The sequence below is a fragment of the Streptomyces sp. NPDC043812 genome, from assembly GCF_056436245.1.
Map to the genome: position 1 here is coordinate 57,458 of NZ_JBWKCY010000004.1, position 57,671 is coordinate 115,128.

Below are 57,671 nucleotides of genomic sequence, written 5' to 3' on the forward strand. Positions count from 1 at the left end.
ACCACCTCGACGACCCCGACCCGCGGCGCGCCGCCGATGCCGCTGCGGTCGAGAATCTGCTCCGCTGCTGGGTGCGTGAGAACAACCTGTCGGAGCCGGACGGCGACACGCTGCGCATCCCCCTCGACGCCAGCGGGACGGCGCTTCTCGTCCCCGTCCGCTACTGGTCTGCCACCGGCTGGCACCGCTTCGGCCTGCCCGCCCTGGAAGGCAGCCCACACGACGCCAGCGCCGACGCGGTCACCGTGGCCGCACTTCTCAGCCGGGAGGCCGGCGAGGCCGATGGTGCCGATCTTGTCGGCAGGGTCGCCGACTCCGTTCGGCGCACGGCACAGTTCATTGCCGAACGACGCCGGAACCCGAAGCCACCGGAGGCGGCCGACCTCTTCCTCACCGCCGAACAGTCGCTGCTGCTCGGTCATCCTCTCCACCCCACGCCGAAGAGCCGCGAAGGGCTGTCCGAGGCCGAAGCCCGGCTCTACTCGCCCGAGTTGTTCAGCTCCTTCCCGCTGCACTGGATGGCTGTCGACCGCTCCGTCGTCGCCAGTGACTCGGCGTGGACGGAAAAGGGCAGCCCGCTGCCCGCCGAACAACTCACCTCCCGTCTGGCCGGGGAGCTCGCGCTCCCCGCCAACAGCGTCGCGCTGCCGCTGCACCCCTGGCAGGCCCGTGACCTCACCCACCGGCCCGCCGTTGCCGCCCTCCTGGACGCCGGACTGCTGCACGATCTCGGATCCCACGGTGATCACTGGCACCCCACCTCCTCGGTACGCACGGTTCACCGACCCGGCGAGCCGGCCATGCTCAAACTGTCCCTGGGGCTGCGCATCACCAACTCCCGCCGGGAGAACCTCCGCAAGGAACTCCACCGAGGTGTGGAGGTCCACCGTCTCCTCCGTGGCGGCCTCGCCGCGCAATGGCGCGCCGAACACCCCGGGTTCGACATCGTGCGTGACCCGGCCTGGCTTGCCGTGGACACGCCTGACGGTGCACCGGTCGCAGGGCTCGACGTCATTCTCCGCCACAACCCGTTCGGTGCCGGGGACGACGCCGTCTGCATCGCCTCGCTCACCTCGCCACGCCCCTGGCCCGGCCGTACGGGCATGCACTCACGTCTCGCCGACACGGTCCAGCGCCTTGCCACCCGCACCGGCCGCCCCACCACCGCCGTGGCGGCGGAGTGGTTCCTGCGCTATCTCGACAAGGTCGTACGGCCCGTGCTGTGGCTCGACGCCACCGCGGGCATCGCGCTCGAGGCGCACCAGCAGAACACCCTTGTGCTCCTCGACCTCGACGGCTGGCCCGTGGGCGGCCGTTACCGGGACAACCAGGGCTACTACTTCCGAGAGTCCCACCGTGACCGGCTCGAACGCCGTCTGCCCGGCATCGGATCGCTGAGCGACACCTTTGTCTCCGACGACGTCACCGACGAACGCTTTGCCTACTACCTCGGCATCAACAACATCCTGGGATTGATCGGAGCCTTCGGGGCGCACCACCTGGCCGACGAACGCGTCCTCCTTGCCGGTTTGCGGCGGTTCCTGGCGGCCAACTCCGCTGTCGGGTCCGCACTGCCCGCATTGCTGTTGGAAGCACCCAGCCTCCGGTCCAAGGCCAACCTCCTCACCCGGCTACGCGGTCTCGACGAGCTCGTCGGTCCCGTCGACACTCAGTCCGTGTACGTGACCATCACCAACCCCCTTCATCCGTGACGAAGTTACGACCGCATCAGTCGGCGGCAATGCCCGAGCGTCGAGAGGTGACCCCCGTGCCTTCCCCCGATGTGAGCACCGACCCCGGAACGGGTCAGCAGGCAAAGGGATCCCGAACAGGCGCGGAGGACACCCTCGACCTGAGGCTTCCCGACGAGTTCCTGGCGCTGTTCAACGACGAGCAGGCCGGCGCGGCCCCACCGCGGACAGCCGCAGGCGACCCGAACCAGGAGATGCTGGATACGCCTGCCGAGTGGGGGTCGGTGAGGACCGCTGCCGGGGAGTTCCACCTTGTCCCTGTGCGCCCGGAACGCGACCTCGACCTGATCACGCGCTGGATGAACGACCCGGCCGTTTCCGCGTTCTGGGAGCTGGCCGGACCAGCCGCTGTCACAGCGGCCCATGTCGGCTCCCAACTGGACGGCGACGGCCGAAGCGCCCCGCTCCTCGGCGTGCTCGACGGCACACCCATGAGCTACTTCGAGATCTACCGTGCCGATCTCGATCCGCTTGCCCGCCACTACCCGTCGCGGCCGCACGACACCGGTATCCATCTCCTCATCGGCGGCGTCGCCGACCGCGGACGCGGCGTCGGAGCAGTCCTCCTCAGGGCAGTCGCCGATCTCGTGCTGGACCGCCGCCCGCGCTGTGCCCGTGTCGTCGCAGAACCCGACATGCGCAACACCCCCTCCGTATCCGCGTTTCTCAGTGCCGGCTTCCGCTTCTCCGCCGAAGTCGACCTGCCTGACAAGCGAGCCGCGCTCATGGTCCGCGATCGCGGTCTGCGGCACCTGCTGTGAACAGCTCGCTGCCTTTCATACACCGCTCGACCCGCATCGGTTCCACGCAAGGAGTCCCCGTGCCGAAGTCCCCTGCCAGCCACGACTCCACCGGTTCCACCGGCTCCGACGGATCCACCGATTCGGCGGGTACCGACCCGGCCGGCACCGGCGGGGCCCGCGCCCACTCCACCGACACGGGCTCAGCCGGCACCGAGTCCGTAGGCTGCGTGCCGAGTCCCGCCACCACGCTCTTCACGCCCCCCGGCCTCAACCGGCAGAACTGGGACCGGGCAGCCCGCCGCCTCCTCGCCAAAATGCTCGGCGAATTCGCCTACGAGGAGATCATCGAACCCCGGCCCGCCGGCGCCCCCGCACCCTCGTCATCGAGCCGCCTCTACACCCTTCCGATCGACCGAGCCGGGGATCTGACCTTCGTGGCACGGCGCGGTGCCTACGGCAGCTGGCGCGTCGATCCCGGCTCGATCGAGTGGGAAGGGCAGCCGTTCTCGGACCCGCTGGACTTCCTGGCCCGGGCCAAGGACACTCTCGCCCTCGACGGAGCCACCCTCGGCCATCTCCTGCGCGAGCTCGCGCTCACGCTCACCGCGGACACCGCACTGGACCACGCCGCTGCGCCCGTGGCCGAGCTGGCCGACCTCGGCTACGCCGAACTCGAGGGCCACCAGACCGGACACCCCTGGCTGGTGCTCAACAAAGGCCGCATCGGCTTCTCAGCATCCGACACAGCCCGCTGGGCGCCTGAGGCACGCCGCTGCTCCGCACTGCCGTGGATCGCCGTCAGCTCCGACATCGCCGCGTACCGCGGCGTCCCGCATCTTGCCGCGCCCGAAGAGCTCTACGACCGGGAACTGGACGAAGCCACCCGCGAAACCTTCGCGGCAGTGCTGCGGGCACAGGGCCTCGACCCGGCCGGGTACCTCTACCTCCCCGTTCACCCGTGGCAATGGGACGAGGTGCTGCTTCCTCTGTACGCACCGGCTGTCGCCCGCCGACAGATCGTCCCGCTCCCCGACGACGGAGATCTGCGGCTGCCGCAGCAGTCGATCCGGACGTTCGTGAACATGGACCACCCCGAACGGCACATGATCAAACTGCCGCTGTCGATTCTCAACACGCTGGTCTGGCGGGGACTGCCCACGGAACGTACGCTCGCCGCCCCTGCCGTCACCGCCTGGATGCAGGGACTGTGCGATGCGGACCCGTTCCTGCGCGACGAGTGCCGAGTGATCCTTCTCGGCGAAGTCGCGTCGGTCGCCGTGGAGCATCCTCTCTACGACCACCTCGACGAGGTGCCGTACCAGTACAAGGAACTCCTCGGCGCGATCTGGCGGGAGCCCCTCCAGCCCCGCCTCGCCCCCGGCGAGCGCGCCCGCACCCTGGCTTCCCTGCTCCACACCGACCCACGGGGGCGGTCCTTCGCCGCGGAGCTCGTGGACCGGTCCGGGCTGACTCCCTCGGCCTGGCTCCAACGGCTCCTTGCTGCGCTCCTGCCGCCACTGCTGCACTTCCTCTACCGCTACGGCACTGTGTTCTCGCCGCACGGGGAGAACACGATCGTCGTCTACGACGCGAACGACGTCCCGGTACGGCTGGCGATCAAGGACTTCGTGGACGACGTGAACATCAGTGCTCGTCCGCTGCCCGAGCACGAATCGATGCCCGACGACGTGCGGGGTGTCCTGCTGACCGAGGCGCCCGGCTTTCTCACGCAGTTCATCCACTCGGGGCTTTTCGTCGGTGTGTTCCGGTACCTCGCCCCGCTCTTCGAGGAGCAGCTGGACCTTGCGGAGGACCGCTTCTTCGCGCTCGTGCGGGCGGAAATCCTGCGCTACCAGGCGCGCTTCCCGGAGCTCAAGGAGCGTTACGAGCTGTTCGACCTGCTCACGGAGCGTATCGAGCGGCTGTGCCTGAACCGCAACAGGCTCCATCTGGACGGCTACCGCGACCGGCCCCACCGACCGCACGCTGCGGTGCACGGCAGCGTGCCGAACCCCCTGGGAGCGGCCTGATGGTGCATCGGTGTGATCGGGTTGTCAGTGGCGCCCCGTAGGGTGGTCGAGCTATGACGAAGCCATCCCTCCCCGAGCTCCTCCACGCCGCCGTCGCCGCAGTCGGCGGAGTGGAACGGCCAGGCCAGGTCACCATGGCCGAGGCTGTGGCCGAGGCCGTCGACGAGAGTTCCCATCTTCTGGTGCAGGCCGGCACCGGCACAGGCAAGTCCCTGGGCTATCTGGTTCCTGCCCTGGCCCACGGGGAGCGAGTGGTCGTCGCCACGGCCACGCTCGCGCTGCAGCGTCAGCTCGTGGAGCGCGATCTTCCGCGCACCGTCGACGCCCTGCATCCGCTGCTGCGACGGCGGCCGGATTTCGCCATGCTCAAGGGCCGGTCGAACTACCTCTGTCTGCACCGGCTGCACGAAGGCGCCCCCCAGGACGAGGAGGAGGGCCTCTTCGACCAGTTCGAAGCGGCCGCGCCCACCAGCAAACTGGGCCAGGACCTGCTGCGCATGCGGGACTGGGCGGACGAGACCGAGACCGGCGACCGGGACGATCTCACCCCGGGCGTCTCCGACCGGGCCTGGGGCCAGGTGTCCGTCTCCTCCCGCGAATGCCTCGGAGCGTCCAAGTGCGCCTATGGCGCGGAGTGTTTCGCCGAGATGGCCAGGGAGCGGGCGAAGCTCGCCGACGTCGTGGTCACCAATCACGCGCTGCTCGCGATCGACGCCATCGAGGGAGCACCGGTCCTGCCGCAGCACGAAGTCCTGATCGTCGACGAGGCCCATGAGCTGGTCTCCCGGGTCACCGGCGTCGCCACCGGCGAGCTCACCCCCGGTCAGGTCGGACGTGCGGTGCGCCGGGCGGCGAAGCTGGTCAACGAGAAGGCCGCCGATGCACTTCAGACTGCTTCCGAGACCTTCGAACGCGTCATGGAGCTGGCTCTCCCCGGCCGTCTCGAGGAGATTCCGGAGGATCTCGGCTATGCGCTGATGGCCCTGCGCGACGCGTCCCGCACGGTGATCACGGCGCTCGGCTCCACCCGGGACAAGTCGGTCCAGGACGAGGACGCCGTACGTAAGCAGGCTCTGGCGTCCGTCGAGAACGTGCACTCGGTCGCCGAGCGCATCACTCATGGCTCCGAGTACGACGTCGTCTGGTACGAGCGGCACGACCGTTTCGGAGCCTCGCTGCGCGTCGCACCGCTGTCCGTGTCCGGACTTCTGCGGGAGAAGCTCTTCGCCGAGCGGTCGGTGGTGCTGACATCCGCCACGCTCAAGCTCGGCGGCGACTTCAACGGCGTGGGTGCGTCGCTGGGTCTTGCCCCGGAGGGCACAGGGGGCGAGGAGGTCCCGCAGTGGAAGGGACTCGACGTCGGGTCGCCCTTCGACTATCCGAAGCAGGGCATCCTCTACGTCGCGCGCCATCTGGCGACGCCGGGCCGTGAGGGCTCGCGCGGCGACATGATGGACGAACTGGCAGAGCTGGTGGAGGCCGCGGGCGGCCGCACGCTCGGGCTGTTCTCCTCCATGCGTGCTGCGCAAGCGGCCGCCGAGGAGCTCCGTGGCCGGCTCGACAAGCCGATCCTGTTGCAGGGCGAGGAGACCCTCGGTGAATTGATCAAGACCTTTGCCGCAGACCCGGAAACGTGTCTTTTCGGCACGCTTTCCCTCTGGCAGGGTGTCGACGTTCCGGGGCCGGGCTGTCAGTTGGTGGTGATGGACCGGATTCCGTTCCCGCGTCCCGACGATCCTCTGATGAGTGCCCGCCAGAAGGCGGTCGAGGAAGCCGGGGGCAATGGCTTCATGGCTGTCGCGGCGACGCATGCCGCCCTGCTGATGGCTCAGGGGGCCGGCCGTCTGGTGCGCGCCACGGGCGACCGCGGGGTCGTTGCCGTGCTGGACCCACGCCTGGCCAATGCCCGTTACGGCAGCTATCTGCGCGCTTCCCTTCCCGACTTCTGGTACACGACCGACCGCAATCAGGTGCGTCGTTCGCTGGCGGCCATCGATGCGACGGCGAAGGCGGACGGCAAGTAGAGCTTCGGCCCGGCAGAGGAGCAGGACGTGCCGGGCCGTCCTCCCTGACGTGAGAAACGCCGGCACCTGCCCTTGTGGAAAGGGCAGGTGCCAGTCACCGGACGCGGTTTCCCGGATGGCGCGGGAGAGTAATCGGCGTGCCTGGCGAACAGGCAGGACCCCGGGACCGGCGCAGTGGGTCCCGGGGTCCGGTCAGAGCCGACGGGTCCGTCAGACCCGCCGCAGCACCGCCACCACCTTGCCGAGGATGGTGGCCTCGTCGCCGGGGATGGGCTGATAGGCGGCGTTGTGGGGGAGCAGCCAGACATGGCCGTTCTCCCGCTTGAAGCGCTTGACGGTGGCTTCGCCGTCAAGCATCGCCGCGACGATGTCCCCGTTCTCCGCGACCGGCTGGCGGCGCACGGTGACCCAGTCGCCGTCGCAGATGGCGGCCTCGATCATCGAATCGCCGACGACCTTCAGCACGAAGAGCTCGCCGTCGCCGACCAGCTGGCGGGGGAGAGGAAAGACGTCCTCGACGGATTCCTCGGCAAGAATCGGGCCGCCTGCGGCGATGCGGCCGACCAGCGGCACATACGAGGCGGCCGGCTTGCCCGTGGTGTCCGTCGGCTGGGTGCTGGGCTGGTCGGAGCCGCGGACTTCGTAGGCGCGAGGGCGATGCGGGTCCCGGCGCAGGAAACCCTTTCGCTCGAGCGCCATCAGCTGATGTGCGACGGACGAGGTGCTGGACAGACCGACGGCCTGGCCGATCTCACGCATCGACGGGGGGTATCCCCGGCGCTGCACGGAGTCACGGATCACCTCGATGACACGCCGCTGCCGGTCCGTGAGACCGGAGCTGTCTGCCCGGATACCTGGAGGTCGGCCGGGCAGCGAGCGGGTGGGCTTGGGCCCCTCCGGGGTCGTGGCTGCGTCATTCATGGCATGCACCGGCTCGAATCGGTTCTGGGAGCGGTCCTGGGCAGTGATGGTGGCACTGTCTGCGGTGGTGGTCACGTCGGCCCCTCTCGAATGGTCTCCCTAGCTGGACAACGGTAGTTGGTTTCGAAAGGTTGCGCCAAACACACGTTCGAGTGAAAAAACGCGGATTGCCTGACGTGGCCTTTCAGCTGGGTGTATGCGCGACCGAGTGTTGCGGGGTCTCCGAGGCTCACTACGGTAGCCTTCGCCGCCGGGAGTGGAGAAGACGGGTTGCGCCAGTCTGGCACCCCGCGCCCGGGGAACGGCGGAGCCGCGCCCGTGGCGTCGGCCTGTCGCGGGGGTTCGTATGCGCACCGTGTCCGCCCGCTGTGCGGCCCGTATGCAAGGCGACGCGGCGATTCCCTTCGCGTCTCTTCGCGACACGCGCTCTGCGCCGGATTCGCGACCAAACCCCAGATCTAGTGGTTGGATTGTGTCTGCCACCCAGAGGTTGTGGTCCCCGGTCCTCGACGGTCTGGGGCATCGCCTATGCTTGGGGCTGCTTCGGGGGGCTCAACGAGCCTGTTGAGGCTATTCAGTCGTGCTGTGAAGGAGGGGTTGGGAACCATGCACTGTCCCTTCTGCAGGCACCCTGACAGCCGCGTCGTCGACAGTCGCACCACCGACGACGGAACGTCGATCCGACGCCGCCGGCAGTGCCCCGACTGCTCCCGCCGCTTCACGACGGTGGAGACCGCGTCGCTGATGGTGATCAAGCGCAGCGGCGTGACAGAGCCCTTCAGCCGTACCAAGGTCATCTCCGGCGTGCGCAAGGCATGCCAGGGGAGGCCCGTCACCGAGGACGCCCTCGCTCAGCTCGGCCAGCGGGTCGAGGAGGCGGTGCGCGCCACCGGCAGCGCCGAGCTGACCACCCATGACGTGGGTCTGGCCATACTCGGCCCCCTGCAGGAACTCGACCTCGTCGCGTACCTGCGGTTCGCGTCCGTCTACCGGGCGTTCGACTCACTCGAGGACTTCGAGGCCGCCATCGCGGAACTTCGCGACGAACGGCCACCCGCAAAGGAGCGCGGGAGCGATGGGGCCGCCGAGGTCCCCGTGCCCGCCACCGCCGCCGACTGAGCGACACAGCCGATCGGGTGGAGCCTGCGTGACAGGTTCCCCGGTCGGATCGAGGCGGCACATGAACTGCCACGGGCGCGTGTGCGTCCGGGGCGACAGACACAAGCTGTGCCACGGGAAGATCTGGGCACTTCAGGGCGTTTTTGCCCGTATATGGGAGGCGGCATGACCGAGACGACGAGCGGCCCGGCACGAGGGTCCCGTACGAAGGGATCCAAGGCGAGCAAGGGCCTGCGTATCGAGCGCGTCCACACCACCCCCGGCGTGCATCCGTACGACGAGGTGGTCTGGGAACGTCGTGACGTCGTCATGACCAACTGGCGTGACGGCTCGGTCAACTTCGAGCAGCGTGGCGTCGAGTTCCCCGACTTCTGGTCGGTGAACGCGGTCAACATCGTCACAAGCAAGTACTTCCGCGGAGCGGTGGGCACCCCGCAGCGCGAGACCGGTCTCAAGCAGCTCATCGACCGGATCGTGAAGACGTACCGCAAGGCCGGCGAGGACCACGGCTACTTCGCCTCGCCCGCCGACGCCGAGATCTTCGAGCACGAGCTCGCCTACGCCCTCCTGCACCAGATCTTCAGCTTCAACTCGCCGGTGTGGTTCAACGTCGGCACGCCGCAGCCGCAGCAGGTGTCCGCCTGCTTCATCCTTGCCGTCGACGACTCCATGGAGTCGATCCTCGACTGGTACAAGGAAGAGGGAATGATCTTCAAGGGCGGCTCCGGCGCCGGCCTGAACCTCTCCCGCATCCGCTCCTCCAAGGAGCTGCTGTCCTCCGGCGGCAACGCATCCGGCCCGGTCTCCTTCATGCGCGGCGCCGACGCCAGTGCAGGAACGATCAAGTCGGGCGGTGCCACCCGCCGGGCGGCCAAGATGGTCATCCTGGACGTCGACCACCCCGACATCGAGGGCTTCATCGAGACCAAGGTGAAGGAAGAGGAGAAGATCCGCGCGCTGCGTGACGCGGGCTTCGACATGGACCTGGGCGGCGACGACATCACGTCCGTCCAGTACCAGAACGCCAACAACTCGGTGCGTGTGAACGACGAGTTCATGAAGGCCGTCGAGTCCGGTGGCAAGTTCGGTCTCCGGGCCCGTATGACCGGCGAGGTCATCGAAGAGGTCGACGCCAAGTCGCTCTTCCGCAAGATGGCCGAGGCCGCCTGGGCCTGCGCCGACCCGGGCATCCAGTACGACGACACGATCAATCAGTGGCACACCTGCCCGGAGTCCGGTCGTATCAACGGCTCGAACCCGTGCAGCGAGTACATGCACCTGGACAACACCTCGTGCAACCTGGCGTCGCTGAACCTGATGAAGTTCCTCAAGGACGACGGCGAGGGCAACCAGTCCTTCGACGTCGAGCGTTTCGCCAAGATCGTCGAGCTGGTCATCACCGCGATGGACATCTCCATCTGCTTCGCCGACTTCCCCACGCAGAAGATCGGCGAGAACACCCGCGCCTTCCGCCAGCTGGGCATCGGTTACGCCAACCTCGGCGCCCTGCTCATGGCGACCGGCCACGCGTACGACTCCGACGGAGGCCGCGCGCTCGCCGGGGCCATCACCTCGCTGATGACCGGCACCTCGTACAAGCGCTCGGCCGAGCTCGCCGCGGTCGTCGGCCCGTACGACGGCTACGCCCGCAACGCCGCGCCGCACAAGCGCGTCATGAAGCAGCACTCCGACGCCAACGCCGTGGCCGGCCGCATGGACGACCTGGACAGCCCGATCTGGGCCGCCGCCACCGAAGCCTGGCAGGACGTGATCCGCCTCGGCGAGAAGAACGGCTTCCGCAACGCCCAGGCGTCGGTCATCGCCCCGACCGGCACCATCGGTCTCGCGATGTCCTGCGACACCACCGGTCTCGAGCCTGACCTTGCCCTGGTCAAGTTCAAGAAGCTGGTCGGCGGCGGCTCGATGCAGATCGTGAACGGCACGGTTCCGCAGGCGCTGCGCCGCCTCGGCTACCAGCCGGAGCAGATCGAGGCGATCGTGGCCCACATCGCCGACCACGGCAACGTGATCGACGCCCCGGGCCTGAAGACCGAGCACTACGAGGTCTTCGACTGCGCCATGGGTGAGCGTTCCATCTCCGCGATGGGCCACGTCCGCATGATGGCGGCCATCCAGCCGTGGATCTCCGGCGCGCTCTCCAAGACGGTCAACCTGCCGGAGACGGCGACCGTCGAGGACGTCGAGGAGGTCTACTTCAAGGCCTGGAAGATGGGCGTGAAGGCGCTCGCCATCTACCGCGACAACTGCAAGGTCGGCCAGCCCCTCTCCGCCAAGACCAAGGAGAAGGAGAAGGCCGAGGTCACGCAGAAGACCGAGGAGACGATCCGCGCCGCTGTGGAGAAGGTCGTCGAGTACCGACCGGTCCGCAAGCGTCTCCCCAAGGGCCGTCCGGGCATCACCACCTCCTTCACGGTCGGTGGCGCCGAGGGCTACATGACCGCCAACTCCTACCCGGACGACGGTCTCGGCGAGGTCTTCCTGAAGATGTCGAAGCAGGGTTCGACCCTCGCGGGCATGATGGACGCCTTCTCGATCGCTGTTTCGGTGGGTCTGCAGTACGGCGTCCCGCTGGAGACCTACGTCTCCAAGTTCACGAACATGCGCTTCGAGCCGGCCGGCATGACGGACGACCCGGATGTACGGATGGCGCAGTCGATCGTCGACTACATCTTCCGCCGCCTGGCGCTGGACTTCCTGCCCTTCGAGACGCGTTCGGCTCTCGGGATCCACTCGGCGGAGGAGCGTCAGCGTCACCTGGAGACCGGTTCCTACGAGCCGACCGACGACGAGCTCGACGTCGAAGGGCTGGCCCAGTCCGCGCCGCGTCAGCAGGAGCTGAAGGCGGTAGTGGTCCCGAAGGCGGAGGTCCCGGCTCCGAAGCAGGCGCACACGTCGGCCGAACTCGTCGAGATGCAGCTCGGCATCAGCGCCGACGCTCCGCTCTGCTTCTCCTGCGGAACCAAGATGCAGCGCGCCGGTTCCTGCTACATCTGCGAGGGCTGCGGCTCGACCAGCGGCTGCAGCTGAAACCAGGCGTACTGCATCGAGTGCAACACTCGGCAGAACGCCGGCCTGACAGGTAGTCCCTGCTGAGAGGGGCGTCAGCTTCGTGCTGACGCCCCTCTCGCGTATGGGGTGCCCCGGGTACACCCCCGCCGATCGAGCGCCCGCAAACGATGTTGCCTCCGGCGCAACCGCCCTGCAGGTCCCCTGTGACGGTGAGGCAGGGCATCCGCCGGACAGGTCCTCAGGGGGCGATGGGCAGTTGGCGCTTGTGGTCGGTGAGACGGTAGCGGTTGACGATCGTTTCGGCGGCCCGCTCGTCCACCGGCTTGCCCTCCAGGAAGTCGTCGATGTCGTCGTAGGTGACCCCGAGCGCGTCCTCGTCGGCCTTGCCCGGGTCGAGGGTCTCCAGGTCGGCGGTCGGGGTCTTCCACACCAGCTCGGCGGGCGCGCCCAGCGCGTCCGCGACGGCGCGCACCCGGCGCTTGGTCAGGCCGGTCAGTGGGACCAGGTCGGCCGCACCGTCGCCGAACTTGGTGAAGAAGCCGGAGACCGCCTCGGCGGCGTGGTCGGTGCCCACCACCAGGCCGTTGTGCGCGCCGGCCACCGCGTACTGGGCGATCATGCGCTGCCGGGCCTTGATGTTGCCGTGCACGAAGTCCTGGTGGTGAGCGTCGCGGAAGCTCACGCCGCCGGCCAGCGAGGCATCGAGCGCGGCGTCGCTCGCGGGCTTGATGTCCACGGTCAGCACGTGGTCGGCCCGGATGAAGGAGAGCGCGAGCTGGGCGTCGTGCTCGTCGGCCTGGACCCCGTAGGGCAGGCGCATCGCATGGAACCGCGCCTCGTGACCGGCGGCCCGGGCCCGCTCGACGGCGAGCTGGCACAGCCGGCCGGTGGTGGTGGAGTCGACGCCGCCGCTGATGCCGAGCACGAGGGAGCGCAGGCCGGTGGAGTTCAGTCGCTCGGCGAGGAAGGACACCCGGCGTTCGATCTCCCGCTCGGCATCGAAGGTCTCGGCGACCTGGAGTTCCCGGGCGATCTCCTGCTGCAGGGCGATGGACGCCGACTCGCTCACGTCTGCTCCTTGTCCGCGTTCACGATGTGCTGTCGCGCCAACCCTACCCAGGGGATATCGGGCGGATCAGGGCCGGACGGTCCGGGGCGGCCGGCGCCCCGGACCGTCCGGCGGGGAGTCCACGAAGACCCCCCGCCGTCCGCATGCCAACGGTGGCCCGTCGCCGGTGCGGGCCCGCCGCCGAACGGAGGGCGGCGTCAACCGCCCATCACGTCGATGAACGCCTGCGGGTCGGTGTCGAATCCGCGGAGCGACTCACGGAACTCCCAGGTCCCCGCCGCGCCACGGGCGAACTCGCAGACAACTGCGGCCGTGGCTTCCCGGACGGCGGCGAAGTCGCTCTGCCCGAGCTCGTCGTGGCCCTCCAGGATTCGTACGAGCGTGTTGGCAATGTCGCCGAACACCCTTCGCCCGTTCCGTTGCTGAACGACGACGCCGACCACGACTCGCTCGTAGTCCGCCGCGAGCCGGTCGAGCTCCAGGGTCATGACTTCGTCCCAGCCGAAACCCTGGCCGGTCTTGCTGTCCCTCGTCAGGTTGATCGTCCCGTCCGGCGACCTGCTGTCGAAGTGCACGACGTACGCCGGTTCGGCCTCCGGTGTGATCGTCCGGTAGGTGGCGGCGACCAGATCGAGGTCATGCGCCGCCTCACCCAGCGGGCTCGGGTCCCACTTGAGTGCCACCTCGGCCTTCCGGACGCCTTTGTTGAGGCTGCTCACCCGGTCTCCCTCCCCGTAACGGCCTTGCTTCCTTGGAGGGTTGACCGTATCCGCTCAGTGCGGGATGCGGCGAGGCGGCCGCTGGCGCACGACCTGTTCGCGGAACCCTTCGATGGCGTTGCTGACCTGGCGGATGAGGTGTGTGTCCTCGATCCGGTCCAGGTAGAGACAGCGCCGTGCGATCCCGTCCAACTCGAAGGCGAAGCAGAGGGACATCAGGGGATTGATGAAGAGTTCACTGCCGCGTGTGCGTGAGGTGAACTGGACGTCGCCGAAGGAGCCCCGGACGGCTGCGGCTATGGAACCGTTCACGATGCTGGGGTGGTCGGGTGTCTGCTCCTGCGCGTGGGCCACGGCGTCGAGGAACAAGGCGCCCTCCCGCGTCGTGCGGGGAATCGAGAATGCGCCGATATATGCGCCGTCGGTCTCCAGCGCGGCGATGTTCTCCAGCACCAGTCCATGACTGACACCGTGATACGCGTCGACTCCGAAGCCCACGGAGACGACGAGTCGCTCCGGCAGGTCGATCCCCGCGAGAGCGGCGACGCTCGTCATGTCCTCCTCGGGCGTGCCGAGCCCGGATTCGTCGCCACGCATCAGGATGTCGGTACCGCCGTCGACAAGAACGACGGCGTCGATCTCGTACCGTTCGATCAGGGCCCTGTACGCCGCCCGCAGCGGTTGCACGCCGACGCGTGCGAGGGCATGGACCGTGCTGGGGTAGCCGTGCAGCGCCAGCCATCGGGCCAGGGTGCGTTCGGGGAAGTACAGCTGGTGGGGCGAGGACTCGGGCGTGATGACGGCAACGTCCGGAGCGAGCCACGCATCCAGGGGAAGTCCTTCGACCGCGCTGAAGGAGAGGTTGGCCAGCTGGACGTTCTTGCCCTGGTGCATGAGGGACAGGGCCACGGGGAGCCCGGCGTACACGTCGAACCCACCGCCCGCCCCCGCGACGAGAACGCGCTCGGCGGTGTCGAGCCTGGCGAACAGCGGATTGGTGTGCAGCGAGGGCATGTTGATCATTGTGCCGGGTGAGCGGCGGCGCGCGGAACGGAATTCGCGGTCCGGTGCACGCCCCGCGCACCGTCGCACGGGCGGATGCACTGCAGCGGACAGTGACCGGGGCCACGTTCCGGGCCGTACGATGGCGCGGTGCTGGTCAAGTGGATTCGCTGCACTGTGGTGGACCGTCGAGCGTTCGAGCGGGGGCAGCGGAAATGGGCGGGGCTGCTGGGTGAGCCGGGCTTCCGGGGGCAGGGGGGCGGCTGGAGCCGGATACGGCCGAACGTCGCTCATGTCTTCGCCTTCTGGGAGAGCCGGCCGTTCTACGACTCCTTCATGGCACGCTCCCACGATCGGCTCGCGGCCGCGCAGTCGGGCACGTACAAGGACCTGCAGGCCAAGCTGTTCGACTACCGCTTCGACGTGAAGACGGGGTTCGAGCCGCGGTTCACGGACGCGGATGTGCTGCGGGTTGCGCACTGCCGCGTGCGCGAGGAGCGGGTGGAACACTTCTCACTGATGCAGGAGAAGGTGTGGAACCCGGCGATGGCCGGGTCACCCGGGATGGTCCGGGGCCTGTTCGGCGAGGCGCCGGGGCACGAGTTTCTCGTGATGTCGATGTGGTTGTCCGCTGCCGAGCACGGCAAGTACCGCACGGAGCGGATCGAGCGGCTGCTGCTGCGGGCACAGACTCAGGCAGACATCGCCGCCCTGGCCGGCGACGTCGTCGAGCTGGAGCCTTCCTGGACCGTCTGATCCACGAGCCGGTCATCCGGCGCTCGGCCGGGCCCGCCTGCTCGACCGATGGCGGTCCCGCCTAGGGTCGTCCCATGGCACGACCGCGGCGCATCGTTCTTGTCCGGCACGGAGAGTCGGTCGGCAACGCCGACGACACCGTCTACGAGCGCGAGCCGGACCACGCGCTCCAGCTGACTTCCCGGGGTCTCGCGCAGGCCGAGGAGACCGGTGAACGGCTCCGCAGCCTCTTCGGGCAGGAGCGCGTCAGCGTCTACGTGTCGCCGTACCGCCGGACTCATCAGACGTTCCGGGCGTTCGGGCTCGACCCTGAGCTGGTACGGGTCCGTGAGGAGCCCCGGCTCAGGGAGCAGGACTGGGGGAACTGGCAGGACGGGGAGGATGTGCGGCTGCAGAAGGCGTACCGCGATGCGTACGGCCACTTCTTCTACCGATTTGCCCAGGGAGAGTCGGGGGCCGATGTGTACGACAGGGTCGGGGCCTTCCTGGAGAGTCTGCATCGCAGCTTCGAGTCGCCGGACCATCCGCCCAACGTTCTGCTGGTCACGCACGGGCTGACCATGCGGCTCTTCTGCATGCGCTGGTTCCACTGGTCGGTCGCGGAATTCGAGTCTCTGTCCAATCCGGACAACGGGGAGACCCGCACGCTCGAACTCGGCAGGGACGGGCGATACGCGCTGGACCGCCCGTTCGAGCACTGGCGGACCCCTGAGCCCTACGGCGTCACCGGATAGAGTGGCAGGAAGATGACCGCTGATTCCTCTCGCGACCGGCGCTTCGCACGCGCCCTGGACAGCCTGCGCGGACTGTCCGTGGGAGACGCCCTGGGCTCCCAGTTCTTCGTACCTTCGAACTATCCCCTGCTGAAACGGCGCGAGCTTCCGCCGTCGCCGTGGCAGTGGACCGACGACACAGAGATGGCCTGCTCGGTGCTGGCTGTCCTCGTGGGGCACGATCGCGTGGACCAGGACGCCCTCGCGCGGTCCTTCGCGGAGCACCACGACTTCGACCGCGGCTACGGCCCGGCCGTCAACCGGCTGCTGAGGCTTGTCAGGGAAGGGGGCGACTGGCGTGAGCTGGCTGCTGCCCTTTTCAAGGGCCAGGGCTCATGGGGCAACGGCTCGGCGATGCGGATCGCGCCGCTCGGAGCGTGGTACGCGGATGATCCGGAGCAAGCCACCCACCAGGCCGAGATCTCCTCGTACACCACCCATCAGCATCGCGAGGCCGTCGTCGGCGCCATGGCTGTGGCGGCGGCGGCTTCACTCGCCGCGAACCCGGCCGGGGCTCCCGGTCCGGCCGAACTGCTGGACGGCGTGATCGCTCTGGTGCCCCGAAGCGCCGTGGGAGCCGGTCTGCGTCGCGCGCGGGACATGCTCGACTACGACGACGCGAGCACCGTGGCAGCGGTGCTCGGCAGCGGCCGGCGAACCAGCGCGCACGACACGGTGCCCTTCGCCCTGTGGTCGGCCGCCCGGTCCCTGCACGACTTCGAGCGCGTGTTCTGGACGACTGCGCAGGTCGGTGGGGATGTCGACACCACCTGCGCGATCGCCTGCGGAGTCGTGGCGGCGGGCAAGGCCGGCCAGCCCCCTGCCGTCTGGCTGGAGCGGACCGAGGCGCTCCCGGACTGGATGCCCGCGGCACCGGCCTGATCAGCCGCCCCGTCGTGTGGCGGTCGGTGAGGGCCTCGGTACACGGGGAACAGGGTCCCTGTGCACCCGAAACCCTCACCGGGCCCCCGCCATGGCGTGCGTCCGGGTGTTCTGAGCGGGACCTCAGGCCAGGTGGCTGCCCGCGCCGGTCCCGCCGTTCAGTGCCTCGAGGTCGCTCTTGCGTACCCGGACGACGAAGACGGCAGTGAGTACAGCCAGCCCCACCAGACCCACGCCGGCCCAGAACGCCGTGGCGATCCCCTCGGCGAGCACCTGGTGCCCCCACGGGGGCGGGAGCTCGCCGGTGGACGCGAACGCTTCCTGCTGGGCAGGGGTCGCCTCCATGAGGAACGACGGAATCTGGCGTTCGGCCTCCTCCCGGCTCGCGGTGCCGAACACGGTCATCAGAATCGACAGCCCGAGGGAACCACCCACCATCTGTGTCGCGTTGAGCAGACTGGAGGCCGCACCCGACTCATGCTGTGCCACACCCGAGACGGCCGTCAGCGTTGCGGTGACGAAGACCAGGCCCATGCCGAACCCGAAGAGCAGCATCGGTCCCAGGATCCCGCCCAGGTAGGAGCTGTCCTGGGAGATGGCGGTCAGCCATGCCATGCCGCCACCGGTGAGCAGCGCGCCAGTGGCGAGGAAGGGCTTGGGGCCGAGGACCGGCAGCAGCTGCGAGGAGATCCCTGCAGCCGCCACGATCATGACGGTGACGGGCAGGAACGCCAGACCGGCGGTGATGGGGCTGTAGCCCAGGACGTTCTGCACGAACAGCACGATGAAGAAGAACATGCCGAACATCGCGGCCGCGAGGCTCATCATGATCAGATACGTGCCCGAGCGATTGCGGTCGGCGAACATGCGCAGCGGGGTGATCGGCTCCCGGGCCCTGCGTTCGACCAGGACGAAAGCGGTGAGCAGGACGACGGCGGCGCCGAACGCTCCGAGTGTGAGATCGTCGCGCCAGCCGTCCTCGGACGCGCGGATGAAGCCGTAGACCAGCGACGCCATGCCCGCGGTCGAGGTGACCGCCCCCGTGACATCGAACCTGCCGGAGCTGCGCTCGGACTCGTTGATGAACATCGGCGCGAGCACGGCGATCAGGATGCCGATCGGGAGATTCACGTAGAACACCCAGCGCCAGTCCAGCCATTCGGTCAGCATGCCGCCCGCCAGCAGCCCGATCGCCGCCCCGCTGGCCGACACCGCGGCGAAGATGCCGAATGCCCGATTGCGCTCGGGTCCTTCGCTGAAGGTCGTGGTGATGAGTGCGAGAGCCGTGGGCGAGGCAATGGCACCGCCGACGCCCTGCAGGGCGCGGGCGCCGAGCATCTGCCACGGCTCCTGGGCGATTCCGCACAACAGGGAGGCGAAGGTGAAGAGAAGCACGCCGGAGACGAATACCCGTCGCCGCCCGAGGATGTCGCCGGCTCTGCCGCCGAGCAGGAGCAGTCCGCCGAAGGTGAGCGTGTAGGCGTTGACCACCCACGACAGCTGTGTCGTGGTGAATTCGAGCGCTCCCTGGATGTGGGGGAGCGCGATGTTCACAATCGTGGTGTCGAGCACCACCATGAGTTGGAGAGCTGCGATCACTGCGAGTGCGATCCCCGGACGTCCCTGGCGACGGGCCGGCGCCCCCGGAGTGCTGAGAACTGTTGACTGAGAGGTTGTCACTTGCCGTCCCCCCGGCATGAGTTAGTGAACGTTGACGTTCACTTTCCTTCACCGTAGAGAGTCCCCGTCAGTGAACGCAAGCGTTCACTAGACATTCCGTCCCCAACGGAGAGATGAAGATGGCCACTTCGCGCTGTGCCCCCGCCGCACAGGCTCCGCCGGCCGCCCCGATGCGCCGACGCGGGCAGGTGCTGGAACGGGCGATTCTGGATGCCGCTCTGGAGCAGCTGAGCACGGTCGGCTGGAACGGGCTCACGATGGAAGGCGTTGCCGCCGCAGCCCAGACCGGCAAAGCCGCCGTGTACCGCCGCTGGCCGTCGAAGGAGGATCTGGTCGCCGACGCGCTCGAAGCCGGGCTCCCTACCCTGGACGAGGCCGCCGACCACGGTGCCGTCCGGGAGGATCTTTACCAGCTCTCCCGCAGAGTGCGTGACGCCATGTTCTCCCGCTCGGGCATTGCGCTGCGGTCGGTGCTTTACGAGTGCGACACGATGTCCGCCGAACGCTTTCACGGCATCATCGTGAGCCGGGTCGTCGAGCCGTCCAACCGGCTCTACAGAGAGGTGGTCTGCCGTGGTGTGGCGCGAGGCGACGTGCGTGCCGATGCCGCGTGTGACCTGGTGTTCGACGTTGTTCCGGGGCTTTTCATGTACCGCTCGAAGGTGTGCGGGAGCGAATGGTCGGACGAGGACATCGCTGCGATGATCGATCAGGTGATGGTGCCGTTGCTCCGCCCCGGAGCCCGCTGACGGACCGTGCCGCGGCACGTGACGGAATCCGGGTGTCGCGGGCGGCCTCCGGCGGCGTACCCTTGCTGGCGCCATGCCGTACGAACCACCCACACACACCGTCGAGCGCTCGATCCGAGCCACCACAGGCGCCAAGATCGTCGCAGGCGTTGACGAGGTCGGCCGTGGGGCATGGGCCGGACCGGTGACCGTCTGCGCGGCGATCACCGGACTGCGCAGGCCGCCACCCGGACTCACGGATTCCAAGCTGATCACCCCGAAGCGTCGCACGGAGCTCGCGGGGCACCTGGAGACCTGGGTCACGGCGCACGCACTCGGTCATGCGTCACCCGAGGAGATCGATGAACTGGGAATGACCGCGGCGCTGCGCCTCGCGGCCGTCCGGGCTCTCGACGGACTGCCGGTGCGCCCCGATGCCGTCATTCTCGACGGCAAGCACGACTACCTCGGCGTTCCCTGGCAGGTGCGTACAGTGATCAAGGGGGATCAGTCGTGCGTGGCTGTCGCGGCCGCATCGGTGATAGCCAAGGTGCGCAGGGACGCGATGATGGCCGAACTGCAGGACCGGTTCGCCGTGTTCGGTTTCGCCGACAACGCCGGATATCCCTCGCCCGTGCACAAGGCGGCTCTGGCGGAGCTCGGTCCGACTCCGCATCACAGGCTGTCCTGGGCCTATCTGGATGCCCTGCCCCGGTGGCGGCATCTCAAGAAGGTCCGCCTCTCGCCGGAGGCGGCCGCACTCGAAGACGGGGGCCAGCTCGGCTTCGATTTCTGAGCAGCCCTCCCAACAGGCGGGTCGCACTTTTGTGCCCACCCGCCGATGCCATCCGCACCGTCGTTTGATAGACATCCACTCATGCCTCTCATCCCCGAGGAGCCTCAGATTCACGAGAGTGCCCAGGGTCCCCGCGTCGCTCCGGCCGAAGGCCGTACCGCGCCGACCCCTCGTCCCGTACCCGGTCCGCGTTCCGCGGCCTCGCCGCGTCCCGGACACCCGGGATCCGGCCCGGTCCGGCCCGCGCCGCCTGCGCCGCGCCCGTCCACGGCTGCCGGGAATTCTCGGCCGCCCCGGAAGGAAAATCGTTCCGGACCGCAGATCCAGTTGATCCCTGCTCCGGCGGACGGCGCGGTGGATGCTGCCGGCGAGGCGGTCGACCTACTGCTCGACTCCGGCCGCGCTCCCGAAGAAGTCCTCGTGCTCACCACCGGCGAACAGCATCCGTGGGCAGCTCACGAGCTGTCGTTCGGCGAGGCCGCCTACTGGGCCCAGCACGACGCCCGCGACGACGTGTTCTACGCGGACGCCACCGCGGTGGACCGCGCCACCCCCCGTCCCGTGGTGGTCGTCGCCGTCAACGGAGGCACGGATGACATGGCCGCCCGGGCACTGCCTGCGGCCATGGCGAAGGCCTCGGCTCTCCTCATCGTGTGCGGCGACCCGCAGCGCATCAACACTGCGCTCGGCGCCGGAGTTTGAGCCACGCTGAAGTCGCGGGCCACGCGGCCCGGTCGTGATCCGGCTGCCCTTGCCAGGGGCAGCCGGTCGATGGCCCTGGTCAGCGCGCTGCCGTGCGCCGCAGCGCCTCCATGGCGCCACCTGCCGTGCGCAGCGGTACGGCCTCTGCTCTCAGTCCTGCGTCGGCCAGATCACCTGGAGCCGACGCCGAATGGGGCCGGCGGCCACCACGGCCCTCGCCCAGCACCTGCCAACCGCCCCGAGTCAGGGTGATGTAGGCGCCGCAGCGCAGCCCGTGAAGCGTGCATGCATCCCGCAGCCCCCACATCCACGCGCCGTCCTCCTCCGTCCAACGCTCGTCGCCTTCACGGCAGTAGAGCAGCACGGCGGTACGCGCCGGTGTGCGCAGACGAAGGTCGTGCGGGATGACACGGCGCAGATGGGCCAGCAGGGCGTTACGGAACTCCCAGCCGTCCGCCGGGGCCGAGCGTCGGGAGAACGACGCGCTGGCAGACAGCCGTTCCTCGTGATCGAGCACGGCGACGACGGCGGTCGTCGGTGCCGGACGGTGCCGGGCATGCAGCCCGTTGACCACCTCGCGGGGGTTACGCAGCAGCGGAATGCCGGCTGCCGCCCACTCTGCCGGCTCGAGCTGCCGGGCAAGACGGCTGGTGGAGTTGGCCGACGCGGTGATCGAACTGGCTGGGGACGAAGCGAATCCGAAGGTCACGGTCCTCCCTTCGCATACGCGCCCACAGTGCGGGCAGGGTCGGGTGAGGGCGCACCGCGACGGAGCCCTTCAGGACCGAACGGGCCCGTACGGGGAGCAGTTCAATTCTTCCTGGCGTATGAGGATGCGGCAACGAGCAATTTCGCGCGACCGTCGAGAATCGGCTGGTATGAGGCTGATATCCCTGCCCAGTCTTCCGCGCCCTTACCCCCGGATCAGGATTGCACGGCAAGTACCAGCGGAAACACCCCCTGCGCCCCGGCCTTGCGCAGCAGCCGCGTGGCAACGGCAAGAGTCCAGCCGCTGTCTGCGAAGTCGTCGACCAGCAGCACCGGTCCGTCCACTGAGGCCAGGGCATCAGCGAGCTGTGGCGGGACGACGAACGCCTCATGCAACGCCCGGACCCGCTGGGCGCTGTTCGTCCGGGAGAACCGCGACTCCAGAGCCTCCGGCACGTACTCGACAGTACCGAGCAGAGGCATCCTTCCGACCTCGGCGATACGTCCGGCGAGCGAACTGATCAGTCGGGGACGCGTACGGGAGGCCACCGTGACGAGACCCACCGGCCGGGCCGGTGCATCGGCAGCGCCCGACGCCCAGCCGCCGGGGCCCCTGGCCCAGTCGGCGAGCACGGTCACCATGGCACCGACCATGTCGTCGGGAACCGGGCCGTCCGGCGCACCGGGCGCCACCATGGGACGCAGACGATTGCCCCAGCCGATGTCCGAGAGCCGACCCAGCGCCCGCCCCGTGCCGGCCTGTTCGCCCTCCGGGATCCGTCCCTTCAGATTGATGCCCACTGCGGCCAGACCCGTCGGCCACATCTTCCGCGGCTCCAGCTCGACCCCCGGGCGGCCCAGCTCCCCGCGCGCCGCGTCGAGCGCCGCAGCGGTGACCTTGTCGCTGAACCGCGTTCCGGAGCAGTTGTCGCAGCGGCCACAGGGCGCGGCCTGCTCGTCGTCCAGCCTGATGCGCAGGAATTCCATCCTGCAGTCGGTCGAGCGCGCATAGTCCCGCATCGCCTGCTGCTCGGCCTCCCGCTGCCGCGCAACCCAGGCATACCTGTCGGAGTCGTAGGACCAGGGCTGTCCCGTGGTCGTCCAGCCGCCCTTCACCCGGCGCACCGCTCCGTCCACGTCCAGCACCTTCAGCATCGTCTCCAGCCGCGTACGCCGAAGTTCGACCAAAGGCTCGAGCGCCGGGAGGGACATCGGCCGTTCGGCCTGGGCCAGCACGTCCAGAGTGCGCCGCACGAGCTCCTCGGGAGGAAAGGCGACAGAGGCGAAGTACTTCCAGATGGCCTCGTCCTCCTTGCCCGGCAGCAGCAGTACCTCCGCGTGATCCACTCCACGGCCCGCACGACCGACCTGCTGGTAGTAGGCGATGGGCGAGGACGGCGACCCCAGATGCACGACGAACCCGAGGTCGGGCTTGTCGAATCCCATCCCGAGCGCGGACGTGGCCACCAGTGCCTTCACGCGGTTCGCGAGGAGGTCGTCCTCGGCCTGCTGGCGGTCGGCGTTCTCCGTGCGGCCGGTGTACGAGGCAACCGTGTGCCCGCACTGGCGGAGATAGGCCGTGATCTCCTCGGCCGCCGCCACCGTGAGGGTGTAGATGATTCCGGACCCGGGCAGCTCGCTCAGGTGGTCGGCGAGCCAGCCCAGACGATGAGCGGCATCGGGCAGCTGGAGGACGCTCAGGCTGAGGCTCTCCCGGTCCAGGGGGCCGCGCAGCACCAGTGCGTCCGTGCCCGCGCCCGTGCCGAGCTGCTCGGCGACGTCGGCCGTCACGCGGGCATTGGCGGTGGCTGTCGTGGCGAGGACCGGGACACCCGCGGGGAGGTCGGCGAGCATGGTGCGCAGCCGGCGGTAGTCGGGCCGGAAGTCATGGCCCCAGTCGGAGATGCAGTGCGCCTCGTCCACCACTAGCAGGCCGGTGGCCGCCGCCAGCCGGGGCAGCACCTGGTCGCGGAAGTCGGGATTGTTCAGCCGCTCCGGACTCACCAACAGCACGTCCACGTCACCCGCGGCCACCTCCGCCTGGACGGTCTCCCATTCCTCCGTGTTGGAGGAGTTGATGGTCCGCGCGCGGATACCGGCCCGGGCAGCCGCGTCCACCTGGTTGCGCATGAGCGCCAGCAGAGGCGAGACGATCACGGTCGGCCCGCTGCCGCGGGCACGCAGCAGAGACGTGGCGACGAAGTACACCGCGGACTTGCCCCAGCCGGTGCGCTGGACGACCAGGGCCCGGCGCTTGTCGGCGACAAGTGCCTCGATCGCCCGCCACTGGTCCTCGCGCAGGCGCGCCGTGCCCGAGGGGTCGGAGACGAGTCGGGCGAGTACGGCATCGGCGGCGGACCTGAGCTCGGCACGTTCTGCGTTGGTCATGCCCCCATGCAACCCGATGGCACCGACAAACCGCGAACGAGGCCGCGAGCCTGTGGATAACGTTTTCCACAGGGGTCGCGGCCGGCGGGTGCTCCGCGAGACGGTCGGGCCATGAACAAGCACCACGATTCGGTCGCGGGATCCGCCGACGACCAGCAGATCACCCTGCGCAGCCCCGCCGAACTGGCCGACGCGCTGCCGTACATGATGGGCTTCCACCCGAGCGACTCGATCGTGCTGGTCGCTCTGCACGGCGGCCGCGGGCGATTCGGCGGCCGCCTTCGGCTCGGAATCCCGGGCTCCGCCCGTGAATGGGCTCCAGTGGCCGAGCAGCTCGCCGAGTGCCTGATCCACGGCAGCGAGCGCCGGGCCTCGCGTCCCGACGGGATCGTCGTCTTCCTCTGCCAGGACCCGGCCGACGGGCAGAGCGGACGGAGTGTGATGGAGCGACTCCGGCCCCTCGCGCAACGGCTGCGCACTGCCTGTGGTGCGCTGGACGTCCCCGTTTACGAGGCGCTGTGCATCTCGGACGGTCGCTTCTGGTCCTACTGCTGCCCGGACGCCCGCTGCTGCCCGCCGGAGGGAACCCCACTCGCCCTGCCCGGCACGTCGGTGATGGCCGCGGCGGCGGCCTATGCAGGAGTCCAAGTGCGGGGCAGCCTGAGGGAGATGGAGGCACGCCTTGCCCCTGTGAGCACGTCGGAGGCGGTCCAGCAGGCCAGGGTGCTGGACAAGGCGGGGAGCACGCTGGTGCTCCGGGTTGTGAACGAGCACGGCCAGCGGCAGGTGGCCGCCGAGACGCTGGCTCTGGCGCGGCGTCTGCTGGAGCGGCTGGCACAGGCCCCGCCGGGCGGCGGTCCGGGCGCTGCCGACAGCGAGGACGAGCGGCTCATCTCTCATCAGGAAGCCGCCGACGTGATCCTCGGGTTGCAGGACCGCCGGACCAGGGACCGTGCAGCTCAGTGGATGGAGGGCCCTGAAGCGGTTGCTGCGCTGCGGCTCTGGCGCGTGCTGTCGCGTCGCTGTGTCGGCCGGTACCACGCGCATGCCGCCGCGCCCCTCACACTCGCGGGATGGGTCTCCTGGTCCCTCGGCGACGAGCCCGGAGCGCGGGTCTCACTCGGCCTCGCCCTGCGCGCGGATCCCGACTACGTCTTCGCCCGGCTCCTTCACCAGGCATGCAACGAAGGCCTGGATCCCGAAACACTGCGGCACTGCCTGCGGCAGGACCAGGACTGGCCCACGCATGACGGTGGCCGGGAAGGTGCGGGTGCGCGGAGCGAGGCCGGAGGACAGGGGCCTGTCGTAGACGGGGCAGTCGGCACCGCCGGGGCACCGACGGAGGCGCCGGCCCTCGATGGCGAACGAGGGTCTGCGGCGGGCCGGGCCGCGCGCATGTCGTCCGGCGAGCGGCGGCGCAGCCGCCAACGGCAGCGACGCGAGCGGATCCGTTCGACCGGCCGCGCCAGGCGGATCGCCCGCAGTTCCGCATCCGATGCCCGTCCCGGCACAGTGGCCGGGCGGAGCCGGACGCGCGTCAGCAGGCGGAGCGGACAGCGTGGCACCAGGAGCGGACGATGATGCCCGTGACCTGGGAGCCGGAGCCCGCGTTCACCGGGGTGGCGGGCTCGTCGGGCCCGTGCAGCTCCACAGGCAGCGGCGCTCCGACGGGCGCGGAAGGCTCGGCACAGCACTCATGGTCTCCAGCGCAGACCGCAGATCGCCCCGACCGGCGGGTGGGCAGTCCATCGGGCAGGCCGGGCCGAGTGGGCCGGCACGGCCTGCCATCTCGGCGCGGGCATCCGAACTGCCTGCGGTGCACGACACGATCACCTGTGTCGCGCTTCCTTGCATGGCAGTCTCCGCCGAGCACGGCCAGCTCGACGGGGTGGGCATCGAGGGCGTCTACCGGTCGGGGCGCAGACTGCTCTCCCGCTGCCACCTACGGGTCGGCGGGCATGAACCCCGATCGGTTCAGGGCATGTTGGTGGAAGCGGACCGGGCGGAATTCGTCGCAGTCGTCCGCACGACCCGCGATACGGGCCCCGACCCCGAGATCGTCGTCACCAGGACCCGCGACGCTCAGGGCACGGAGCGGATCACCCTGTGCAGTGCGGCGACGACGAGCCTCAGACTGCCCGTCGAGATCGCACTCGGCACGGACCTCGCGGAGCTCGGGGCAATCGCGGCGGGCCGCGCCGGTCCCGAACTGCCCGCTGCCGTCCATGACTCGGGCATGCGCTGGTCGACCCCCGACGACGGGCCCGGCCACAGCGCGGTCGTCACCGCCGAACCGGCTCCGCACGACGCGCTCGCCTCGGCCGGGCTGCTTCGATGGGAGCTGGACCTGCCTCCGGGAGGATCCCGCACGATCGAACTGCGGGTCCGCGCGGGCCGGCTGGACCGAGAGCTGCCTGTCGGCCTGTCCCCGCAAGCCGCCGGGTCCCTCGTCCCGGAACCGAGCGTGGAGTGCGACGACACCCGGCTGTCCCGGCTCGTCACCACGGCGATCGGCGACCTGCGCGGGCTCCTCGACCGCGATCCGGCGCATCCTGCGGACGTGTGTCTTGCCGCGGGCGCGCCCTGGCGCGGCCGGCCTGCACCCGCCGAGTCGCTGTGGGCGGCGCGGATGCTGCTCCCGCTCACCACCCGGCTGGCGGCAGCGACCCTGCGCATGGTGGCCCGTGTCCAAAGGACAAGCCCTGGAGCGGACTTCGGACACATTCCCGGGCCGCTCCGCGACGCGGGACCACATGTGCCGCCGAGTTGCACGGGGACGGAGGCGACGCTGGCGTTCCCGGCGGTGCTCTGCGAAGCGTGGCGGTGGGGACTGCCCGAACGCGAGTTGACCGAGCTGCTCCCGGCCATGGAGCGCTGCCTCCAGTGGCTGCGGCACGCGGCCGTCGAGGGCGGTCCGGTGGCGGAGCCGGCGACGTCCGGCTTTCTTCGCGCCGAGACGCAGGCTCACGCGCACCGGGCCGCGCTGCTGGGAGCGGATGTTCTCCAGGCCACCGGCCGCCCGGGGGCGCAGGAGTGGAGGGAATGGGCGGGGCAGCTGCGGCACCGCTTTCGAGAGGGATTCTGGGCCGACGACCGGATCGGCGGTCGGCCAGTGGCCGGCAGGCTGCGCTCGGGTCGGCTCGTTCCCCACGTCGGCGCCGGCGCGGCACATCTGCTCGACACCGGACTTCTCGGAGGACGGCTCGGCCCCGGGCTGCTCGACAAGGCACAGACGGAGCAACTCGTACGGCTCCTCGGCAGACCCGGAGTGGATTCGGGCTGGGGTCTGCGGTCGCTGGGCATCGGGGAACCGGCGTACAACCCCTTCGGCCACCGCTCGGGTGCGGTGCGGGTGCATGAAACGGCTGTCGCGGTGGCCGGACTGGCAGCCGGCGGCTTCGAGAACGAGGCCGCGTCCTTGTTGCGGGGCCTGCTCGACGCCTCCGACCGGTTCGGGTACCGCCTGCCGGAGATGTTCGCGGGGTTGCATCGTGCCGAAGGCAGTGCTCCGGTCCCGCACCCGGCGGCCTGCCGTCCGGCAGCACTGGCAGCCGCGTCCGCGGTCCACCTCGCCGTCGCCTCGGCGGGGATCCGGCCGGATGCGCCGGCGGGGACCGTGGCGCTGCGTCCCCTGAGCGGCGCACCGCTCGGATCCCTGCAGATCGCCGGGCTCTGCGTGGCCGGTGAGCCGTTCGCCGTCCGCGTCAGCCGGCTCGGCCTGGGCATGGTCGAGCAGGCGGCGGAGCGGCTCCAGCTTGGCGTATGAGTACCGCCTGCGGCCGGGCGGACGAGCGGTGCGCCACACACGGGTCCATGAGCGGACAACCGGGCGAAGATCCCTCGCGAATGGTGGTGAGGGGTGTGTTTATCGTCAGGCAGACGACTATGATCGCGGCATGTCGCCCTACGACCCGTCGGCCTATCCGCCCTTCGCCGTCACCGTCGACCTGGTCGTGCTCACCGTGCGCCGTCACGCACTCTGCGCGCTCGTCGTGCGCCGCGGAGAGCCGCCGTTCCAGGGGCGGTGGGCGCTGCCCGGCGGTTTCGTACGGGGGGACGAGGATCTGGCAGCGGCGGCCGCGCGCGAGCTCGCCGAGGAGACGGGGTTGTGTGCGCACGACCCCGCGTCGCCCACTTCGGGCAACGGTGCTCACCTGGAGCAACTCGCGACCTACGGCGACCCCAAGCGTGATCCTCGGATGCGGGTGGTGAGCGTCGCCCATCTCGTACTTGCCCCCGACCTTCCGGCCCCCCGCGCGGGCGGGGATGCCAACAGTGCGCGCTGGGCCCCGGTGGAGGACCTCCTGGGGCAGGGCAACGGTCCGGTGCGGGAGAACGAGCAGCAGGCGTCGCTCGCCTTCGACCATGCGGTGATCCTGGCGGACGGGGTCGAGCGGGCTCGTTCCAAAATCGAGTACTCCTCGCTGGCCACCGCCTTCTGCCCGCCCGAGTTCACGGTCGGCGAGCTGCGGCGCGTGTACGAGGCGGTGTGGGGTGTCGCCCTCGATCCCCGCAATTTCCACCGGAAGGTGACCGGTACGCCCGGGTTCCTGGTGCCGGCGGGCGGGACGACGACCCGGCAGGGCGGCCGTCCGGCTCAGTTGTTCAGGGCCGGCGGAGCCACCGTGCTCAATCCGCCGATGCTGCGTCCCGAGGTCTGAACCCCGTCGCGCGGGCCGGTCTCGCAACGGACACCCGGACAACCTCCTGCGCAAGAAGTCTGAAATGTCGCGTTATCTTGCTGCGGTACCCGTGCTGCCGCTGAGCGGTCTCACCTTCCGCGAAAGAGGCGAGAGAAGCGATGCTCCAGGCCGTCGGACTGACCAGCGCCCGCACAATGACCGGCGCCCGCGCGCGGCAGGGCAAGCCGGTGGTGGACGACCTGTCGTTCGAGGCAGCGCCCGGCTGTGTCACCGCACTTCTGGGGCCGTCCGGTGCGGGCAAGACGACGGCAGTGCGGCTGATGCTCGGGCTGGAGCCGGGCCGCGGCGCCACCTACTACCGGGGGAACCCCCTCCACCGCATTGCCGATCCGGCGCGAGAGGTCGGCGTTCTCCTCGGTGACGTACCCGGCCACCCGGCCCGGACGGCACGCAGCCAACTCAGGATGCTGAGTGCTGCGGTGGGCGTGCCTGCCTCCCGTGCCGACGAGCTGATCGACATGGTCGGCCTCGGCGGCCTCCGCGATCAGCAGCTCGGCCGGCTCTCGCGTGGCATGGATCGCCGGCTCGGAATTGCCGCGGCCTTGCTGGGCGCCCCACGGACACTGATCCTCGACGAGCCGTGCCGCGGCCTCGCCTCCCGCGACAGTCACTGGCTGTTCGGACTGCTGCGCGCGCATGCAAGCGCCGGCGGAACGGTTCTGTGCACCACCGGCGATCCCAAGGAAGCCGCCCGCATCGCCGACCGTGTGGTCACCATCGACGGCGGCAGGCTGGTCGCGGACCAGGACGTCGGTGAGTTCTCCCGTACCCGGCTCCGCCCCCGTGTCGCCGTGCGCACGCCGCATGCGGCCCGTCTCTCCGACGCCGTCAGCCGGGAAGCGCGCGCTGCCCGGCGATCCGTGGAAGTGGTGTCCGAGAGCAGCAACGCGCTGTCCGTCTACGGCAGTAGCTGTGCGGAGATCGGGGAGACCGCCTACCGTCACGGCGTTCTGGTCCACCGGCTCACGGACGAAGTCGGTGACACGGGGGCGGCGTCCCAGCACGCGGCGGCCTCCGGCGGCCCAACCTCACCGGGAGCGAAACGCCCCGAGGCGTCGGGCGATGCCTGTACCGGGCCGGACGCCGGCAAGGTCGGCGCTGCGGGGGCGCCGGAACCAGTCGCGCCGGAACCGGTCGCGCCCGAACCGATCGCGCCCGCGCCGGTCCGGCCTGCGCAGGCTGCTGTCCCCGCTGTAAGCCCAAAGCCACCCCGCAGCCCTCGATGGCCTGTGCGCTACGAAATTCGCCGCTTGTCCGGCGTGCGCACCGCCCCGCTGATCGCGGCCGGTGCCCTCGCCGCGTCCCTCCTCGTGTGCGTGCTGCTCGCCCGTACCGGTGCCGCTCTGCAGCCGAACGTCTTTGCCGCCTGGCCCGATGTCCTGCCCCTGCCGCCCGCCGCGTTCGGAGCCGGTCTGATCGGTGCGCTGTCGTTCGGCGAGGAGTTCCGGTACCCCGCCCTCGCCGCCCTCCGAGGCGCGGCACCCCGCCGGGCGGGGCTGCTGCTCGCCAAACTCTTCGTGACCGCGGCCGTGGCCCTGGCACTTGCCGCGGCGGTGGTCGCGGCCGACGTCCAGACCCTGAGTCTCGTCTATGGCACCGGATTGGGCGGGGTCCCGAGGAACTGGCCCCTGCTCGTCGCCAGTTGGTCCGGCCTGTGTGTCGGCTGCGCGTGGGCCGGCCTGCTTGCCGCCGCCGTCTTCAGGGTCACCGCCGCCGGTGTGGCGGCCGTACTCGCCGTACCGGTGCTCGTGGCTCCGCTCGTCTCCCAGGTGCTCCTGACTCCGGCGGTCCGTTCGATCGCCGGACTGCCTGAACGACTGCACTCGATCGCCCGCGTGCGGCTGCCGCAGGACGTGGAGGGCTGGGCTGCCGCTGCCCTGACCGTCGTCGCCCAACCTGTGGGAGCCGCATTGGCGTTGTCGCTGTCGGTCTTGATCTGCGCGTATGTGTTCATGTGGCTTCGGCGCAGGGCATCTTGGTGATCAGGGGCGACCGCTCGACGCCCGACTGGCCGCAACTTCCTTGATGCCGCCCGATTCCTTACGATAAGGCGTCAATTGCGAGGTGGGCGCTGATCACCCTTTCGTGTGCTTTTCACCAAAGACCTCAAGAGGCTCCGGAGCCGCGCCGACAAAGGATGCGTGAGTACCCTTGCGCACACCATGATGACCGCCGCCCGCCCCTCCGAGACCGGCCTCGCGGGTCCGGGCGAACTCGACCGATACCCCTACGCGGAGTCGCCGGGCGCCGACCGCGTCGGTCCACCCTCCTGGGAGGGTGCGGAGGCGGAGTTGGGCCGGGCCCCGCGCCGCTCGTCGGGCAGCCGCGGCCGTGGTCTCCACGGCCAACTCGTCCAACAGCTCGGGCAGATGATCGTCTCCGGCGACCTCGGCGCGGACCGCCCGCTCGTCCCCGAGGAGATCGGTCAGCGCTTCGAGGTCTCCCGCACCGTCGTGCGCGAGTCGCTGCGCGTCCTCGAGGCCAAGGGCCTGGTCAGCGCCCGCCCCAACGTCGGTACGCGCGTGCGGCCGGTGAGCGACTGGAATCTGCTCGACCCCGACATCATCGAGTGGCGCGCCTTCGGCCCGCAGCGGGACGACCAGCGCCGGGAGCTGAACGAACTGCGCTGGACGATCGAGCCGCTCGCGGCGCGTCTGGCCGCCGGGCACGGGCGTGAGGACGTGCAGCAGCGGATCGGCGACATGGTGGAGATCATGGGGCACGCGCTCACCCAGGGTGACGGACTCACCTTTTCGCGTGCTGACGCCGAATTCCACTCGCTGCTCATCCAGCTCGCGGGCAATCGCATGCTCGAGCACCTGTCGGGGATCGTCTGCGCCGCCCTTCAGGTTTCCGGCGGCCCGGCCACCGGCTGTGACCGTCCCAGTGATGTCTCCGTCGGCCACCACGCCCGCATCGCCGACGCGCTCGCGTCCGGCGACTCGCAGGCCGCCGAAACGGCCATGCGTCAGCTGCTCATGGTCCATCCGGATGTGGAGCGAGTGGTACCTGCCCCGCGCGAGCACTGACCGCCGCGGCGGACGGGGAGTGCGAAGGCGTATGCACTGCGTGTCGCCGGATTCATCGGGAATCCGGCGACACGCAGTGCGAGGAATGCCCCGATCTGGGTGTTTCATGGCATCTGGGGTGTGACTCGGGCCACGCGGATTGGGCGTAACACTCCTCGAAACAGCGCGATGACCTAAGAGGTGACAGCCGAGGAGGGAATACAGCTGCCGTGTACGGCGCTGTGACAGCTCCCAGGCTCCGCCCGCGCCACCGGTACATCCGCAGCCGTGTGGACGTCGGCTCCGGCCCGATCATGGGCGGGGCCGGAAGCCGTTTCCATCGTTCCGAGAGGTTGTTCGTGTCGGCCAGCACATCCCGTACGCTCCCGCCGGAGATCGCCGAGTCCGAGTCTGTGATGGCGCTCATCGAGCGGGGAAAGGCTGATGGGCAGATCGCCGGCGATGACGTGCGTCGGGCCTTCGAGGCTGACCAGATTCCGCCAACCCAGTGGAAGAATGTTCTGCGCAGCCTCAACCAGATCCTCGAGGAAGAGGGTGTGACGCTGATGGTCAGTGCAGCGGAGTCGCCGAAGCGCGCCCGCAAGAGCGTCGCAGCGAAGAGCCCGGCGAAGCGCACCGCCACCAAGACCGTCGCCGCCAAGACGGCCACGGCGAAGACCGTCGCCGCCACCGCGGCGCCGGCCGCCGAGACCGTCGAGGTCACGGACGACGAGTCGGCCGCCGCTCCTGCCAAGAAGACGGCCGCCAAGAAGACCGCGGCCAAGAAGACGGCGGCGAAGAAGACCGTCGCCAAGAAGACCGCGGCCAAGAAGACCGCGAGCAAGAAGGATGCCGACGAGGCCGTCGAGGGCGAGGAGCCGCTCGACGAGGCCCAGCCCGGCGCCAAGGGTGAAGAGGAAGAGACCGAAGGCGAGAGCAAGGGCTTCGTCCTCTCCGACGACGACGAGGACGACGCGCCGGCCCAGCAGGTAGCCGTCGCCGGTGCCACCGCGGACCCGGTCAAGGACTACCTGAAGCAGATCGGCAAGGTCCCGCTCCTCAACGCCGAGCAGGAGGTCGAGCTCGCCAAGCGCATCGAGGCGGGCCTGTTCGCCGAGGACAAGCTGGCGAACTCCGACAAGCTCGCCCCGAAGCTCAAGCGCGAGCTGGAGATCATCGCCGAGGACGGCCGCCGCGCCAAGAACCACCTGCTGGAGGCCAACCTCCGGCTGGTCGTCTCGCTGGCCAAGCGCTACACCGGCCGCGGCATGCTCTTCCTGGACCTGATCCAGGAGGGCAACCTCGGTCTGATCCGCGCGGTCGAGAAGTTCGACTACACCAAGGGCTACAAGTTCTCCACGTACGCCACCTGGTGGATCCGTCAGGCGATCACCCGCGCCATGGCCGACCAGGCCCGCACCATCCGTATCCCGGTGCACATGGTCGAGGTCATCAACAAGCTCGCACGCGTCCAGCGCCAGATGCTCCAGGACCTGGGCCGTGAGCCCACTCCGGAGGAGCTGGCCAAGGAGCTCGACATGACCCCCGAGAAGGTCATCGAGGTCCAGAAGTACGGCCGTGAGCCCATTTCGCTGCACACCCCGCTCGGCGAGGACGGCGACAGCGAGTTCGGTGACCTCATCGAGGACTCCGAGGCGGTCGTGCCGGCCGACGCGGTCAGCTTCACGCTGCTGCAGGAGCAGCTGCACTCGGTGCTCGACACCCTGTCCGAGCGCGAGGCGGGCGTCGTCTCCATGCGCTTCGGTCTCACGGACGGTCAGCCGAAGACCCTGGACGAGATCGGCAAGGTCTACGGCGTGACGCGTGAGCGCATCCGCCAGATCGAGTCGAAGACGATGTCGAAGCTGCGGCACCCGTCGCGTTCCCAGGTGCTGCGCGACTACCTCGACTAGGTCGCAGGCTCTCGCTCCGGCGACGAACACCGATGAAGGGCCCGGTCCCCGCGGGGGACCGGGCCCTTCGTCGCGCGCCGCGAATGACCGCGGGTGCGGTTGGAGGCACACTGGCGGACTCTGAGTGCACACGTATCACGCAGAGTCAGAAGGCCGTATGCGTCGTCCCACTGCTCGAGGCCCCGCCGGCGCGCTCGCCCTGATCGCCGCCGCGCTCCTGTCACCACTGGCGGCGCCCGCCCCTGCCGCTGCCGACAGGGTGGTCGTCGGCGGCTTCGAGGTGGGCGTCGCCGACAGCCCGTGGGTCGTCGCGCTGTCCAGCCGTGACCGATTCGGCGCAACGCGTGCGGGACAGTTCTGCGGCGGTGTGCTGGTCGCTCCCACGCAGGTGATGACCGCCGCTCACTGCCTCGGCCCGGCCGTTCTCGGCAAGGACGTGAGTGCCGTGCGGGATCTGCGGGTCATTTCCGGGCGGTCAGCGCTGGACGGGAGCGGCGGGCAGGAAGTGGCGGTGCGCTCCGCTCGGATCTCTCCGGCCTACGTGCCGGAGACCAACGCCTCCGACATGGCGCTGCTGACGCTGGCCGAGGCGCTGCCGGCATCCCGGGTGCTGCCTCTCGCCGCAGCCGGGGAGGACGCCTACAAGCCCGGCACGGCTGCCACGGTCTACGGGTGGGGCGATACGACCGGCGACGGCAGATACGCGCCGAGGCTCCGCGCCGCACGTGTCTCCGTGCTGCCGGACGCGACCTGCGAGCGGGCCTATCCCGGAGGGGCCGGGGGCCAGTACAGGAAAGCAACGATGCTCTGCGCCGGTGATCCCCAGGGCGGGCACGACGCATGCCAGGGCGACAGCGGAGGCCCGCTGGTCGCGGGTGGCCGTCTCATCGGCCTGGTCTCCTGGGGGAACGGCTGCGGGCGGCCCGAGGGCCCGGGCGTCTACACACGGGTCGGAGCCGTCGCGTCGGCGCTCATGCAGAGCGGCTGACGAGCCGGGTGACCACCGCGGTGGTCACGGAACGAGAGCGGGCGGCCGCCCCTGGTATCCAGGGGCGGCCGCCCTCGACCGGTCCTGGACCGGCCCTTGGCTCGTCGTGGATGCGAGGTGTCAGTGTTCCTCGTCACCGACGCTGGCCGGCACGGCCGTCAGTCGGTCCGTCTCATCCTGTATCTCCGCGGCGATCTTCTTGAGTTCCGGCTCGAACTTGCGCCCGTGGTGCGCGCAGAAGAGCAGTTCACCACCGCTGGTCAGAACGACGCGCAGATACGCCTGGGCGCCGCAGCGGTCGCAGCGGTCAGCGGCCGTCAGCGGGCTCGCGGGGGTCAGAACAGTAGTCACGTCGCCTCTTCTCTAGCTCGACGAGCTGTCGTACCAGGGTCAACATCCAACCAGCCCGAAAACGTTCCCGCTCGTGGCTTTTCCTCGAAAGTTTTCCCGAGGAGGCTGTCTGCTGCCGGTTGGCGGCGAATGAGCCGTATTGCTTCGCTCTACGGATTTCGCGGTTGCTTGTCTCGTTCAGTCCTCCCGGCTGGGTTGCCGGTTGTTCATGAGGACGTGCCCGGAGCCTAAATGGTTCATGCCTGGAAGGGAACGTGATGTGCACGTCACCCCATCGAGGGATCGAACATGCATGCGACTCTCGACTAGCATGAGAAATCACGAGGGTGGCGTTACATCGGCTCTACCAGGCCTCGGTACGCTCTCACCGGCGACCGACGCCGGGCCTATACCCCACTTGGCCACATCTGAAATTCAGCGAGGAGCGAACCGCGTGACCGCCGAAACGTCCGTGCCGTCCACAGCGCTGCTGACAGCAGACCGTGACGGTTCCAACTACACCGCGCGGCATCTGCTCGTCCTGGAGGGTCTCGAGGCGGTCCGCAAGCGGCCCGGCATGTACATCGGGTCGACCGACAGCCGCGGCCTGATGCACTGCCTCTGGGAGATCATCGACAACTCCGTCGACGAGGCGCTCGGCGCCCACTGCGACCACATCGAGGTGATCCTCCACGAGGACGGATCCGTCGAGGTCCGGGACAACGGCCGCGGTATCCCGGTCGACGTCGAGCCCAAGACCGGTCTGTCGGGCATCGAGGTCGTGATGACCAAGCTGCACGCCGGCGGCAAGTTCGGCGGCGGCTCGTACGCGGCGTCCGGCGGTCTCCACGGTGTCGGCGCCTCGGTGGTCAACGCCCTCTCGGCCCGCCTCGACGTCGAGGTCGACCGCAACAGCGCCACGCACATGATCAGCTTCCGGCGCGGGGTTCCCGGGATCTTCACCGAGTCGGGGCCGGACGCCCCCTTCGACCCCGCCAACGGGCTCCTCAAGGGCAAGCGCGTCCCCAAGGCCCGCACCGGCACGCGCGTGCGGTACTGGGCCGACCGGCAGATCTTCCTCAAGGACGCCAAGCTCTCGCTGGACCACCTTCACCAGCGAGCCCGCCAGACGGCCTTCCTCGTGCCCGGCCTGACCATTGTGGTGCGCGACGAGCGTGGCCCTGCCGGTGAGGGCGGCGAGGGCAAGAGCGTGGAGACGTTCCGCTTCGACGGCGGCATCAGCGAGTTCTGCGAGTACCTGGCGCAGGACAAGGCGGTGTGCGACGTGCTGCGGCTGAGCGGGCAGGGCACCTTCAAGGAGACCGTGCCGGTTCTCGACGACCGGGGCCACATGACCCCGACCGAGGTGACGCGCGAGCTGGGCGTCGACATCGCCATGCGCTGGGGGACGGGATACGACACCTCGGTCAAGTCGTTCGTCAACATCATCGCCACGCCCAAGGGCGGCACCCATGTCACGGGCTTCGAGCGTTCGGTGACCAAGACGGTCAACGAGGTGCTGCGCTCCGCGAAGCTGCTGCGCGTCGCCGAGGACGACATCGTCAAGGACGACGCCCTGGAAGGCCTCACCGCGGTCGTCACCGTCCGGCTGGCCGAGCCCCAGTTCGAGGGCCAGACCAAGGAGGTCCTCGGCACGTCCGCGGCCAACCGGATCGTCGCCAATGTGGTGGCCAAGGAGCTCAAGGCGTTCCTCACCTCCACCAAGCGGGACGCCAAGGCGCAGGCACGTGCGGTCCTCGAGAAGGCCGTCGCCGCTGCCCGTACCCGCATCGCGGCCCGTCAGCACAAGGAGGCCCAGCGTCGCAAGACTGCGCTGGAGTCCTCGTCGCTTCCGGCCAAGCTCGCCGACTGCCGCAGCGACGACGTGGAGCGCAGCGAGCTCTTCATCGTCGAGGGGGACTCGGCGCTGGGCACGGCCAAGCTGGCGCGCAACAGTGAGTTCCAGGCGCTGCTGCCTATCCGCGGCAAGATCCTCAACGTCCAGAAGTCGTCCGTCTCGGACATGCTGAAGAACACCGAATGCGGCGCGATCATCCAGGTCATAGGGGCCGGCTCGGGCCGTACCTTCGACATCGACGCCGCGCGCTACGGCAAGATCGTGCTGCTGGTCGACGCCGATGTCGACGGTGCGCACATCCGCTGCCTCCTGCTGACGCTCTTCCAGCGCTACATGCGGCCGATGGTCGAGGCCGGGCGGGTCTTCGCCGCAGTGCCGCCGCTGCACCGGATCGAGCTCGTCCAGCCCAAGAAGGGTCAGGACAAGTACGTCTACACGTACTCGGACAGCGAGCTGCGGCAGACCCTGCTGGAGTACCAGCGCAAGGGGATCCGCTTCAAGGACTCCATCCAGCGCTACAAGGGTCTGGGCGAGATGGACGCGGACCAGCTGGCCGAGACCACGATGGACCCGCGCCACCGGACGCTGCGCCGGATCAACATCGGCGACCTCGAGTCCTCCGAGCAGATCTTCGATCTGCTCATGGGCAACGAGGTCGCCCCCCGCAAGGAGTTCATCACCAGCTCGGCGGCCACGTTGGACCGCTCGCGCATCGACGCCTGACACGCGGACCCACCCAGGGGTGGACGACGGCTCCACCCCTGGTCGTCCCGTGGTCCGACCCGCAGCAGGTGCCTCCTCCGTAGCATCGGGGCGACGGAGGAGGAGTCGACGTGCCGAGCAGCAGATGGAGCCAGTGGCCGACGCACGAGGCGCTGTCCCGGATCGGGGTCCCGAGGGCACGCATCGCCATCGACATGGCCCTGCTCGCCGCCCTGGCGACCTGGGCCATGTACAGCGCGTACGACTCCGGGGCCTTCCGCGGCCCGCGCGCCGTGCTCCCGCCGCTCGGCTTCATAGCGAGCGGTGCAGTCGTCCTGCGCTTCCACCAGACGACACTCGCGAACCGGCTGCTGCCCTCACTCGGACTGCTCGCGGGACTTTCCGCAGTGGGCGCGGGAGCGTATCTGGCGGAGGCGCACATCGCCGCCATGGTGCTGTGGATCTCCGCCGGCGTCATGGCCATGGAACGGCTGCCGATCGCCGCCGCGGCAGGCACCGTCGCCGTCCTGGTGACGGGCTTCGTACTGGCCGACGACAGCGCCTGGGGCGCGTGGTTCACCACTTCCGCCGTGCTGCTCGGGGGCTACTCCCTGCGCCTGGACGCGCATGCGAAGGGCACCGGATTCCGGCTGCTCGCCCAGGAGCGCGCCGCACGCGAGGCCGAGGCCACATCCGCGGCGCTTGCGGAGCGTGCCCGTATCGCGCGAGAGATCCACGACGTGCTCGCGCACAGCCTCTCGGCACAGCTCGTGCATCTCGAGGCGGCCAGGCTGCAGATCGAAAGGGAGTCCCGAGGCGCCTTCCGCGACCAGATCCTGGAGCGCGTGGTGGCTGCCCGCACCATGGCGCGCGAAGGGCTCGCCGAGACCAGGCAGGCGCTGTCGGCGCTGCGTGGTGAGATGGCGCCGGTCGAGGATTTCCTGCGGGAGCTCGCCGTCGCCGACGGTGCCCGCACCGAGGTCACCGGCGAGCGGAGGCTGCTGCCGACCGAGGCGTCGCAGGCGATGCGGAGAGTGGCCCAGGAGGCTCTGACGAATGTGCGCAAGCACGCGCCGGGAGCGCAGGTGTCCATGATGCTCACCTACCTAGAGCGCGAAGTGACGCTTGAGGTGCGGGACTTCGGATCGCGCGCCAAGGCCGGCGAACTGACCGCATCCGGCGCCGGATACGGTCTGCTCGGAATGCGCGAGCGGGCCGAACTGGCAGGCGGCACGCTGGAGGCGGGACCGGACGGGGAGGGCTTTGTGGTGCGGCTGCGGGTTCCGGCATGAGCGAGTGGACGGCCAGGGTGGTCGTCGCGGACGACCAGGCCGTGGTGCGCGAGGGAATCGTGATGCTGCTGGGCCTGTTGCCGGGTATCGAGGTCGTCGGGGCGGCAAAGGACGGAGAGGAAGCCGTACGGCTCGTCTCCGAACTCGCCCCCGACGTCGTGCTGATGGATCTGCGCATGCCTCGCTGCGACGGCGTGGAGGCGACCCGCCGGATCCGTGGTGAGTACCCGGGGACGCAGGTCGTCGTGCTCACTACCTACGCGGACGACGACTCGCTCTTCCCCGCGTTGCGGGCGGGGGCACGGGGCTATCTCACCAAGGACGCCGACGGCGACGAGATCGTCCGTGCTCTCCAGGACGTCATGGCGGGCCGTGCCGGGCTCTCCGCGGTCGTCCAGCAGCGTCTGCTGGAGCAGGTCACGTCGGAGCCGCCGCCCGGTGCGCCACGACTGCCGGACGGGCTGACCGCGCGCGAGGGCGAGGTGCTCGCACTGATCGCCGAGGGTCTCGGCAACGCGGAGATCGCCCGTCGGCTGGGCATCTCGACAGCCACGGTGAAGACCCACATCAACAACCTGTTTGCGAAGGCACGTATTCACGACCGGGCGCAGGCTGTGCGCTATGCCTATCGGGAAGGACTTGCGCAGCCACCTGGGAACAACGTCACCTGATGGGGTGAAGACCACGGGTCGGAGAGTCCTGGATCTTCCCACTCTGTCCATCCTTGTGCAGGCGAGCCGAAACGGTTCGCTGACAAGGAGAGTTGAGCGTGGAGAAGCAGGAAGGGCGGGACACCGCGCCGTTGCGGCTGGAGGACCCGTGGCACGACGCGCTGGCCTCCGGCTGGGGGGATCTGGACGGCACCGGCGGGCAGGCGCCCGTTCCCACGCCCGTCCCGGCGCAGCCGCGTGAGGGCGGGCCGACCGCGGCCGAGATCTATCTCCAGGTGCAGCGCAGCGCCGCCTTCCAGGAGGTACGCGGCCGCTACCGGCGGTTCGTCGTGCCCGCCACTTTCGCCTTTCTCCTCTGGTACTTGGCCTATGTGGTGGCGGCGACGACTGCGCCCGGGCTGATGGCCCGGCCTGTCGCCGGAGTGGTGAACGTGGCGATGGTCGCGGGGCTCGCGCAGTTCGCCACCACCTTCCTGCTGACCTGGGCGTACGCACGGCATGCACGGCTGCGGCGGGACCGCGCCGCGCTCGATCTGCGCTGGGACACCCAGGAGATGACGCGGGGAGCCGAGCGTTGAGCGACGACCACCAGGCCCTTGCACTGCTGCTGTTCAGCGTGTTCATCGCCGTCACGCTCGGCATCACCACATGGGTGAGCCGCAACAGGAGGGGCTCGGCAGAGGAGTTCTACGCGGGCGGGCGGTTGTTCTCGCCGATGGAGAACGGGTTCGCCATCGCGGGCGACTACATGTCCGCCGCCTCCTTCCTCGGCATCTCCGGACTCATCGCGCTGTTCGGCTATGACGGAATGCTCTACTCCGTCGGTTTTCTCGTCGCCTGGCTCGTCGTTCTGTTCCTGGTCGCCGAACTGGTCCGCAACTGCGGGCGGTTCACCCTCGCCGATGTCGTGGCATCCCGGATGAAAGAGCGACGCGTCCGTATCGCATCGGGAACTTCCTCGGTCACCGTGTCCGTTCTGTATCTGGTGGCGCAAATGGTGGGAGCCGGATCCCTCGTTGCGCTGCTGCTCGGCGGGACGAGCGAAGCCGCACGCTCGTGGACCGTCGTCGGCGTGGGTGCCCTGATGGTGATCTATGTGTCGATGGGAGGGATGCGAGCCACCACCTGGATCCAGATCGTGAAGGCCGTGCTGCTCATGGCGGGTGCGATCGCGATGACCGTGCTCGTGCTGATGCGCTTCGGCGGCGACATCAATCTGCTGCTCAACTCCGCGGCCGACCGCAGCGGTCACGGCAAGGAGTTCCTCTCGCCCGGCCTCCGCTACGGCGGCGACTGGACCTCCCGCCTGGACTTCATCAGCCTCGGGGTGGCGCTGGTGCTGGGCACGGCAGGACTCCCGCACATCCTCTCGCGCTTCTACACCGTGCCGACCGCGCGGGCCGCCCGCCGCTCGGTCGTCTGGTCCATCGGCCTCATCGGCAGCTTCTACCTGATGACGATCGTGCTCGGCTTCGGTGCAGCAGCGGTCGTCGGCACCGATGAGGTGCGCCGGTCCAACGCCGCGGGGAACACGGCAGTGCCGCTGCTCGCCCTCGACCTCGGCGGGGGAGCGGGTTCGACCGGCGGCACGGTGCTCTTCGCCGTGGTCGCCGCCATCGCCTTCGCGACGATCCTCGCGGTCGTCGCGGGGATCACGCTGGCTTCCTCGGCGTCGGTCGCCCACGACCTGTACGCCTCACTGAGGCGGCGCCGCCCGGCCGGCACCGTGCAGGGGAGCGCAGCATCGGCGGGTGGGGGGTCCGTGCGGCAGTACAGCGAGGTCGCGGTGGCACGGGTTGCGGCGGTGGGCATCGGCGCGGTCGCCATCGCGCTCGGCCTGCTCGCCCGCGACCTGAACGTGGCGTTCCTGGTCGGCCTTGCCTTCGCGGTCGCCGCGTCCGCGAATCTGCCCGTCCTGCTCTACTCCCTGTTCTGGCGGAACTTCACCACCCGCGGTGCGGTCTGGTCGGTGTACGGCGGACTGGTGCCGGCCGTGCTGCTCGTCGTGCTGTCACCGGTCGTCTCCGGAAACCCGGGAGCCATGTTCCCGGGGATGGACTTCCATGTCTTCCCGCTGGAGAACCCCGGACTGGTCTCGATCCCGCTGGGCTTCCTGGCCGGCTGGATCGGCACGGTCACGTCACCGGAGCCGCCGGACGACGCCAGGCATGCGGAGACGGAGGTACGGGCGCTCACGGGCGCCGGAGCGGTCTAGGTGTGCTGTCCGGCGGATCAGGGCCCGACACGCTCCAGGGTCTGTGTGCCCGACAAGGCCGGATCGGAGTGCGTGCCAGCGCGCGCGAGCCCGGCACGACCCGAAGGAAACGCCTCAGCGGCGCGGCGGAGTCGTCCGGTTTCCGTGGGCTGGGCTGTGCGGGTGTGGTGAGTCAGGCGCTTGTCGACCAGACGTAACGGTGTTCCGGGCGGCCCGTTTCGCCGTACCTGAGGGTCAGGCGCACTCTGTTCGCGCGTTCGAGCAGCTTCAGATAGCGCTGGGCCGTCTGGCGGCTCACTCCGGACCGCTCGGCGATCTCCTGGGCGGAGAGCGGGCCTTCGGCGGCCAGGAGGACCTGGCGTACCACTTCCGCCGTCGTGGGGGAGTGGCCCTTGGGGAGTTCCGGGGCGGCCGATCCGGCCGACAGAGCGCCGAAGATGCGGTCCACCTCGGCCTGTTCGGCCTCGCCGCCGCTTTCGAGGGTGCGTCGCAGTGTCGCGTACGCCTCCAGTTTGGCGCGCAGGCCGCCGAAGGTGAACGGCTTCACCAGGTACTGGAGGGCGCCGTGCCGCATGGCCGCCTGGACCGTGGCCACGTCGCGGGCCGCCGTGACCATGATGACGTCGGTCTGGTGGCCGAGCCGGCGCAGCTCACGGACGACGGAGAGGCCGTTCTGGTCCGGCAGATAGTGGTCGAGCAGGATCAGGTCCACAGGGGTGTCGCTGATCCGGGCAAGGGCTTCGGCGGCCGAGTGTGCGCGGGCCGCGACCCGGAAGCCGGGCACTTTGGCCACGTAAGCGGCGTTGATCTCCGCGACCCGGACGTCGTCGTCGACGACCAGTACGTCGATCATCGCGCCTCTCGCGTTTCTGCCGGGGCGTCCTTGGGCCGGGCGGTCGCCGGGAGAGCCGTCTCCGCCGGAGCTGCGAGCACCGTTTCGGTCGGATCCGCGAGCGCCTCGGGCAGTACCACGGTGAACTCGGCGCCCCCGGCCGCCGCCTTCCGGACCGCGGCGCTGCCGCCCTGCCGCTCGGCGAACCGGCGCACCAGCGGCAGCCCGAGGCCGCGCTTGCCGTGAGCGGGAAGCTCCTTCGTCGACCAGCCCTCGGTGAAGATCAGCTCCCGCTGCTCGGCGGGCACCCCGGGGCCGCTGTCCGCGATGCGCAGGACCACCGTGCGGCCGTCCGCGTGCAGTTCCACCTCGACGGTGGGGTCGGCCGAGCCTGCTGCCGCGTCCAGGGCGTTGTCCACGAGGTTGCCGACCACGCTCACCAGCCCGCGCGGATCCACGAGGCGGTCTGGCAGCAGCGTGCCGGGCGCGATGCGCAGGGACACCCCGCGCTCCGCGGCGACCGTCGCCTTGCCGACCAGCAGTGCGGCCAGCAGGGGATCGTGGATCTTCTCGGTGACCTGCTCCGCCGTGGCCCGGTGCACCCCGACGACTTCGGTGACGAACTCCACCGCCTCCTCGTGCATCTCCAGCTCCAGGAGCCCCAGCAGGGTGTGCATGCGGTTGGCGTGCTCGTGGTCCTGGGCGCGCAGGGCGTCGATCAGGCCGCGGGTCGAGTCCAGTTCCCGGCCCAACTGCTCCAGCTCCGTGCGGTCGCGCAGCGTGACGACGGCGCCACCGTCGTCCGTCGGCATCCGGTTCGCGATCAGTACGCGGCTGCCCCGCACGGCCAGCAGGTCGTCACCGCTGACGCGGCCCGCCAGTACTTCCGTGGTGCGGCCCTGGCCCAGCACGTCCTCCAGGGCCCGCCCTGTGACGGCGGGGGAGACGCCGAGCAGGCGCTGGGCCTCGTCGTTGAGCAGCCGGATCCGGCCGGAGCTGTCGAGGGCCACGACGCCCTCGCGGATGCCGTGCAGCATCGCCTCCCGTTCGGCGAGCAGTGCGGAGATGTCCGAGAAGGCCAGGTCATGGGTCTGGCGCTGGAGCCTGCGGGAGATCAGATAGGCGGCCAGGGCACCGACTGCCAGTGCGCCGCCCGCGTAGGCCAGCAGTCCGGGGATCGCCGCCAGCAGACGGGCGCGGACGCTGTCGTACTCGATGCCGACCGACACGGCGCCGACGATCCGGCCGTCGTCGTCGCGCAACGGCACCTTGCCGCGAGCGGACCTGCCCAGGGTGCCGCTGTCGATCTCCATCACGTCCTGTCCGGCGAGCGCCTCGCTGGGGTCGGTGGAGACGACGTTCCCGATCTCCTCGGGCGACGTGTGGGACCAGCGCACTCCGTCGCGGTCCATGACGACGATGTACTCGGCGCCGGTGGCCGTCCGGATGCGTTCCGCCTCGGTCTGCACCGGACCGTCGGCCTCCGGAGGTGATCCGGCGACCTCCTCGGCGAGCTCGGGGGAGGCAGTGGTCTGTGCGATGGCGAGTGCGCGGCGCATCGCCTGGTCGTCGAGCTGGGCGCTGAGAGGGGCGAGGAACAGGCCGGTGGCCAGCGCGGTGACACCTGTGGCGATGGCCAGCTGCATGAGCAGGACCTGGGAGAAGACCCGCTGCGGCCAGCCGAACCGGCGTCGCCGGGCGGGGGCGGTCGGTACGGGACTCATGCCTACGAACGGTAAAGGGCGACGCCGCCTTTCCGAAATTTCCCCCTTCACGCAAGCCGCTTGCGGGAATTGCGGCCCACTTTCGTTCTCGTGAAAGCGCGCAGAAAACGCGCTGGTGCGAGCCGACAGCCGCCTTCGTGCGAGCCACACGCGACGCCCGGGTGAATGCCGGGGTCGTAGACGACTCGGCATTCTTCTGCAACTCTCTCACAACAAAACGCAAAAGATGTAGTACGCCAGTGCACAAACGCAGGTTCACCCACACCGACAGAGCCGCGCCCTCGTTGCCGACAGGGCACGGGGCCGAAGATCGGGGACAGATGAAACCGCAACACTGGAGATGGCGGGCCCTCGCCGCCGTGATCACGACCACTCTTGTGATGATCGGAGGGCTGATACCGACCGCCTCGGCGTCCGGCGGTCCCGACCTCGCCGCGGGCCGGCCCGTGGCGGCGAGCAGCTCCCACAGTGAGTACGCAGCCGACAACATCGCCGACGGCAACCAGAACTCCTACTGGCAGAGTGCCGGGAGCAGTCTTCCCCAGTGGGTCCGGACCGACCTCGGTGCGGACGCCAGGATCGACGAGGTCGTCCTGAAGCTCCCGGCCGGCTGGGAGAGCCGCAGCCAGACCCTCTCCGTCCAGGGCAGCGCCGACGGCACCAGCTTCAGCACCCTGAGGACATCGGCTGCCTACACCTTCAGTCCCGGGTCGGCCAACACCGTCACCGTCTCCTTCCCGGCGACCCGGACACGGTTCGTACGCGTCGAGATCACCGCCAACACAGGTTGGCAGGCGGCGCAGCTGTCCGAGCTTCAGGTGCACGCGGCCGGCGAGTCCTCCGTCAACCTCGCGAGCGGACGCACGCTGACAGCCAGCAGCCACACCGAGGTGTACGCGGCGGCCAACGCCAGCGACGGGAACAGGGCCAGCTACTGGGAAAGCCGCAACAACGACCTCCCGCAGTGGATCCGCGCCGACCTGGGATCGTCCGTACGCGTCGACCGCGTCGTGCTGCGGCTGCCCGACGGCTGGGGCGCCCGCTCCCAGACCCTGAAGATCCAGGGCAGCGCGAACGGCTCGGACTTCACCGACCTGACCGCCGCACAGGCGTATCGGTTCGACGCGGTCGGCGGGCAGTCGGCGACGATCACCTTCGACGCGACGACCACCCGTTACGTGCGCGTCCTGGTGACCGCCAACAGCGGACAGCCCGCCGCCCAGCTCTCCGAACTGGAGATCTACGGCCCGGGGACCGGCGACACCCAGGCGCCCACCGCACCCACCGAACTCGCCTTCACCGAGCCCGACACCGGCCGGATCGTGCTGACCTGGAAGGCGGCCACCGACAACACCGCGGTCACCGGCTACGACATCTACGCCGACAACACCCTGCTCACGAGTGTCGCGGGCGACGTGACGACCTTCACCGACACCCGGCCCGCCGACGTCACCGTCTCGTACTACGTGCGCGCGAAGGATGCCGCCGGCAACCAGTCCGCGAACAGCAACACCGTGACCCGCAGGGCCGGCACCGGCGACACCCAGGCGCCCACCGCGCCCGCAGCCCTCGCCTTCACCGAGCCCGCAGCGGGCCGGATCAGGCTGACCTGGGGCGCGTCCGTCGACAACACCGGTGTGACGGCCTACGACATCTACGCCAACAACACGCTGCGCAAGACCGTGGCTGGCGACGCGACCACGTACACCGACACACAGCCCGCCGGGGCAACCGTCACCTACGTCGTCCGCGCCAGGGACGCGGCAGGGAACGAATCCGGCGACAGCAACTCCGTCACGCGCAACGGCTCGGCCGGTTCCGCCTCCAATCTCGCCGTGGGCAAGCCGATCAGCGCCTCGTCAGTGATCCACACCTTCCTTGCGGAGAACGCCAACGACAACAGCCTCACCACCTACTGGGAGGGCGGGGCGGGCAGCTACCCCAACACCCTCACCGTCAAGCTCGGCGCCAACGCCGATGTCACCGCTGTCGTCCTCAAGCTGAACCCTGACAGCAGCTGGGACAGCCGCACTCAGAACATCCAGGTGCTCGGGCGCGAACAGAACGCGTCGTCCTTCACCGGCCTGGTGCCGGCGAAGGACTACACCTTCCAGCCGTCGAGCGGCAACACCGTCACCGTGCCCGTCGATGCGCGCGTCGCCGACGTACGGCTCACCTTCACGTCCAACACCGGGGCGACGGCCGGGCAGATCGCGGAGTTCCAGGTCATGGGTACGCCCGCGCCCAATCCGGACCTGGCGATCACGAACCTGACCTTCTCGCCCGCATCGCCCGTCGAATCGGACGAGATCACCGTGTCGGCCACCGTGCACAACAGCGGACCGGCGGCGTCCGCCGCAAGCGCCGTGGCGCTGCGGCTCGGTGGTACCAAGGTCGCCACCGCCCAGGCCGGCACGCTCGCTGCCGGTGCACGGACGACGGTCAGTGCTTCCATCGGGGCGCGGGACGCCGGTACGTACCAGCTGAGTGCGGTCGCCGACGAGGCGAACGCGGTCATCGAGCAGAACGAGACCAACAACACCTACACCAGCCCGACATCGCTCGTGGTGAAACCGGTCGCAAGTTCCGACCTCGTCACCACCGCGGTGAACACTTCTCCGTCCGGTCCTGCCGCCGGTGACACCGTCACCTTCTCGGTCGCCGTGCGGAACCAGGGCACCCAGCCGTCCGCGGGCGGGAGCCACGATCTGACCCTCGCCCTGGTCGACTCCAAGGGCGCGACGGTCAAGACGCTGACGGGCGCCCACAGCGGCACCATCGCCGCCGGCGCGACGACCGCACCGGTCGGCCTCGGGACGTGGACGGCCGTCAACGGCTCGTACACGGTCAGGGTCACCGTGGCGGACGACGCCAACGAGCTGCCGGTCAAACGGGAGAACAACACCAGCACGCAGTCGTTGTTCGTCGGCCGCGGCGCGGACATGCCGTTCGACATGTACGAAGCGGAGGACGCCACGACCGGTGGTGGCGCGCAGGTGGTCGGCCCCAACCGGACCGTGGGCGACATCGCGGGCGAGGCGTCCGGCCGCAAGGCCGTCACGCTCAACGACACCGGGAACCATGTCGAATTCACGACCAGGGCGAGAACCAACACCCTCGTGACCCGGTTCTCGATCCCGGACGCGGCGGGCGGCGGCGGAATCAACGCCTCCCTGAACGTCTACGTCAACGGCACCTTCCGCAAGGCGATCGATCTGACCTCCAAGTACGCCTGGCTGTACGGCGCCGAGGCGTCGCCGGGCAACTCGCCCGGGGCCGGTGCCCCGCGCCACATCTACGACGAGGCGCACATCATGCTGGGCGAGAGCGTGCCCGAGGGCAGCAGAATCAGGCTGCAGAAGGACACGGCCAACACCTCCCGGTACGCGATCGACTTCATCAGCCTGGAGCAGGTCGCGCCGTTCGCGAACCCGGACCCGGCGTCGTACACCGTGCCTGCCGGATTCACCCACCAGGACGTCCAGAACGCGCTGGACAAGGTGCGCATGGACACCACGGGCACGCTGGTCGGGGTCTACCTGCCGCCCGGCGACTACCGGACGGGCAGCAAGTTCCAGGTGTACGGCAAGGCCGTGAAGGTGGTAGGCGCCGGACCCTGGAACACGAAGTTCCACGCGCCCTCGACGCAGGACAACACCGATGTCGGCTTCCGCGCCGAGGCGTCCGCGAAGGGTTCGTCGTTCGCGAACTTCGCCTACTTCGGCAACTACACCTCGCGCATCGACGGCCCGGGCAAGGTGTTCGACTTCTCCAACGTCTCGGACATCGTGATCGAGAACATCTGGAACGAACACATGGTGTGCCTCTACTGGGGAGCGAACACCGACCGGACCACGATCAAGAACTCCCGCATCCGCAACATGTTCGCCGACGGCATCAACATGACCAACGGGTCGACGGACAACCTGGTGTCCAACAACGAGGCCAGGGCCACGGGAGACGACAGCTTCGCACTCTTCTCGGCGATCGACGCCGGAGGAGCGGACATGAAGAACAACGTCTACGAGAACCTGACCACGATCCTCACCTGGCGTGCGGCGGGCATCGCCGTCTACGGCGGCTACAACAACACCTTCCGCAACATCCATATCGCGGACACGCTCGTCTACTCCGGAATCACCATCAGCTCGCTGGACTTCGGGTACCCGATGAACGGCTTCGGGACCGATCCCACGAGGGTCGAGAACGTGTCGGTCGTCCGGGCAGGCGGACACTTCTGGGGCGCTCAGACGTTCCCCGGGATCTGGTTGTTCTCGGCGTCCAAGGTGTTCCAGGGGATCAGGGTCGACAACGTCGACATCGTCGACCCGACGTACAGCGGCATCATGTTCCAGACGAACTACGTGGGAGGGCAGCCACAGTTCCCGATCAAGGACACCGTCCTCACGGACATCTCGATCTCGGGTGCACGCAAGAGCGGTGACGCCTTCGACCACAAGTCGGGCTTCGGCCTCTGGGCGAACGAGATGCCGGAGGCGGGGCAGGGGCCGGCCGTCGGTGAGGTCACGTTCAACGGACTGCGGTTCGACAACAACGTGCAGGACGTGAAGAACACGACGTCGACCTTCAGGATCACCATCAATCCGTAGCGGGGAAGAGCCCCCGCTCCCGCTCGCGAGCCACAGGATTGGCGCAAGCCGCTTGCGCGGCTTGCGCTAGTCTTGCGCTCATGACGCGACGACTTGCTCAGGTGGCGAAGAAGGTTGGAGTCAGCGAGGCCACGGTCAGCCGGGTGCTCAACGGCAAGCCGGGGGTCTCCGAGGCCACCCGGCAGTCCGTGCTGACTGCCCTGGACGTGCTCGGGTACGAGCGTCCCACCCAGCTGCGCGGTGAGCGCGCGCGTCTCGTCGGGCTCGTCCTGCCCGAGCTGCAGAACCCGATCTTTCCCGCATTCGCCGAGGTGATCGGCGGTGCGCTGGCCCAGCAGGGCCTGACGCCTGTGCTGTGCACCCAGACCAAGGGCGGGGTCTCGGAGGCCGATTACGTGGAGCTGCTGCTCCAGCAGCAGGTCTCCGGCGTCGTCTTCGCGGGCGGCCTCTTCGCGCAGGCCGACGCTCCGCACGACCACTACCGGCTGCTGGCGGAGCGCAGGATCCCGGTCGTGCTCATCAACGCTTCCATCGAGAACCTCGACTTCCCGTGCATCGCCTGCGACGACGCCGTCGCCGTCGAGCAGGCGTGGCGGCACCTGGCCTCGCTCGGCCACGAGCGCATCGGCGTGGTGCTGGGCCCGGCGGACCACGTGCCGTCGCGGCGCAAACTGGCGGCGGCCCGGGCGGCCGCGGCGGCGGCCGGGGCCGAGCTGACCGACGACCGCGTCGAGCGCTCGATGTTCTCCCTGGAGGGCGGCCAGGCGGCGGCGGCGCGGCTGCTGGACCGCGGGATCACCGGCATCATCTGCGCGAGCGACCCGCTGGCGCTGGGGGCCGTACGTGCCGCGAGGCGGCGCGGGTTGGGGGTGCCGTCGCAGGTGTCCGTGGTGGGCTTCGACGACTCGGCGTTCATGAACTGCACGGAGCCGCCGCTGACGACCGTGCGCCAGCCCATCGAGGCGATGGGGCGGGCCGCGGTGGAGCTGCTGTGCGCGCAGATCCAGGGCGGTGAAGTGCCGCCCGGCGAGCTGCTGTTCGAGCCGGAGCTGGTGGTGCGGGGGTCGACGGGGCAGGCGCCGCGGGGATAGGCGGCGGGGCTCTTTTCTGGATGGCGCCGGTGCGGAACCGGCGCTTCCGCTGTTTTTGGGCGCAAGTAACCCGCGCCGCGTTGAGCGACAGATGGCTGCCAAGCTTTTGCGGAGTGTGCGCGACATCTTGCGGGGTTCTGTTCGTGGTGGTTGAGTGTGCCGCGCCCCCGCTGCGTGTCAGCCGCGGGTCTTCCACGCTCATGCCCGAAGGGGACCGTCGATGAGAAGTGCCTGGCTCCGCCGCAGCCGTCGTACAGCAGCGACCGCCCTCGTTTCCGTACTCGCCCTGACCGCCCTCGCCGCCTGCGGCACGAGCAGCAGCAGCGACAACGAGGACAATTCCGGAGGCAGTTCGTCCGATCCGTCAGCCCCGTTGGACCCGAAGACGAAGCTGACGCTCACGATCGACTGCATGCCGCCGGCGGCCAAGGCCGCCGAGCTCAAGGAGTGGAACGAGGACGTCGCCGCGTTCAACAAGACGTACCCGAGCATCACGATCGACGGCCGTTCCACACCCGGCCAGTGTCTGGAACCCCCGCGCTTCACCGCCATGCTGAAGGCCAAGTCCCAACCCGACGTGTTCTACACCTACTTCACGGACCTTCAGCAGGTGCTCGACAACGACGGCGCCGCGGACATCACCGCGTACGTCAACGACAGGACCGTCCCCGCCCTCGCCGACATCGATCCCGGCGTGCTGAACTCCCTCAAGCAGGACGGCAAGCTCTACGGTCTGCCGACCAGCAACTACACGATGGGCCTGCTGATCAACCGCAAGCTCTTCACCGACGCCGGGCTCGACCCGAACTCCCCGCCCACGACGTGGCAGGAGGTCCGCGCCGCGGCGAAGAAGATCGCGGCTCTGGGTGACGGCACGTCCGGCTTCGGCGAGTACAGCGCCGCCAACACCGGCGGCTGGCACTTCACCGCCCAGATGTACAGCCTCGGCGGCGACATCGTCGACGCGGACGGCAGGAAGGCCGCGTTCAACAACGACCTCGGCAAGCAGATCGCCGAGAACCTCCATGCCATGCGCTGGGAGGACAACAGCATGGGCCGGACCCAGCTCCTCAAGTGGGGCGACCTGCAGAAGCAGATCGCCTCCGACAAGCTGGGCATGTTCCTCGCCGCGCCCGATGACATCGCGTACATGGTCCAGCAACTGGGCGCCGACTACGAGAACTTCGGCCTCGGGCCGATCCCCGGCGGGCAGTCCACCCTCTTCGGCGGCAACAACTACATGATCAAGAAGGGGATCTCCGCCGACAAGATCAAGGCCGCCGTCGCCTGGCTCAACTTCAAGAACCTCACCGTCGGCAAGGGGCAGTTCGACTGGGCCCGCACCAAGGCCGACAAGCTGCCCGTCGGCCTTCCGCAGCCCAACTTCTGGCTGAACGAGAGCAAGGCGAAGGACGACGCGGCCCGCGCCACCCACGCCACCATGCCGGTCGAGAACTTCAAGACCTTCATGGACAACCCCGTCAAGGGCAAGGCCGAGCCGCTCAAGGCACAGGAGATCTACAAGGTGCTGGACAACGTGATGTCCGGACTCCTCACCAACAAGGAAGCGGACGTGGCGAAGCTCCTCTCCACCGCCGAGCAGCAGGTCAACCAGATCCTCGCCCACCAGTAGCCGGCAGGGGGCCGGGCCCGGCCGGCCCGGCCCCACCCGCACCGAGGAGCAACGATGTCGGCCCCCACCCTGCCCACCAGCGAGAAGGCAAAGCCCCGTCCGGACCGGCCCGGCGGCAGCACGCCGCGGCCGTCCGGCACCGCGTTCACCAGGACGCTGCGCCGCAACCTCACGGCACACGGCTTCCTGATCGGTGCCGTGCTCTGCTTCTCGTTCTTCTCCTGGTATCCGATGGTCAGGGAGTTCCTGCTGGCCTTCCAGGAGACGGAGGGCGGGCGGACCACATGGGCCGGCTGGTCCAACCTCACGACCGTCGTCAACGATCCGGCGTTCTGGCAGGCGTGGCGCAACACGCTGCTGTTCACGGTCCTCGCACTGCTCCTCGGCTTCGCCGTGCCGTTCGTCGTGGCCCTCGTCCTCAACGAGATCCGGCACGCCCAGGGGTATCTGCGACTGCTCGTCTATCTGCCGGTGATGCTGCCGCCGGTGGCGTCGGTTCTGCTCTTCAAGTACCTGTACGACCCGGGGTACGGCCTCTTCAACGAGATCCTCGCTCTCCTGCGTCTGCCGGAGCAGCAGTGGCTGCAGGACCCCGACACCTCCATGCTCTCCGTCGTCATCGCCGCGACCTGGATGAACATGGGTGGTGCCACCCTGATCTATCTCGCCGCGCTGCAGGGGATTCCGGGGGAGCTGTACGAGGCGGCCGAGCTCGACGGCGCCGGACTGCTCCGCAAGATCTGGCACGTCACGGTCCCGCAGACCCGGCTGATCCTCTCGCTGATGCTGCTGATGCAGATCATCGCGACGATGCAGGTCTTCACCGAACCCTTCCTGCTCACCAACGGCGCCGGCCCCGAGGGCTCCACGACCACCGTCGTCTACCTGATCTACCAGTACGCCTTCAACTTCAACAACTACGGCAGCGCCGCCGCGCTCGGCCTGGTCCTGCTCGTACTGCTCGCGGGCTTCTCCGCGGCGTACGTGCGACTGAGCCGGGGCAGCGACGACGAGTAGGCACGGGGAGACGACAGATGTCCACACGCACACTCATCTCACCCGCACAGCTCGCCAGGCCCCGCGGCAAGGTCCTGTACTGGGTCACCTTCGTCCTCGTCGTCGCCCTGTTCACCCTGGTCTTCCTCGGGCCGCTCTACTGGATGGTGTCCGGCGGGCTCAAGACCACGCAGGAGGCCGTGCAGTCACCGCCCACGTTCGTCCCCGAGACGCTGCACCCCGAGAACTACTCCCGGGCCTGGGACGTCATGGACCTGTCCCGGCTGCTGTTCAACACGCTCTACTACGCCTTCGGCGCGCTTGCCTTCCAGCTGATCTTCGACGTGGCCGCGGCCTACTCGCTCTCCAAGCTCCGGCCCGTCCTGGGCAGGGCGATCCTCGCCATGATGCTCGCCACGCTGATGATCCCCGCGACCGTGCTGGTGGTACCGCAGTACCTGACGGTGCTCGACGTCCCGATCGTGGAGCGCAACCTGCTCAACTCGCCGTGGGTGATCTGGCTTCCCTCGGTCACCAACGCCTTCAACATCTTCCTGCTCAAGCGATTCTTCGACTCGATACCGCGTGAACTCCTCGACGCCGCGTCCATCGACGGGGCCTCGCCCATGCGCACCCTGTGGTCCGTCGTGCTTCCGATCTCACGGCCGATCCTGGGCGTCGTGTCCATCTTCGCGGTCGTCGGGGTCTGGAAGGACTTCCTCTGGCCGATGCTCACACTGCCCGACCCGACCCGGCAGACCCTCAACGTCGGCATCTACTCGCTCGCCAACGGTGTGCCCGAGAACGTCCTCATCGCAGCGCTCACCATCGCCTCCGTGCCGACGCTCCTCATCTTCCTGATCTTCCAGCGCAACATCATGAGCGGTCTCACCGCGGGCGGCCTGAAGGGCTGAGCTCCCGCGGCCGGCCCGCCGTACCGCTCGTCCACCATGCCTCCGCCGCCGGCTCGACCCGAGGCGCCCCGCTGTCCGGGCCGGTGGCGGAGTCCCACCTGCCCGAAAGGACCGTCACGTGGCAGCCCTTCATCCGGATCACACCGACGACTGGTGGCGCAGCGCCGCCATCTATCAGGTGTACCCACGCAGCTTCGCCGACGGGGACGGTGATGGCACCGGGGACCTCGCGGGCGTACGGGCCAGGCTGCCGTACCTCGCCGAACTGGGCATCGACGCGATCTGGTTCACCCCCTGGTATCTCTCGCCCCTGGCCGACGGCGGCTACGACGTCGCCGACTACCGCACCATCGATCCCGCCTTCGGCACACTCGGCGAGGCGGAGAAACTGATCGCCGAAGCACGGGAGCTGGGCATCCGCACCATCGTCGACATCGTGCCCAACCACGTCTCCGACCAGCACGCCTGGTTCAGAGCGGCCCTCGCCGCAGGGCCCGGCAGTCCCGAGCGGGAACTGTTCCACTTCCGCCCGGGACGCGGCGCGAACGGTGAACTGCCGCCGAACGACTGGCCGTCGCAGTTCTCCGGTCGCACCTGGACGCAGGTGGAGGACGGCGAGTGGTACCTCCATCTGTTCACCCCCGAACAGCCGGACCTCAACTGGGCACACCCCGCGGTCCGCCGGGAGCACGAGGACGTGCTGCGCTTCTGGTTCGCGCGGGGGGTCGCCGGTGTGCGGATCGACTCGGCGGCGCTGCCGGCCAAGGACCCGGCCCTCCCCGACTTCGTGGAGGGCCGCGACCCCCACCCGTACATCGACCGCGACGAACTCCACGACATCTACCGCTCCTGGCGGGCGATCGCCGACGAGTACCGAGGGATCTTCGTGGGGGAGGTGTGGCTGCCGGACGCCGAGCGTTTCGCCCGCTATCTGCGCCCCGACGAGCTGCACACCGCCTTCAACTTCATCTTCCTGGCCTGCCCCTGGGAGCCGGCGCGACTGCGGTCCGCCGTCGACGCCACGCTGGCCGAGCACGCCCCGGTCTCCGCGCCCGCCACCTGGGTGCTGTGCAACCACGACGTGACCCGCACCGTCACCCGATACGGGCGCGAGGACACCGGCTTCGACTTCGCCACGAAGACCTTCGGCACCCCCACCGACCTGGTGCTCGGCACCCGCAGGGCCCGCGCGGCGGCGCTGCTCACGCTCGCGCTGCCCGGCTCCGTCTACCTCTACCAGGGCGAGGAACTGGGCCTGCCCGAGGCCGAGATCCCGCTCGCGCGCATCCAGGACCCGATGCACCACCGCTCCGGCGGCACGGACCCGGGGCGGGACGGCTGCCGTGTACCCCTGCCGTGGATCGCGGACGCACCGCACTGCGGGTTCGGTTCGCGGACCGAGCCGTGGCTGCCGCAGCCCGACGGCTGGTCCGCCTACGCCGCCGACCGGCAGGGCGACGACCCGGAATCGATGCTGCGTCTCTACAGCGCCGCGCTGCGAATGCGCCGCAACGAGCCCGGGTTCGGGGACGGGCCGCTCACCTGGCTGCCCGGCGGGCCCGGGGTGCTCAGCTTCTCGCGCACCGAGGGGCTGGTCTGCATGGTCAACTTCGCGGCCGAGCCCGCCGAACTGCCCGCCCACGCAAGCGTTCTGCTCAGCAGCGGCCCTCTGCGCGCCGACGGGCGGCTGCCGCAGGACACGGCGGTGTGGCTGCGCATCTGACCCGTTGGACGCGTGCCGCGTCCGCCGACGGCCGGTCAGGGCAGCGGCTGCGGCGGGCGCGGGCCGTTGTAGTGGCCGCTCGGGCGCATGCGCAGCGGGCGCTCCTCGTACTCCTCCAGCGCGTGGGCGATCCAGCCCGCAGTGCGTGCCACGGCGAACACCGTCTCGCCCGCCTCCGCGGGCATCCCGGAGGACACCGACAGCACGGCGAGTGCCAGGTCGACGTTGGCGTGCAGCGCGGTGTGGCGGGCGGCCGTCGCCGTCACGTCCCGTGCCGCGGCTAGAGCGGGCGCTGCCGACGGCACCTCGTCGAGCAGCGTGAACAGGGCTCGCGCGCGCGGGTCCTCACCCCTGTAGAGGCGATGCCCCAGTCCCGGGACCCGGCGGCCGCCGCGCAGATGGTCCGCCACGACCGGGGCCGCGCCGCCGCGTTGCAGCACTTCGGTGAGCAGCCGGTGGGCGAGGCCGCTTGCCGCGCCGTGCAACGGGCCTTCCAGTGCCCCGAGGCCCGCCGACACCACGGCGTACGGGTGGGCACGCGCCGACGCGGCCACCCGGGCGGCCAGGGTGGATGCGGCGAGGTCGTGGTCGACCAGGAGCGCGAGGGCCATGTCCAGTACGCGCAGGGACGGCTCGTCCGGGGGCTGCGCGGTCAGCTTCCCCCACAGCCGTCCGGCCAGCGGGCCGTCCCCTGCGCGCTGCCGACCCGGCTCGGGCAGCGCGTCGACCACGGTGGGGATCAGTGCGCGTGCGCTGCCGAGTACGGCGTCGTGCTCCAGGTCGAACCGCAGCGGGTCGGCGACGGCAGCGGCGATGGCTGCCACGCGCAGCCGGTCCATCTGCCCGCTGTGGGCGGGCAGTGAGTCGACGGCGCGGCGGGCCGCGGCCAGGGGTTCGTCAGGCGCGGTGAAACGGATGCCACGCTTCAGCTCGCCGGTCCACAGCCACTCGGCGACCTCCTCGAAGCCGTACCGGGATGCCAGCTCGACGGCGTCGACACCGCGGAAGTAGTAGCGGTCCTGCTCGATGAGGGTGAGTTGGGTACGGAAGACCAGGTCACCGGTGCCCGGGGCGTCCCGTCTGTTGCGCCGGGCGAGCGCGTCGACCTCCGCGGCCTCGAACGTGCTGCCGCGCCCCCGCGCGTCCCGGCTGCTGGTCAGCAGCCCGCGGCTCACATAGGCGTACACCGTCTCGGGTTTCACGCCGAGCCGCTCCGCCGCCTCGCGGGTGGTCAGCCGCCGCCCGCCGGGCTCCTGCTGTGTCATGACTGAACCCTATCCATATTGATTCAATCAATATTGACACTGATCGGTTCAACCATGGATGGTCAAGTCAAGGAAAGGGAGAAACGCCATGTCGAACCCCGGAACACCCCAGGCCCCCGGCGCACCGCGCGGACTCGCCGGCGTCGTCGTCACCGACACCGCGCTCGGCGACGTCCGGGGGCGCGAGGGCTTCTACCACTACCGCCAGTACTCGGCCGTCGAACTGGCCGAGCGCGCCGGCTTCGAGGACGTATGGCACCTGATGTTCCACGGCCGGCTGCCCGACGACGACGGCGAGGGCGCCGCCTTCCTCGCCCGCACCGCGCCCCTGCGGAGGCTGCCCGAGGACGTGCGTGCCGCGCTGCCCGCCCTCGCCCGTGCGGCGGCGACCTCCGGCCCGCTCGCCGGGCTGCGGACCGCTCTGTCGCTTCTCGGCGCCTCGGCCGGAATGCTGCCGGTGTACGACCTCGACGCCGACCGCCGCCGCGCCGACGCGCTCGTGGCCTGCGCCGCGGTTCCGACACTGCTCACCGCCCTGTACCGGCTCGGGCGTGGCATGGAGCCCGTCGAGCCGCGCGAGGACCTGCCGTACGCAGCCAACTACCTCTACATGCTCACCGGTTCGGAGCCCGACCCCACCCGCGCCCGGGCCGTCGAGCAGTACCTCATCTCGACGGTGGACCACGGATTCAACGCCTCCACCTTCACCGGCCGGGTGATTGCCTCCACCGGAGCCGACGTCGCCGCCTGCCTCGTCGGCGCGATCGGCGCCCTGTCCGGACCGCTGCACGGCGGCGCCCCGAGCCGGGCCCTCGACACGCTCGACGCCATCGGCACCCCCGACCGCATCGACGCGTGGATCAGGTCACGCGTCCTCGCCGGCGACCGGATCATGGGCTTCGGACACCCCGTCTACCGCACGGAGGACCCCCGCTCCCGCATGCTCCGCGGGATCGCGGAGAACTTCGGCGGACCGCTCGTGGACTTCGCCGTCCAGGTGGAGGCACAGGTCGAGGCGATCCTCGCCGAACTGAAGCCGGGCCGGGAGCTGCACACGAACGTCGAGTTCTACGCGGGAGTCGTCATGGAGCTGTGCGGTCTGCCGCGGGAGATGTTCACCCCGACCTTCTGCGCGGCGCGGGTGGTGGGCTGGAGCGCCAACATCCTGGAACAGGCCGAGGACTCCAAGATCATCCGGCCTGCGGCCCGCTACGTGGGCCCGCCCCCGCCGCAGCCCCTCCCGCCGGCCTTCGCGCCCGCACCTATCCTGGGGGCTTCCGCCGTGTGAGACCCAGGAGGTGCCGTCGTGAGCACGCCGCAGATCCCCGTCATCGTCCTCGCGGGCTTTCTGGGATCCGGCAAGACGACCCTGCTCAACCATC

At 69.5% G+C, this 57,671-nt stretch carries 43 protein-coding genes (2 of these 43 running past the window's edge); 32 read left to right on the forward strand and 11 right to left on the reverse strand.

Going from position 1 to position 57,671, the window contains the following annotated elements:
- The 4 genes from AC067Z_RS07575 to AC067Z_RS07590 form a co-directional block, all read left to right on the forward strand.
- Window positions 1–1,712 carry the 3' portion of an IucA/IucC family protein gene (locus AC067Z_RS07575; protein ID WP_478788535.1) on the forward strand. Its footprint begins 187 nt before the window's first position, so only the last 1,712 of its 1,899 coding nucleotides appear in the window; the start codon falls outside the window, past its left edge; the stop codon is at window positions 1,710–1,712.
- Window positions 1,713–1,741: 29 nt separating this feature from the next.
- On the forward strand, window positions 1,742–2,512 hold the full coding sequence (locus AC067Z_RS07580) for a GNAT family N-acetyltransferase (protein ID WP_478788536.1): 771 nt from the start codon (window positions 1,742–1,744) through the stop codon (window positions 2,510–2,512).
- Window positions 2,513–2,721: 209 nt separating this feature from the next.
- A complete protein-coding gene (locus AC067Z_RS07585) occupies window positions 2,722–4,524 on the forward strand; it encodes an IucA/IucC family protein (RefSeq protein WP_478788817.1) in 1,803 nt (600 codons plus the stop codon).
- Between the two features lie 53 nt (window positions 4,525–4,577).
- On the forward strand, window positions 4,578–6,548 hold the full coding sequence (locus tag AC067Z_RS07590) for an ATP-dependent DNA helicase (RefSeq protein WP_478788537.1): 1,971 nt from the start codon (window positions 4,578–4,580) through the stop codon (window positions 6,546–6,548).
- 210 nt (window positions 6,549–6,758) lie between these two features.
- On the opposite strand, the gene lexA is transcribed toward AC067Z_RS07590, so the two are convergent.
- Window positions 6,759–7,544: a transcriptional repressor LexA gene (lexA, locus tag AC067Z_RS07595; RefSeq protein WP_142213283.1), complete on the reverse strand. Its 786-nt coding sequence runs from the start codon at window positions 7,542–7,544 to the stop codon at window positions 6,759–6,761.
- Window positions 7,545–8,075: 531 nt separating this feature from the next.
- On the opposite strand from lexA, the gene nrdR reads away from it, so the two are divergent.
- Together nrdR and AC067Z_RS07605 are read left to right on the forward strand one after the other, a co-directional pair.
- Window positions 8,076–8,588: a transcriptional regulator NrdR gene (gene nrdR, locus AC067Z_RS07600; RefSeq protein WP_478788538.1), complete on the forward strand. Its 513-nt coding sequence runs from the start codon at window positions 8,076–8,078 to the stop codon at window positions 8,586–8,588.
- Window positions 8,589–8,753: 165 nt separating this feature from the next.
- On the forward strand, window positions 8,754–11,636 hold the full coding sequence (locus AC067Z_RS07605) for a vitamin B12-dependent ribonucleotide reductase (RefSeq protein ID WP_478788539.1): 2,883 nt from the start codon (window positions 8,754–8,756) through the stop codon (window positions 11,634–11,636).
- A 220-nt stretch (window positions 11,637–11,856) separates the two neighbouring features.
- On the opposite strand, the gene nadE is transcribed toward AC067Z_RS07605, so the two are convergent.
- The 3 genes from nadE to AC067Z_RS07620 form a co-directional block, all read right to left on the reverse strand.
- Window positions 11,857–12,687 (reverse strand): ammonia-dependent NAD(+) synthetase, encoded by an 831-nt coding sequence (gene nadE / locus AC067Z_RS07610; protein WP_478788540.1) that lies wholly within the window; start codon window positions 12,685–12,687, stop codon window positions 11,857–11,859.
- A gap of 197 nt (window positions 12,688–12,884) precedes the next feature.
- Window positions 12,885–13,406 carry a TerD family protein gene (locus tag AC067Z_RS07615; protein ID WP_478788541.1) on the reverse strand — a complete coding sequence of 174 codons (522 nt, stop codon included), beginning with the start codon at window positions 13,404–13,406 and terminating at the stop codon, window positions 12,885–12,887.
- A gap of 54 nt (window positions 13,407–13,460) precedes the next feature.
- The gene (locus AC067Z_RS07620; RefSeq protein ID WP_478788542.1) at window positions 13,461–14,420 is read right to left on the reverse strand and encodes a DUF1152 domain-containing protein; all 960 of its coding nucleotides are present in this window, start codon (window positions 14,418–14,420) and stop codon (window positions 13,461–13,463) included.
- Between the two features lie 138 nt (window positions 14,421–14,558).
- Between AC067Z_RS07620 and AC067Z_RS07625 the strand changes: the two genes are divergently transcribed.
- The 3 genes from AC067Z_RS07625 (at window position 14,559) to AC067Z_RS07635 (ending at window position 16,819) form a co-directional block, all read left to right on the forward strand.
- Window positions 14,559–15,164 carry a YdbC family protein gene (locus tag AC067Z_RS07625; protein ID WP_478788543.1) on the forward strand — a complete coding sequence of 202 codons (606 nt, stop codon included), beginning with the start codon at window positions 14,559–14,561 and terminating at the stop codon, window positions 15,162–15,164.
- A gap of 74 nt (window positions 15,165–15,238) precedes the next feature.
- Entirely contained in the window at window positions 15,239–15,898 is a 660-nt protein-coding gene (locus AC067Z_RS07630; RefSeq protein ID WP_478788544.1) for a histidine phosphatase family protein, read from the forward strand.
- Window positions 15,899–15,910: 12 nt separating this feature from the next.
- Window positions 15,911–16,819, forward strand: coding sequence for an ADP-ribosylglycohydrolase family protein (locus AC067Z_RS07635; protein WP_478788545.1), 909 nt, complete (start codon window positions 15,911–15,913; stop codon window positions 16,817–16,819).
- A 123-nt stretch (window positions 16,820–16,942) separates the two neighbouring features.
- Here AC067Z_RS07635 and AC067Z_RS07640 read toward each other — a convergent pair whose 3' ends face one another.
- Window positions 16,943–18,517 carry an MFS transporter gene (locus AC067Z_RS07640; protein WP_478788546.1) on the reverse strand — a complete coding sequence of 525 codons (1,575 nt, stop codon included), beginning with the start codon at window positions 18,515–18,517 and terminating at the stop codon, window positions 16,943–16,945.
- Between the two features lie 101 nt (window positions 18,518–18,618).
- Between AC067Z_RS07640 and AC067Z_RS07645 the strand changes: the two genes are divergently transcribed.
- The 3 genes from AC067Z_RS07645 (at window position 18,619) to AC067Z_RS07655 (ending at window position 20,725) form a co-directional block, all read left to right on the forward strand.
- Window positions 18,619–19,248 (forward strand): TetR/AcrR family transcriptional regulator, encoded by a 630-nt coding sequence (locus AC067Z_RS07645; RefSeq protein ID WP_478788547.1) that lies wholly within the window; start codon window positions 18,619–18,621, stop codon window positions 19,246–19,248.
- 73 nt (window positions 19,249–19,321) lie between these two features.
- Window positions 19,322–20,023: a ribonuclease HII gene (locus tag AC067Z_RS07650; protein ID WP_478788548.1), complete on the forward strand. Its 702-nt coding sequence runs from the start codon at window positions 19,322–19,324 to the stop codon at window positions 20,021–20,023.
- A gap of 81 nt (window positions 20,024–20,104) precedes the next feature.
- Window positions 20,105–20,725, forward strand: coding sequence for a hypothetical protein (locus tag AC067Z_RS07655; RefSeq protein ID WP_478788549.1), 621 nt, complete (start codon window positions 20,105–20,107; stop codon window positions 20,723–20,725).
- 79 nt (window positions 20,726–20,804) lie between these two features.
- Here the strand turns inward: AC067Z_RS07655 and AC067Z_RS07660 are convergent, their stop codons facing one another.
- The gene (locus tag AC067Z_RS07660) at window positions 20,805–21,434 is read right to left on the reverse strand and encodes a hypothetical protein (protein ID WP_478788550.1); all 630 of its coding nucleotides are present in this window, start codon (window positions 21,432–21,434) and stop codon (window positions 20,805–20,807) included.
- A 215-nt stretch (window positions 21,435–21,649) separates the two neighbouring features.
- On the reverse strand, window positions 21,650–23,821 hold the full coding sequence (locus AC067Z_RS07665) for a RecQ family ATP-dependent DNA helicase (RefSeq protein ID WP_478788551.1): 2,172 nt from the start codon (window positions 23,819–23,821) through the stop codon (window positions 21,650–21,652).
- A 111-nt stretch (window positions 23,822–23,932) separates the two neighbouring features.
- Here AC067Z_RS07665 and AC067Z_RS07670 point away from each other — a divergent pair, with 111 nt between their 5' ends.
- The 7 genes from AC067Z_RS07670 to AC067Z_RS07700 all read left to right on the forward strand — a co-directional run bounded on the left by AC067Z_RS07670 (window position 23,933) and on the right by AC067Z_RS07700 (window position 34,433).
- A complete protein-coding gene (locus AC067Z_RS07670; protein WP_478788552.1) occupies window positions 23,933–25,402 on the forward strand; it encodes a DUF4192 domain-containing protein in 1,470 nt (489 codons plus the stop codon).
- A gap of 271 nt (window positions 25,403–25,673) precedes the next feature.
- Window positions 25,674–27,587: a glycogen debranching N-terminal domain-containing protein gene (locus AC067Z_RS07675; RefSeq protein WP_478788553.1), complete on the forward strand. Its 1,914-nt coding sequence runs from the start codon at window positions 25,674–25,676 to the stop codon at window positions 27,585–27,587.
- Window positions 27,588–27,717: 130 nt separating this feature from the next.
- Entirely contained in the window at window positions 27,718–28,482 is a 765-nt protein-coding gene (locus AC067Z_RS07680; protein ID WP_478788554.1) for an NUDIX hydrolase, read from the forward strand.
- Between the two features lie 140 nt (window positions 28,483–28,622).
- Window positions 28,623–30,506, forward strand: coding sequence for an ABC transporter ATP-binding protein (locus tag AC067Z_RS07685; protein WP_478788555.1), 1,884 nt, complete (start codon window positions 28,623–28,625; stop codon window positions 30,504–30,506).
- A gap of 159 nt (window positions 30,507–30,665) precedes the next feature.
- Window positions 30,666–31,553, forward strand: coding sequence for a FadR/GntR family transcriptional regulator (locus AC067Z_RS07690; protein ID WP_478788556.1), 888 nt, complete (start codon window positions 30,666–30,668; stop codon window positions 31,551–31,553).
- Window positions 31,554–31,891: 338 nt separating this feature from the next.
- On the forward strand, window positions 31,892–33,445 hold the full coding sequence (locus AC067Z_RS07695) for an RNA polymerase sigma factor (RefSeq protein WP_478788557.1): 1,554 nt from the start codon (window positions 31,892–31,894) through the stop codon (window positions 33,443–33,445).
- Window positions 33,446–33,602: 157 nt separating this feature from the next.
- Window positions 33,603–34,433: a serine protease gene (locus tag AC067Z_RS07700; protein WP_478788558.1), complete on the forward strand. Its 831-nt coding sequence runs from the start codon at window positions 33,603–33,605 to the stop codon at window positions 34,431–34,433.
- A 120-nt stretch (window positions 34,434–34,553) separates the two neighbouring features.
- Here AC067Z_RS07700 and AC067Z_RS07705 read toward each other — a convergent pair whose 3' ends face one another.
- On the reverse strand, window positions 34,554–34,784 hold the full coding sequence (locus AC067Z_RS07705; RefSeq protein WP_478788559.1) for a DUF7455 domain-containing protein: 231 nt from the start codon (window positions 34,782–34,784) through the stop codon (window positions 34,554–34,556).
- Window positions 34,785–35,217: 433 nt separating this feature from the next.
- Here AC067Z_RS07705 and AC067Z_RS07710 point away from each other — a divergent pair, with 433 nt between their 5' ends.
- The 5 genes from AC067Z_RS07710 to AC067Z_RS07730 all read left to right on the forward strand — a co-directional run bounded on the left by AC067Z_RS07710 (window position 35,218) and on the right by AC067Z_RS07730 (window position 41,501).
- Window positions 35,218–37,344 (forward strand): DNA gyrase/topoisomerase IV subunit B, encoded by a 2,127-nt coding sequence (locus AC067Z_RS07710; RefSeq protein WP_478788560.1) that lies wholly within the window; start codon window positions 35,218–35,220, stop codon window positions 37,342–37,344.
- Between the two features lie 110 nt (window positions 37,345–37,454).
- Window positions 37,455–38,615, forward strand: coding sequence for a sensor histidine kinase (locus AC067Z_RS07715; RefSeq protein WP_478788561.1), 1,161 nt, complete (start codon window positions 37,455–37,457; stop codon window positions 38,613–38,615).
- The gene (locus AC067Z_RS07720) at window positions 38,612–39,286 is read left to right on the forward strand and encodes a response regulator (protein ID WP_478788562.1); all 675 of its coding nucleotides are present in this window, start codon (window positions 38,612–38,614) and stop codon (window positions 39,284–39,286) included. The genes AC067Z_RS07715 and AC067Z_RS07720 overlap by 4 nt, the downstream gene beginning before the upstream one ends.
- A gap of 98 nt (window positions 39,287–39,384) precedes the next feature.
- Window positions 39,385–39,864, forward strand: a complete 480-nt coding sequence (locus tag AC067Z_RS07725; RefSeq protein ID WP_478788563.1) for a DUF485 domain-containing protein — start codon at window positions 39,385–39,387, stop codon at window positions 39,862–39,864.
- Window positions 39,861–41,501, forward strand: coding sequence for a solute symporter family protein (locus AC067Z_RS07730; protein WP_478788564.1), 1,641 nt, complete (start codon window positions 39,861–39,863; stop codon window positions 41,499–41,501). The genes AC067Z_RS07725 and AC067Z_RS07730 overlap by 4 nt, the downstream gene beginning before the upstream one ends.
- 172 nt (window positions 41,502–41,673) lie before the next feature.
- Here the strand turns inward: AC067Z_RS07730 and AC067Z_RS07735 are convergent, their stop codons facing one another.
- A complete protein-coding gene (locus tag AC067Z_RS07735) occupies window positions 41,674–42,354 on the reverse strand; it encodes a DUF7342 family protein (RefSeq protein WP_478788565.1) in 681 nt (226 codons plus the stop codon).
- The gene (locus tag AC067Z_RS07740; protein ID WP_478788566.1) at window positions 42,351–44,057 is read right to left on the reverse strand and encodes a sensor histidine kinase; all 1,707 of its coding nucleotides are present in this window, start codon (window positions 44,055–44,057) and stop codon (window positions 42,351–42,353) included. The genes AC067Z_RS07735 and AC067Z_RS07740 overlap by 4 nt, the downstream gene beginning before the upstream one ends.
- A 320-nt stretch (window positions 44,058–44,377) precedes the next feature.
- Between AC067Z_RS07740 and AC067Z_RS07745 the strand changes: the two genes are divergently transcribed.
- The 6 genes from AC067Z_RS07745 to AC067Z_RS07770 all read left to right on the forward strand — a co-directional run bounded on the left by AC067Z_RS07745 (window position 44,378) and on the right by AC067Z_RS07770 (window position 55,024).
- A complete protein-coding gene (locus AC067Z_RS07745; RefSeq protein ID WP_478788567.1) occupies window positions 44,378–48,667 on the forward strand; it encodes a discoidin domain-containing protein in 4,290 nt (1,429 codons plus the stop codon).
- 80 nt (window positions 48,668–48,747) lie between these two features.
- The gene (locus tag AC067Z_RS07750) at window positions 48,748–49,758 is read left to right on the forward strand and encodes a LacI family DNA-binding transcriptional regulator (protein ID WP_478788568.1); all 1,011 of its coding nucleotides are present in this window, start codon (window positions 48,748–48,750) and stop codon (window positions 49,756–49,758) included.
- Window positions 49,759–49,978: 220 nt separating this feature from the next.
- Window positions 49,979–51,391, forward strand: a complete 1,413-nt coding sequence (locus AC067Z_RS07755) for an ABC transporter substrate-binding protein (protein ID WP_478788569.1) — start codon at window positions 49,979–49,981, stop codon at window positions 51,389–51,391.
- A gap of 54 nt (window positions 51,392–51,445) precedes the next feature.
- Window positions 51,446–52,408 (forward strand): carbohydrate ABC transporter permease, encoded by a 963-nt coding sequence (locus tag AC067Z_RS07760; RefSeq protein ID WP_478788570.1) that lies wholly within the window; start codon window positions 51,446–51,448, stop codon window positions 52,406–52,408.
- Between the two features lie 17 nt (window positions 52,409–52,425).
- Window positions 52,426–53,301, forward strand: coding sequence for a carbohydrate ABC transporter permease (locus tag AC067Z_RS07765; protein WP_478788571.1), 876 nt, complete (start codon window positions 52,426–52,428; stop codon window positions 53,299–53,301).
- Between the two features lie 118 nt (window positions 53,302–53,419).
- Window positions 53,420–55,024 (forward strand): glycoside hydrolase family 13 protein, encoded by a 1,605-nt coding sequence (locus tag AC067Z_RS07770; RefSeq protein ID WP_478788572.1) that lies wholly within the window; start codon window positions 53,420–53,422, stop codon window positions 55,022–55,024.
- Between the two features lie 35 nt (window positions 55,025–55,059).
- On the opposite strand, the gene AC067Z_RS07775 is transcribed toward AC067Z_RS07770, so the two are convergent.
- Window positions 55,060–56,289, reverse strand: coding sequence for a citrate synthase (locus tag AC067Z_RS07775; protein ID WP_478788573.1), 1,230 nt, complete (start codon window positions 56,287–56,289; stop codon window positions 55,060–55,062).
- 88 nt (window positions 56,290–56,377) lie between these two features.
- Here AC067Z_RS07775 and AC067Z_RS07780 point away from each other — a divergent pair, with 88 nt between their 5' ends.
- Together AC067Z_RS07780 and AC067Z_RS07785 are read left to right on the forward strand one after the other, a co-directional pair.
- Window positions 56,378–57,577 carry a citrate synthase/methylcitrate synthase gene (locus tag AC067Z_RS07780; protein WP_478788574.1) on the forward strand — a complete coding sequence of 400 codons (1,200 nt, stop codon included), beginning with the start codon at window positions 56,378–56,380 and terminating at the stop codon, window positions 57,575–57,577.
- Window positions 57,578–57,595: 18 nt separating this feature from the next.
- Window positions 57,596–57,671, forward strand: the 5' portion of a protein-coding gene (locus tag AC067Z_RS07785; RefSeq protein WP_478788575.1) for a CobW family GTP-binding protein. 998 nt of this gene lie beyond the right edge of the window; 76 of the gene's 1,074 nt are visible here — the first part of the coding sequence; its start codon is at window positions 57,596–57,598; its stop codon lies off the right edge, out of view.

Coding starts and splice junctions, on each gene's coding strand:
- AC067Z_RS07755 (WP_478788569.1), top strand. CDS start 49,979: ATGAGAAGTGCCTGGCTCCGCCGCAGCCGTCGTACAGCAGCGACCGCC.
- AC067Z_RS07635 (WP_478788545.1), top strand. CDS start 15,911: ATGACCGCTGATTCCTCTCGCGACCGGCGCTTCGCACGCGCCCTGGAC.
- AC067Z_RS07670 (WP_478788552.1), top strand. CDS start 23,933: ATGAACAAGCACCACGATTCGGTCGCGGGATCCGCCGACGACCAGCAG.
- AC067Z_RS07775 (WP_478788573.1), bottom strand. CDS start 56,289: ATGACACAGCAGGAGCCCGGCGGGCGGCGGCTGACCACCCGCGAGGCG.
- AC067Z_RS07780 (WP_478788574.1), top strand. CDS start 56,378: ATGTCGAACCCCGGAACACCCCAGGCCCCCGGCGCACCGCGCGGACTC.
- AC067Z_RS07765 (WP_478788571.1), top strand. CDS start 52,426: ATGTCCACACGCACACTCATCTCACCCGCACAGCTCGCCAGGCCCCGC.
- AC067Z_RS07740 (WP_478788566.1), bottom strand. CDS start 44,057: ATGAGTCCCGTACCGACCGCCCCCGCCCGGCGACGCCGGTTCGGCTGG.
- AC067Z_RS07590 (WP_478788537.1), top strand. CDS start 4,578: ATGACGAAGCCATCCCTCCCCGAGCTCCTCCACGCCGCCGTCGCCGCA.
- AC067Z_RS07760 (WP_478788570.1), top strand. CDS start 51,446: ATGTCGGCCCCCACCCTGCCCACCAGCGAGAAGGCAAAGCCCCGTCCG.
- AC067Z_RS07720 (WP_478788562.1), top strand. CDS start 38,612: ATGAGCGAGTGGACGGCCAGGGTGGTCGTCGCGGACGACCAGGCCGTG.
- AC067Z_RS07645 (WP_478788547.1), top strand. CDS start 18,619: ATGGCCACTTCGCGCTGTGCCCCCGCCGCACAGGCTCCGCCGGCCGCC.
- AC067Z_RS07665 (WP_478788551.1), bottom strand. CDS start 23,821: ATGACCAACGCAGAACGTGCCGAGCTCAGGTCCGCCGCCGATGCCGTA.
- AC067Z_RS07630 (WP_478788544.1), top strand. CDS start 15,239: ATGGCACGACCGCGGCGCATCGTTCTTGTCCGGCACGGAGAGTCGGTC.
- AC067Z_RS07655 (WP_478788549.1), top strand. CDS start 20,105: ATGCCTCTCATCCCCGAGGAGCCTCAGATTCACGAGAGTGCCCAGGGT.
- AC067Z_RS07685 (WP_478788555.1), top strand. CDS start 28,623: ATGCTCCAGGCCGTCGGACTGACCAGCGCCCGCACAATGACCGGCGCC.
- AC067Z_RS07735 (WP_478788565.1), bottom strand. CDS start 42,354: ATGATCGACGTACTGGTCGTCGACGACGACGTCCGGGTCGCGGAGATC.
- AC067Z_RS07640 (WP_478788546.1), bottom strand. CDS start 18,517: ATGCCGGGGGGACGGCAAGTGACAACCTCTCAGTCAACAGTTCTCAGC.
- AC067Z_RS07650 (WP_478788548.1), top strand. CDS start 19,322: ATGCCGTACGAACCACCCACACACACCGTCGAGCGCTCGATCCGAGCC.
- AC067Z_RS07680 (WP_478788554.1), top strand. CDS start 27,718: ATGTCGCCCTACGACCCGTCGGCCTATCCGCCCTTCGCCGTCACCGTC.
- AC067Z_RS07675 (WP_478788553.1), top strand. CDS start 25,674: ATGGCAGTCTCCGCCGAGCACGGCCAGCTCGACGGGGTGGGCATCGAG.
- AC067Z_RS07750 (WP_478788568.1), top strand. CDS start 48,748: ATGACGCGACGACTTGCTCAGGTGGCGAAGAAGGTTGGAGTCAGCGAG.
- AC067Z_RS07580 (WP_478788536.1), top strand. CDS start 1,742: ATGCCCGAGCGTCGAGAGGTGACCCCCGTGCCTTCCCCCGATGTGAGC.
- AC067Z_RS07620 (WP_478788542.1), bottom strand. CDS start 14,420: ATGCCCTCGCTGCACACCAATCCGCTGTTCGCCAGGCTCGACACCGCC.
- AC067Z_RS07605 (WP_478788539.1), top strand. CDS start 8,754: ATGACCGAGACGACGAGCGGCCCGGCACGAGGGTCCCGTACGAAGGGA.
- nrdR (WP_478788538.1), top strand. CDS start 8,076: ATGCACTGTCCCTTCTGCAGGCACCCTGACAGCCGCGTCGTCGACAGT.
- AC067Z_RS07700 (WP_478788558.1), top strand. CDS start 33,603: ATGCGTCGTCCCACTGCTCGAGGCCCCGCCGGCGCGCTCGCCCTGATC.
- AC067Z_RS07745 (WP_478788567.1), top strand. CDS start 44,378: ATGAAACCGCAACACTGGAGATGGCGGGCCCTCGCCGCCGTGATCACG.